This is a genomic window from endosymbiont of Galathealinum brachiosum (assembly GCA_003349885.1).
In the GTDB taxonomy this organism is placed as follows: domain Bacteria; phylum Pseudomonadota; class Gammaproteobacteria; order SZUA-229; family SZUA-229; genus SZUA-229.
The window spans coordinates 173,015-230,685 of the sequence record QFXC01000008.1; the positions used below are offsets into that span (position 1 = coordinate 173,015).

Annotated in this window: 41 protein-coding genes (2 of these 41 running past the window's edge); 20 read left to right on the forward strand and 21 right to left on the reverse strand. The window is 37.4% G+C overall.

All coding sequences use genetic code 11. From position 1 onward, the window contains the following. From tssB to DIZ80_06890, 15 genes are all read left to right on the forward strand, one after another. Positions 1 to 42 carry the final stretch of a type VI secretion system contractile sheath small subunit gene (gene tssB / locus DIZ80_06820; GenBank protein RDH83841.1) on the forward strand. It extends 477 nt beyond the left edge of the window, so only the last 42 of its 519 coding nucleotides appear in the window; the start codon falls outside the window, past its left edge; the stop codon is at positions 40 to 42. Next, complete coding sequence (gene tssC, locus DIZ80_06825) at positions 42 to 1,532, forward strand: type VI secretion system contractile sheath large subunit (protein RDH83842.1); 1,491 nt, start codon at positions 42 to 44, stop codon at positions 1,530 to 1,532. Before tssB ends, tssC (DIZ80_06825) begins: the two co-directional genes overlap by 1 nt. Before the next feature lie 90 nt (positions 1,533 to 1,622). After that, the gene (gene tssC / locus DIZ80_06830) at positions 1,623 to 3,119 is read left to right on the forward strand and encodes a type VI secretion system contractile sheath large subunit (protein RDH83843.1); all 1,497 of its coding nucleotides are present in this window, start codon (positions 1,623 to 1,625) and stop codon (positions 3,117 to 3,119) included. A gap of 44 nt (positions 3,120 to 3,163) precedes the next feature. Continuing rightward, positions 3,164 to 3,661 (forward strand): type VI secretion system baseplate subunit TssE, encoded by a 498-nt coding sequence (tssE, locus tag DIZ80_06835; protein RDH83844.1) that lies wholly within the window; start codon positions 3,164 to 3,166, stop codon positions 3,659 to 3,661. Then, complete coding sequence (gene vasA, locus DIZ80_06840) at positions 3,654 to 5,489, forward strand: type VI secretion system baseplate subunit TssF (GenBank protein ID RDH83845.1); 1,836 nt, start codon at positions 3,654 to 3,656, stop codon at positions 5,487 to 5,489. The genes tssE and vasA overlap by 8 nt, the downstream gene beginning before the upstream one ends. After that, positions 5,453 to 6,568 carry a type VI secretion system baseplate subunit TssG gene (tssG, locus tag DIZ80_06845; protein RDH83846.1) on the forward strand — a complete coding sequence of 372 codons (1,116 nt, stop codon included), beginning with the start codon at positions 5,453 to 5,455 and terminating at the stop codon, positions 6,566 to 6,568. Before vasA ends, tssG begins: the two co-directional genes overlap by 37 nt. Positions 6,569 to 6,626: 58 nt before the next feature. Continuing rightward, on the forward strand, positions 6,627 to 9,314 hold the full coding sequence (clpV, locus tag DIZ80_06850; GenBank protein ID RDH83847.1) for a type VI secretion system ATPase TssH: 2,688 nt from the start codon (positions 6,627 to 6,629) through the stop codon (positions 9,312 to 9,314). 405 nt (positions 9,315 to 9,719) lie between these two features. Next, positions 9,720 to 11,789, forward strand: coding sequence for a hypothetical protein (locus DIZ80_06855; GenBank protein ID RDH83848.1), 2,070 nt, complete (start codon positions 9,720 to 9,722; stop codon positions 11,787 to 11,789). After that, positions 11,790 to 12,719 carry a hypothetical protein gene (locus DIZ80_06860; protein ID RDH83849.1) on the forward strand — a complete coding sequence of 310 codons (930 nt, stop codon included), beginning with the start codon at positions 11,790 to 11,792 and terminating at the stop codon, positions 12,717 to 12,719. Continuing rightward, entirely contained in the window at positions 12,701 to 13,756 is a 1,056-nt protein-coding gene (locus DIZ80_06865) for a hypothetical protein (GenBank protein RDH83850.1), read from the forward strand. Before DIZ80_06860 ends, DIZ80_06865 begins: the two co-directional genes overlap by 19 nt. Positions 13,757 to 13,892: 136 nt before the next feature. After that, positions 13,893 to 15,638 carry a hypothetical protein gene (locus DIZ80_06870; GenBank protein ID RDH83851.1) on the forward strand — a complete coding sequence of 582 codons (1,746 nt, stop codon included), beginning with the start codon at positions 13,893 to 13,895 and terminating at the stop codon, positions 15,636 to 15,638. 186 nt (positions 15,639 to 15,824) lie between these two features. Next, on the forward strand, positions 15,825 to 17,261 hold the full coding sequence (locus DIZ80_06875; protein ID RDH83852.1) for a hypothetical protein: 1,437 nt from the start codon (positions 15,825 to 15,827) through the stop codon (positions 17,259 to 17,261). Further along, entirely contained in the window at positions 17,261 to 20,065 is a 2,805-nt protein-coding gene (locus tag DIZ80_06880; GenBank protein ID RDH83853.1) for a hypothetical protein, read from the forward strand. The genes DIZ80_06875 and DIZ80_06880 overlap by 1 nt, the downstream gene beginning before the upstream one ends. Positions 20,066 to 20,110: 45 nt before the next feature. Continuing rightward, positions 20,111 to 20,731 carry a hypothetical protein gene (locus tag DIZ80_06885; protein ID RDH83854.1) on the forward strand — a complete coding sequence of 207 codons (621 nt, stop codon included), beginning with the start codon at positions 20,111 to 20,113 and terminating at the stop codon, positions 20,729 to 20,731. Beyond that, positions 20,724 to 20,957 (forward strand): hypothetical protein, encoded by a 234-nt coding sequence (locus DIZ80_06890; protein RDH83855.1) that lies wholly within the window; start codon positions 20,724 to 20,726, stop codon positions 20,955 to 20,957. Before DIZ80_06885 ends, DIZ80_06890 begins: the two co-directional genes overlap by 8 nt. Before the next feature lie 78 nt (positions 20,958 to 21,035). On the opposite strand, the gene DIZ80_06895 is transcribed toward DIZ80_06890, so the two are convergent. The 18 genes from DIZ80_06895 to DIZ80_06980 form a co-directional block, all read right to left on the reverse strand. After that, the gene (locus tag DIZ80_06895; protein RDH83856.1) at positions 21,036 to 21,320 is read right to left on the reverse strand and encodes a hypothetical protein; all 285 of its coding nucleotides are present in this window, start codon (positions 21,318 to 21,320) and stop codon (positions 21,036 to 21,038) included. A gap of 68 nt (positions 21,321 to 21,388) precedes the next feature. Continuing rightward, on the reverse strand, positions 21,389 to 22,489 hold the full coding sequence (locus tag DIZ80_06900) for a hypothetical protein (GenBank protein ID RDH83857.1): 1,101 nt from the start codon (positions 22,487 to 22,489) through the stop codon (positions 21,389 to 21,391). A gap of 2 nt (positions 22,490 to 22,491) precedes the next feature. Continuing rightward, entirely contained in the window at positions 22,492 to 23,934 is a 1,443-nt protein-coding gene (locus DIZ80_06905) for a hypothetical protein (GenBank protein ID RDH83858.1), read from the reverse strand. Between the two features lie 14 nt (positions 23,935 to 23,948). Continuing rightward, the gene (locus DIZ80_06910) at positions 23,949 to 25,025 is read right to left on the reverse strand and encodes a hypothetical protein (GenBank protein ID RDH83859.1); all 1,077 of its coding nucleotides are present in this window, start codon (positions 25,023 to 25,025) and stop codon (positions 23,949 to 23,951) included. Next, positions 25,025 to 26,266 (reverse strand): hypothetical protein, encoded by a 1,242-nt coding sequence (locus tag DIZ80_06915; GenBank protein RDH84122.1) that lies wholly within the window; start codon positions 26,264 to 26,266, stop codon positions 25,025 to 25,027. Before DIZ80_06915 ends, DIZ80_06910 begins: the two co-directional genes overlap by 1 nt. Positions 26,267 to 26,353: 87 nt before the next feature. Then, positions 26,354 to 26,734, reverse strand: a complete 381-nt coding sequence (locus DIZ80_06920) for a hypothetical protein (protein ID RDH83860.1) — start codon at positions 26,732 to 26,734, stop codon at positions 26,354 to 26,356. Between the two features lie 4 nt (positions 26,735 to 26,738). Continuing rightward, positions 26,739 to 27,737, reverse strand: coding sequence for a DUF2169 domain-containing protein (locus DIZ80_06925; protein ID RDH83861.1), 999 nt, complete (start codon positions 27,735 to 27,737; stop codon positions 26,739 to 26,741). 152 nt (positions 27,738 to 27,889) lie between these two features. Further along, on the reverse strand, positions 27,890 to 28,399 hold the full coding sequence (locus DIZ80_06930) for a hypothetical protein (GenBank protein ID RDH83862.1): 510 nt from the start codon (positions 28,397 to 28,399) through the stop codon (positions 27,890 to 27,892). Between the two features lie 11 nt (positions 28,400 to 28,410). After that, positions 28,411 to 30,348 carry a type VI secretion system tip protein VgrG gene (locus DIZ80_06935; protein RDH83863.1) on the reverse strand — a complete coding sequence of 646 codons (1,938 nt, stop codon included), beginning with the start codon at positions 30,346 to 30,348 and terminating at the stop codon, positions 28,411 to 28,413. A 140-nt stretch (positions 30,349 to 30,488) separates the two neighbouring features. Then, positions 30,489 to 30,971: a hemolysin-coregulated protein gene (locus DIZ80_06940; protein RDH83864.1), complete on the reverse strand. Its 483-nt coding sequence runs from the start codon at positions 30,969 to 30,971 to the stop codon at positions 30,489 to 30,491. Between the two features lie 162 nt (positions 30,972 to 31,133). After that, a complete protein-coding gene (locus tag DIZ80_06945; GenBank protein ID RDH83865.1) occupies positions 31,134 to 32,945 on the reverse strand; it encodes a hemolysin activator protein, HlyB family in 1,812 nt (603 codons plus the stop codon). Positions 32,946 to 33,304: 359 nt separating this feature from the next. Further along, positions 33,305 to 44,932 (reverse strand): hypothetical protein, encoded by an 11,628-nt coding sequence (locus tag DIZ80_06950; GenBank protein ID RDH83866.1) that lies wholly within the window; start codon positions 44,930 to 44,932, stop codon positions 33,305 to 33,307. 130 nt (positions 44,933 to 45,062) lie between these two features. After that, positions 45,063 to 45,881, reverse strand: a complete 819-nt coding sequence (locus tag DIZ80_06955) for a hypothetical protein (protein ID RDH83867.1) — start codon at positions 45,879 to 45,881, stop codon at positions 45,063 to 45,065. A gap of 314 nt (positions 45,882 to 46,195) precedes the next feature. Further along, positions 46,196 to 47,050, reverse strand: coding sequence for a hypothetical protein (locus tag DIZ80_06960; GenBank protein ID RDH83868.1), 855 nt, complete (start codon positions 47,048 to 47,050; stop codon positions 46,196 to 46,198). A 16-nt stretch (positions 47,051 to 47,066) separates the two neighbouring features. After that, the gene (locus tag DIZ80_06965; protein RDH83869.1) at positions 47,067 to 47,423 is read right to left on the reverse strand and encodes a hypothetical protein; all 357 of its coding nucleotides are present in this window, start codon (positions 47,421 to 47,423) and stop codon (positions 47,067 to 47,069) included. Continuing rightward, positions 47,392 to 48,108: a transposase gene (locus tag DIZ80_06970; GenBank protein RDH83870.1), complete on the reverse strand. Its 717-nt coding sequence runs from the start codon at positions 48,106 to 48,108 to the stop codon at positions 47,392 to 47,394. The genes DIZ80_06965 and DIZ80_06970 overlap by 32 nt, the downstream gene beginning before the upstream one ends. A 98-nt stretch (positions 48,109 to 48,206) precedes the next feature. Beyond that, positions 48,207 to 49,016 carry a hypothetical protein gene (locus DIZ80_06975; protein RDH83871.1) on the reverse strand — a complete coding sequence of 270 codons (810 nt, stop codon included), beginning with the start codon at positions 49,014 to 49,016 and terminating at the stop codon, positions 48,207 to 48,209. A gap of 365 nt (positions 49,017 to 49,381) precedes the next feature. Next, positions 49,382 to 49,825, reverse strand: coding sequence for a hypothetical protein (locus tag DIZ80_06980; GenBank protein ID RDH83872.1), 444 nt, complete (start codon positions 49,823 to 49,825; stop codon positions 49,382 to 49,384). Between the two features lie 291 nt (positions 49,826 to 50,116). Here DIZ80_06980 and DIZ80_06985 point away from each other — a divergent pair, with 291 nt between their 5' ends. After that, a complete protein-coding gene (locus DIZ80_06985) occupies positions 50,117 to 50,938 on the forward strand; it encodes a hypothetical protein (GenBank protein ID RDH83873.1) in 822 nt (273 codons plus the stop codon). On the opposite strand, the gene DIZ80_06990 is transcribed toward DIZ80_06985, so the two are convergent. The 3 genes from DIZ80_06990 to DIZ80_07000 all read right to left on the reverse strand — a co-directional run bounded on the left by DIZ80_06990 (position 50,935) and on the right by DIZ80_07000 (position 53,868). Then, positions 50,935 to 52,308: a hypothetical protein gene (locus DIZ80_06990; protein RDH83874.1), complete on the reverse strand. Its 1,374-nt coding sequence runs from the start codon at positions 52,306 to 52,308 to the stop codon at positions 50,935 to 50,937. The genes DIZ80_06985 and DIZ80_06990 overlap by 4 nt on opposite strands. Positions 52,309 to 52,390: 82 nt before the next feature. Further along, positions 52,391 to 52,633 carry a hypothetical protein gene (locus DIZ80_06995; protein ID RDH83875.1) on the reverse strand — a complete coding sequence of 81 codons (243 nt, stop codon included), beginning with the start codon at positions 52,631 to 52,633 and terminating at the stop codon, positions 52,391 to 52,393. Between the two features lie 215 nt (positions 52,634 to 52,848). Beyond that, positions 52,849 to 53,868 carry an adenylate/guanylate cyclase domain-containing protein gene (locus tag DIZ80_07000; protein ID RDH83876.1) on the reverse strand — a complete coding sequence of 340 codons (1,020 nt, stop codon included), beginning with the start codon at positions 53,866 to 53,868 and terminating at the stop codon, positions 52,849 to 52,851. On the opposite strand from DIZ80_07000, the gene DIZ80_07005 reads away from it, so the two are divergent. The 4 genes from DIZ80_07005 to DIZ80_07020 form a co-directional block, all read left to right on the forward strand. Then, the gene (locus DIZ80_07005) at positions 53,858 to 54,544 is read left to right on the forward strand and encodes a uracil-DNA glycosylase (GenBank protein RDH83877.1); all 687 of its coding nucleotides are present in this window, start codon (positions 53,858 to 53,860) and stop codon (positions 54,542 to 54,544) included. The two genes, DIZ80_07000 and DIZ80_07005, sit on opposite strands and share 11 nt — an antisense overlap. 376 nt (positions 54,545 to 54,920) lie before the next feature. After that, entirely contained in the window at positions 54,921 to 57,005 is a 2,085-nt protein-coding gene (locus tag DIZ80_07010; protein RDH83878.1) for an elongation factor G, read from the forward strand. 182 nt (positions 57,006 to 57,187) lie between these two features. Beyond that, positions 57,188 to 57,403: a hypothetical protein gene (locus tag DIZ80_07015; GenBank protein ID RDH83879.1), complete on the forward strand. Its 216-nt coding sequence runs from the start codon at positions 57,188 to 57,190 to the stop codon at positions 57,401 to 57,403. 45 nt (positions 57,404 to 57,448) lie between these two features. Continuing rightward, a protein-coding gene (locus tag DIZ80_07020; protein ID RDH83880.1) for a hypothetical protein crosses the window boundary here: on the forward strand, positions 57,449 to 57,671 show its beginning. The gene runs 284 nt beyond the window's last position; only the first 223 of its 507 coding nucleotides appear in the window; it begins with the start codon at positions 57,449 to 57,451; the stop codon falls past the right edge of the window.

Here is a 57,671-nt window from a genome sequence, read left to right on the forward strand (position 1 = left end):
GGCGAACTGGGCTCAGATGATGAAAAAAAAGGTGACGAATAATGAGCGATACAGAAAAAGAATCGCAAGCAGCAGAAGCGGAAGCTGAAGAACAGGTCAGTTTTCTTGAGCAGGCTATTTCTGCAACCAAACAAACTTCACGCGATGAAACAGAAGATCTTTTAAAAGCACTTACCAAAGAAGCAATGGATGGTACGATTAAGTGGGATAAAAATCTGTCTGTAACAATCAACAGTGCAATAGCTGCAATTGACAAAGTGATGTCCAGGCAGTTATCAGCAATCATGCAGAATGATAAATTCCAGAAACTGGAAGGCTCATGGCGTGGTTTAAATCACCTTGTTTCAAACTCTGAAACCAGTACTGATTTAAAAATTCGCGTTATGAATATAAACAAGAAAGAACTTACAAAAGATCTTGAAAAAGCGGTTGAATTTGACCAGAGCCAGATTTTTAAGAAAATTTACGAAAGTGAATTTGGTACAGCTGGTGGTGAACCTTATGCTGCACTCATTGGTGATTATGAGTTTTCTGCACACCCTGATGATTTAGATATGTTAACAAGCATGTCTAATGTTGCTGCCGCAGGTTTCTGCCCATTTGTTTCAGCTGCTGATCCAAAAATGTTTGGTTTCGATAGCTTCACTGAACTTTCTAAACCACGTGACCTGGAAAAGATATTCGATTCAGCAGAATATACTAAATGGCGTAGTTTCCGAGATAGTGAAGATGCACGTTTTGTAACGTTAACCATGCCTCGTACACTGGCTCGCTTACCTTATGGTGCAGCAACTAAACCAGTAGAAGCATTTAATTTTGAAGAAGCGAGTTTAGATTCTGATGGTCGTCAGTTAGAAAGTGAACATGATGAATATTGCTGGATGAATGCAGCATATTCGATGGGAACTACACTAACTCAGTCTTATGCAGAATATGGCTGGTGCACAAGTATTCGTGGTGCTGAAGGTGGCGGTAAAGTTGAAGGCCTACCTAGCCATACGTTTGTTAGTGATGATGGTGACGTTGATGCAAAATGCCCAACAGAAATTGGTATCACTGACCGACGCGAAGCTGAATTAAGCAAACTTGGCTTCCTGCCTCTTTGTCATTATAAAAATACAGATTACGCTGTATTCTTTGGTGCTCAAACGACTCAGAAACCTAAGAAGTTTGATGATCCGGCTGCAACTGCAAATGCAGAAATTTCTGCTCGTCTTCCATACATAATGGCAACTTCACGTATTGCTCACTTCCTGAAAGTAATGGCACGTGACAAGATTGGTTCATTTATGGAAGCCAGTGATGCTGAAGAATGGTTGAATCGCTGGATTGCAGGCTATGTTAACGCAAGTCCTGGTGCAAGCGCTGAAATGAAAGCTCGCTTCCCACTAGCTGAAGCAAACATAGAAGTTAAAGAAACACCTGGCCAACCAGGTGTATATAGTGCAGTAGCCTATATGCGCCCATGGTTACAGATGGAAGAACTTAGCGCTTCTATGCGTATGGTTGCGAGTATCCCTAAAGCGGGTTAATACTTAAAACGATGTGAATTCAGAAACCGTATCTTTTGATACGGTTTCTGTTTCTTAACGATAAAAAAATAAATTCAAATCGGTAAATGAATGTCCAGGGATAAGTCGACAGAACCCAGAATCAATCTAGACAGCCTCTTGTCAAAATCGGCTTATATTACCAGCGTTCAACAATTTTTAAATGAAACCGACTATCTAAAAGCACTTACCTACTGGTTATCAGAATTTACACCTGTAGAACAGCTTAAAGAACCTGAAGATATCATTGATGCAATACAACGATCAATTTCAGACATTGATCATATGATCAATGATCAGGTCAATGAAATTATTCACAATAAAAGTTTTCAAAAACTGGAATCTTCATGGCGCGGACTGTGGTATTTAGCAGTACAGGCCGACGGCACCAAAAATATAAAAATTAAACTATTTAATGCTACCTGGTCAGAGCTTTCTCGTGATGTTGCACGTGCTTTAGAATTTGATCAGAGCCAGCTATTTCAAAAAGTTTATAATGAAGAATATGGCTCACCAGGCGGTGAACCTTATGGTGTATTAATTGGTGATTATGAAATTAGCCATAAACCTTCCAGAGAACATAAACATGATGATCTGGCCACTTTAGAAGGTATTTCACAGGTTGCTGCTGCTTCATTTTCTCCATTTATAACCGGTGCATCACCTGAGTTATTTGGTTTAGATGACTTTTCAACGCTAGGCAACCCGTTAAATTTACACAGTATATTTGCACAGAAAGAATATATTAAATGGCGCGCATTTAGAGATAAAAAAGATTCTCAATTCGTTGGTTTAACCATGCCACGCATATTAATGCGATTACCCTATCGTAAAACACCCGGTAGTTATAAAGGCATGTTTTTTTACGAACAGGTTTCCAGTCATAATCGTGAGAATTACTGCTGGGGAAATGCGGCATACGGTTTCGCTGGCATTATGATTCGTGAGTTTGCAAATGTTGGCTGGTTTGGCCATATAAGAGGAGTTCCCAGAAATCAGATTGGTGGAGGTTTACTAACCAACCTGCCCTGTGATGTTTTTGAAACAGATGCAGAGGACATTGCAAACAAACCGGTTACTGATGTCATCATTACCGATATAAGAGAGCGTGAACTTAGCGACCTTGGTTTTGTTCCTTTATGCCAGTGTTACAACACACCCTTTGCTGCTTTTTATGGTAATCAGTCGACACACAAACCTAAACGGCAGTCGAGCCACGAAGGAGAAGTGAACGCACGTTTATCTGCTATGTTACAACATGTTCTGTGCGGTGCACGTGTTGCACATTATATTAAAGTAATGATTCGAGACAAAGTCGGCTCTTTTACAACGGCTGATGAATGTGAAGATTTTCTACGCAACTGGTTATTTAAATACACCACCGGGCGTGAAGATTTAGAATGGGAAGAACAGGCTCGTTATCCATTAAGAGAAGCTGCAGTAAGAGTAAAGGAACATCCTGTGAAACCTGGTGAGTTTGTATGTGTAATACATTTACGCCCTCATTATCAATTAGATAATATGGTTTCTGAACTGGAACTGGTTACCGAACTTGCTCAGTCAGCATAGATAAAAACTACTTGCACAATAAACAAATAATATAACAATTAATTATGGCAAGATTAGATAAAAAGAAAAAGCTGCGTCCATCCATATTAGATCGTTTAATTGATAACGATCCGGATAATAATGTGGAAGTTGACCCTGACCAGCACCAGAAATTAAAAGAACTTCGCAACAGCGTACGTCGTGATCTGGAAAATTTACTTAATACTCGTTTCAGAATGATCGAACCTGATAGTGAGTTGACTGAAATACAAAGCTCATTATTAAATTATGGTCTTCCTGATCTTGCAACGGTAAACATCGCCGATAGCGAAAAACGCGAAGAGTTTATACAACATCTGGAGACTATTCTCATAGAATATGAACCCAGATTTAAATCAGTTAAAGTAAGATATATGGATAATTCAGATTCACTGGACCGCACATTAAGATTTAGAATCGATGCAACGCTCTATGCAGACCCATCACCTGAAATGGTAGTATTTGATTCTATACTTGAACCTGTCACTCGAACTGTAAGTGTGGAGGAGACAAGTCATGGCTGATGAACTACTTCCCTATTATGAAAAGGAACTGGCTTTTATTCGTCAAATGGGTTCAGAGTTTGCAGGTGAGCACCCAAAGATAGCTGGGCGTCTGGGTATTAATGCTGAAACAATTGAAGACCCACATGTTTCTCGATTAATCGAAGGTTTTGCGTATTTAAATGCACGTATTCAACATAAACTCGATGATGATTTTCCTGAGTTAAGCGATGCACTTCTTGAAGTGTTATTTCCTCATTATCAACGACCTATTCCGTCTATGAGCATTGTTCAGTTTGTGCCAGATGAGGAAAAACTGGAAGCGACTTTCAAGTTACCTAAAAACACATTACTTGAAACAGAACAGTTTGGCGGCGAAACCTGCCGATTTTCTGCCATTTACGACACACAGCTGCACCCCTTTAAATTAACCGATGCCAGCTTAATTGGTCGTCCATTTACAACACCCGGCTCTGACAATTTAAAAGGTTCAGGCGGCGTATTAAAACTTTCATTAAAAACATTTAATGAAGAAATTACTTTTGCAGAAAACAAACCTGAAAGCATTCGTTTTTACTTAAAAGGGCAACCACAACATATAAACCCCTTATATGAATTACTTTTAAATAACTGCCAGGCCGTTGTCATGGCGAGCTCTGAATCTGACCCGAATCCAATACGCCTACCCGCTAACATTATTAAACCGGTTGGCTTTGACATTGAAGAAGGACTGTTACCCTACCCTGACACATCATTTATGGGGTATCGTTTATTAACTGAGTATTTTACATTTCCTGAAAAATTCATGTTTATTGAACTTGAAGGCTTTGCAAATAAAATACCCGAAAATGCATTAGATACTCTGGAATTTTATATTTACCTCGGAGAATCTGATGTAGAGCTGGAACATAATATTTCAACTGAAACATTTCAACTGGCATGCTCACCGGCTATTAATCTTTTTGAACATAGAGCTGATCCGATAAAACTTGATCACACAACAACGGAATATCAAATTATTCCTGATGCAAGAAGACCGGTTGGATATGAGCTTTACTCCGTTGATAAAGTAACCGCATCAACCTCAGCAGGTGACAAAGAAACCTATTTACCATTGTATGGAACCAATCATGAAAGTCATGATCTTGAAAATCATGCTTACTGGTTTGCTCAACGTCGTAATGCAAAAATGGGAACTCATTTAAGAGATGACGGTACTGATGTTTTTTTAAGTCTTGTAGATTTATACTTCAATCCGAATAATCCGGATGATCGAACATTAAGTTTACAAACCACATGCAGTAATCGCGATCAACCCGCTAAACTTCCTTTTTCTGCTGATCAACCCCGCTTACAATGTATCGACAGCGCACCTCCCTGCGAGATAATTCGTTGTGTAACACAACCTACAGCAACCGTGCGCCCATCAATGCGTAACAATGCACGCTGGCGTTTAATTTCACATTTAAGCCTTAATCATTTATCAATTACAGGCAGAGATGACGCGACCAACGCTTTAAAAGAAATTTTACGTTTATATGACTTTAAAGATTCATCTATTAATCGTGCTCAAATTGAATCTATAACCAGCGTAAACACTCGTGCAATTAGCGCACCACTAACTATAGATGGGCGCGCTACCTTATGCAGAGGGCTTGAAATAGAAATAGAACTTGATGACTCACAGCTTACTGGTAGTAGTAGTTTCTTATTCGCTACGGTGCTCGAGCATTTTTTCGCACTTTATTGTTCATTAAATTCTTTTACCCGCGTATTAGTTAAATTAAAAAGCAAAGAAGGTTACCTTAAAAAATGTCCACCAAGGGCTGGCGAAAAAATACTTCTATAACTCGTAAGGTTGCGGAAGCACCTTTTGATTTTCAGTTTCTACAGGCTGTACGCCTGTTGGAACGATCTGCTGTGTTTGAAAAAGAAAGTTCGCAATCAAATATATCAAGCAACCCTGTTGCCCGTTTTACTCCACCATCAAGTGAGTCATTAAGATTTAAAACCAACCAGTCACTCGCGTTTCCAGCATCTGAAATTGATGATGTACAACGAATTGATAAAATGTCCGGAACTGCTCAATGGGAAATGGTTGTAAATTTGATGGGTTTAACTGGCTCTATGGGTGTATTACCTTATCATTACACAGAGCTCATTTTAAAACGTCAGAAACAGAAAGATGAAACAATGGAGAAGTTCTTTGATTTGTTTAATCATCGAACATTGTCTCTGTTTTTTCAGGCATCAGTTAAATATAACTTACCGCTACATTACGAACGCAATCGGTTGCACTACGCATCTAAAAATCAGCACGAACCTCAAACAACCGCCTTATTATCGCTAATTGGCCTTGGCACATCCAGCTTAAACAACCGACTCTACACAAAAGATGAGTCACTTATATTTTATAGTGGTTTACTTAGCCAGAAAGTCAGAACAGCCAGTGGTTTGAAACAAATATTACGTTCTCACTTTAATATTCCGGTAGAAATCGATCAATTTGTCGGTCAATGGCAAGAATTAATAGATGATGTACGCACAAAACTACCCGACTTCAATAATCCTACCGGTAGAAATGTCTGTTTAGGCCGCTCAGCTATGCTCGGCAAAAAGGGCTGGTTTGCTCAAGGTAAAATACACATAATACTTGGGCCATTAAATAAGAAACAGCTAGCAACATTTGCCCCAGGCACTTCCGCTTTAAAAGCGCTTAATGAACTGGTGAGAATGTACGTAGGAATGGAAAATGATTATGAATTTATAATTCGAATTAAAAAAACGGATATACCGGATAAAATACAACTAGGTAAAAAAGAACCTGCCATTATTGGCTGGAATACCTGGTTATCAAATAAACCTGCTGATTTTGAAGATAGAAATAAAACACTGGATATCTCTGTTTCTGCAAGTAGGTTAGGTTAGTAAATAGCTTAAATATACAAAACTTATAAAAAATAGATAACAAAAAAAAGGATAAACCATGATCACTATCGACCTAAAATCATTAGTAGGAAAACTAAATGATTCTTGCCGTACCGCTTTAGAAGGTGCCGCTGGTATTTGTATGGCTAGAACCCATTACAATATTGAAATTGAACACTGGTTATTAAAATTACTGGAATTACCAGACAGCGATATAACCGCACTGTTAGAAAAGTTTGAAATTAATCCGGGCAAACTGGTTGAAGACATAAACAAAGAACTGGATAAAGTTAAGTCAGGCAATACACGTGCACCTGCACTGTCACCAACAGTCGTTGACCTGGCAAAAAATGCATGGATGTTAGCATCTGTTGAATACGCTCACCCACAGGCAACATCAGCTCATATACTTGCTGCATTAATGCTTGATGAAAATCTTCGACGTGCAACACCTATTACATCAGGTGAGTTGAAAAAAATTGCACCTGAATCATTACGCGCGGTATTACCGAGCATTGTAGGTAGCACATCCGAATCTGTATCTGCCGGTGTTGGAGATACCTCTTCTTCAGATGGCAACGCGCCAACTGGCCCAACCAGTACTCCCTCCCTGGACAAATTTACAATTAATCTTACAGACGATGCAAAGAATGGAAAAATTGATGCGGTCCTTGGGCGTGATGAAGAGGTTCGACAAATTATCGATATCCTGACACGTCGTCGTCAGAACAACCCCATTCTTACCGGTGAAGCCGGTGTCGGTAAAACGGCTGTAGTTGAAGGTTTTGCATTACGCATTGCTTCAGGTGATGTTCCTGATATTTTAAAAGGTGTATCAGTTCGTAGTCTGGATCTGGGGTTATTACAGGCAGGCGCTAGTGTTAAAGGTGAATTTGAAAATAGATTGAAATCAGTAATAGCAGAAGTAAAAGCTTCCCCTGAACCTATTATTATGTTTATCGATGAAGCTCATACATTAATAGGCGCTGGTGGTAAAGAAGGTCAGGGAGATGCAGCAAACTTATTAAAACCCGCTCTTGCACGTGGTGAGTTACGTACAATTGCAGCAACAACCTGGGCTGAATATAAAAAGTATTTTGAACGTGACCCTGCCCTTACCCGTCGTTTTCAGGTAGTAAAAGTTGAAGAGCCTGATGAAACAAAAGCGATTAATATGATGCGCTCAATTTCAGTAATGCTGGCAAACCATCACGGTGTTCGCATTATGGATGAAGCGATCATTGATTCTGTAAAACTTTCAAGTCGTTATATCACGGCGCGTCAGTTACCAGATAAATCTGTAAGCCTGTTAGATACTGCTTGCGCAAGAGTTTCATTAAGTCAGAGCACGACACCGGCAGCAATTGAAGATACACGTCGTCAGATTACTCAACATGAAACCAATATCACCTCTTTAGAGCGTGAAAATGCCACACTGGGAAACTGCGATGAACGCATTGCAGAAATTAGAGAAGAAAAAACACAACTGGAAAATGAATTAGAAATACAGACTGCTCAGTGGGAAAAAGAAGGAGCTATCGTAGATCAGATACATGAACTTCAGGGTAAAATTGAAGAAGACTTTCATGCGCAGAAATTATCTGAAGAAGATGCAAAAAAAGAAGATGCACCTCAAAAACTCGATGATGCAGAACGAGAAAGCATAAAAGAAGAATTACATAAGAAGATGGATGAATTAACAGAACTGCAGGGTGAAAACCCGTTAATTCAGGTTAATGTTGATAGTCAGGCAATTGCTGAAGTAGTTGCAAACTGGACGGGTATACCTGTCGGTAAAATGGTTTCAGACGAAATCACAAACATTCTCGATTTAAAAAACGTACTTGGAAAACGGGTTATTGGTCAAAAACATGGGCTAGATGCTATTGCACAAGCTATCCGTACATCACGTGCTGGTTTAACCGACCCACGTAAACCTATAGGTGTTTTCTTCCTTGTAGGTTCCAGTGGCGTAGGTAAAACTGAAACCGCTTTGGCTCTGGCCGATTTAATGTATGGTGGTGAACAGAATATAACCACCATCAATATGTCCGAGTTTAAAGAAGAGCATAAAGTTTCTATGCTGTTAGGTTCACCTCCAGGTTATGTTGGATTTGGTGAAGGCGGTGTTTTAACAGAAGCCGTAAGAAGAAAACCATACAGCGTTATTTTATTAGATGAAATGGAAAAAGCCCACCCGGGTGTTCAGGATATCTTCTATAACCTGCTAGATAAAGGCACAATAAAAGACGGTGAAGGCCGAGATATTGATTTCCGTAATACGTTAATCATTATGACCTCAAATGCGGGCGAAGAGCACATTAGAGCAATGTGTGCTGCGGGTGAAGAACTACCAGAACCAGAAGTATTGCTGGATAACTTCCGCCCTCAACTACTTCAATATTTTAAACCCGCATTCCTCGGCAGAACCACAGTCATTCCTTACTATCCGTTAAGTGATGAAGATTTGTTAAAAATATGTAAGATCAATATGGACAGAATCGAAAAACGCATTAAGAATCACTATGATGCCGAATTCACATACGATGAAGATCTAATGTTACATATCGTTGCCAGAAGTCAGGAAGTTGATACCGGTGCTAGAAACATTGAAAATATTCTTACCCGGACTATGCTGCCTGAAATGGCGTCTGAATGCCTGACAAAAATCGCCAACGCTGAAGAAATTAATAAAATTCATGTTTCAGTAGATGATGAAGGTAAGTTTGGATATGGGATAAGTTAGAATTTTTCCTTACCAGAACACTTTATAAAATGGCCAGCTGATTTGAATCACTGGCTATTTTTTTACAACACAATAAGTCCGTTATAGATGGCAACTAATAGACGATTTAAAAATACAATCAGATACTATCACCCCGATACATATATCTGACATTCAGCTATTTAATAATTAATATATTCAATATAAACAATGCATTAGATTACATACCTTATGTATATTATACTTCAAAGCACGCCCCTTTCGATCTAACATGTAAGAATAATAAGGCCTAAGTCTTTACAGCCAGAATAACAACTAGAAACTATTTACAGAATTAGACCTAATTCAATGAAATTACAGGCATTTTTGGTTATGATAAGCACACAAAAAAAATATCAATAAACCGCGATTTGAAACAGGGAAGCTATGTTAATTAACAGTCAGCTAGTAAAAGACCATTTCGGCCAATATTATAAGATACAAATCAGCAGAGACAAATCTGCCCCCTACGCTATTAAGGCTGAACAATTTAGTAACAACATTCAGGCTGCTCAATTTATAAACAACCTGAAAGCCCCCATCAGCTTCTGGTCAAAAATCTACAATTCAGAAGCTCTGGTTGTTCAACCGGTAAAAAACCAGTATCAGTTAATCAATGCGCTGGCTGAGTTATTCAGTATAGGTAAAATAAAAGCATTTAAAATGGATGCTACTGCTCTTTCTGAAAGCTCACCTGAAAAAAGAACCGTTAAAGATAAGAACAAAAATACTCATACTTTCACCTCGGCTACCAGTTTATTAATAAGTAAACCCAGAGAAGTTAAAACATTTTCTGATAAAACAGAAGCAAAGAAATATCTTAAAGAATTATCACCTGATCGAGTTGAGTTACAAAATGTGGCTAAAGAACTCGACTTACCCGTAACAGATGCAGATGATGAGTTAGCAGGTTTGATAGCTGATGGTTTAGCAGCTGGCACGATTGTCGTAATTGTTGACAGGTATTCTGCTCCGCCTGCAAGTGCCTCGGATAGCGATACTTCTCTACATGAAGAAAAAGATGCTAGCTATGGTCCTGAAAGTAGTGCAGCAATTGTTGCCACACAAACTGATGAAGAAATCATATGTGAATTAACCAAATTTACAGCTAAGTGCAGTCATAATAGATCAGTTGATATGACTGATGATTCTGCTGGTATAATATTACTTGAGGTAGTCGCAAGCGAAACATACGAAAAAGACTTTGAAAAAATTACCGCTACAATAAAAGGTAACGCTCTTTGCGGCGAACACGTAGAAAGCAGTTCTTCTATTTCCCCTGAACCTGTATCAACTAAAAAAAGTTCCGCTAGTAATATTTATACATTATCTTGTGACAAATTTACCTCACCTTTACAAAACATCTGGTTACCATCTGTAAAACCTAAATCTTATAAAATATACCCGAATGCTCATCAAACATTTTCACCTTCAGCTATAGCGATTGATGTATACCCTAAAATAAAGTGGAACGGCGAACTCAGCTACTCCTTTGGTGGTAAGGAATCAAAACGAGCCGATAATAAAAATGAGCATAAAAACACCACCTCGAAATATACAGGAAAACTAGAACTTGAGTATGACGGAGAAAAACGAGATTTAGCAGCGGATTACAATGACAGCATCGATCAGATTTTAACCAAACTTAACTGGATCACTAAGAAAGTTGATAAGGTTCTAGACTATTTTGATGGCGGAGCCTCTATGACTCTGACTGTTGGCTGGCCAAATATAAAGATAACATATGCTACTGAGCTTAAAGAAGACGAAGGTAGCCGTGCAGTAATAAACGACTATAAACTCACACTAGGCGCTTCACCATTAATTGAAATTAAAGGCAGTGTAGATTTTTTCCCTGTTTTAATGAAATCCCTACCCGCCACTCATGGGATATACAAAGTCCTTGAGCAAGTTAAAAAAGGCATAGGTAATGAAAAAGGCATTGCACACTTAGAGGGTGAAATAAAACTCGAACTCTCCGTTGGTAGTGGCTTACATGTTAATTTTGTTTCTTCTGGAACAAATGGACAGGAAAATAACAATAATAAAGTTGAATCTAAAATTGATATCCAGTTTCAGCTTGAAGGTAGCATAACTGCAAAAGGACACGCATGGGTTATCAAGTTTGAAAAATCATATAAAGTCGGTATTAAATCAGGGTTTGTAGGTAAAGTCATCGTAGATAAAGATGATGAAGGCTTCTATTGGTATTCCAGATTCTTATTTAATGGCCTGGTAATTTACTTCACTAAATATGACAAACTTGAAAAAGAAGTAAGCAACAGCAGCAGAAAATCTAAGAAATTTGGGGTAATTGATTCATTAACAACTCAGAGCACTAAAGAATGGGTCTGCATAAAACCCGATGCTGATGAAGAGGCCCCTTATGAAACACAAAGACTAGAAGGTCAAGCTGAGCTCGATGCATCAGACAAACACTACTTAATTAGATTTTAAATGAAAAAAAACTATCAAATACTTTTATTAATTACATTATTAACTTTGAGTTACACTGTTATGACTAAAACAAAATATAAAAAACCATACTACGGCATAAAACTTGATTTAGCTCAAGTAGGCGTTGACATTCGACTTAATGATATTCCCGTCTATTATGATGATGAAAAAGGACAATTAACTGTCGACTTGCCAGCTCCAAGCTCAGTTATAAATGGGAAAAACACACTCAAGATTATAGCTTTTCCACCGTATATTGATGATGAAAATAAAATGGACAAATTCCTTCCTGACTCAGTTGTTACTGCAACACTTTACGTTCAGGAAATCGACGACCCAGATAATAATAAAGAGATAATAACAAGCATATCAATTAAATTCTCCGATAACAGTACAGCTGAAATTATCAACACAAATGAAACAGAATACAACGAAGATCAAGTTGTATTACTACAAAACACTACAAGAGAAACAGTTGTATCTCGTTCAGTAGAGTTTGAAAGTGGGTTTCCAGACTGGGAATGGCAAGATGGAAAAAACATTGAAAATAATTCAGACAACTTCAACAGTCTAATGAATACTTACAAAAATATTCATACAATATTTACTGATAAAAACCAGTCAGAGGTTTTTAATATATATGACATACGAGCTAAAGAAATAGCTACTGCATATCACTTGGCAGACCCTAAGGAGGGTCATTTAAAAATAAGCACAGGATCAGACATGAATGATCCTAGCTTAGCACTACATGAATTTTGGACAGAAGGTATGAAACTTGAAATTATAGCTAATGGAAAAATGGCTAGAATCACTGATACGGACAAGGATCAACCTATACTATTTATAGATAAAGAAAGCGGAACATTACATCTTCATAAATTTAGTTTTTATAAGTCAAATAATGACGAATGGATCATGATTCGTTAATAACATCAGAAATGTCTGAAATATTCACATACAGCAGGTCAATTATAATACTACTATTCCCATTTGTAGTATTACACTACTATTCAGCGCATTATTATCATCTACCATTATGGAGTGTAGTTAAATGGTGGGGCTTGAATATAACAAAAGTAAATAATGCATTTCCGTTATTTTTAGGTTTGTTTTTTACATTACTAGTTAACTACCTTTCTGTATCTGGCCTGGTCAATATATTATCTCTATCTATCTCGAGTGAACAACAGGATCTTGTTTACCTGGGACATATGAATGAAAATAAAGCTGCATATTATGATAATGATGATTTATCCAAACAGGTAATTACAGGGTACGACACTGAAAAAGTATACAATTTTTCATTCAATGATCTCTATAGAAGTCAGACATTCTTAAAAGATGAAGGATCAGAAGGTGTAGGAACAAAAGCAAATCGACTACACATATTATCTTTTGTTTCATCTATTATTGGTGTTATTGCTTTTACTCTAACAACGATTATTATTTTCAATGTATTTATTCATACAGCATATACAGCAAACCCGACTGATGTGATTTTACCGACTAAAGATGCATTAAGTTCCTTTGATACAATTGCTCTTAACTTCAACTTTACACGAGGTGGGTATTTTTTATTAATGGGCGGCCTTATACTCACATGGCTTGGTTTCTCTATGGCCACCCCTAAAAACAATATATCAGAACCCCTATTTAATTTACCTGCATACATTACTACTAATAAAACCATAACCGGCATACCAAATGAGATACATATCCGCTACGTTAAAGAAAGAAGAACAACTGACTCAAATAGTTACGATACAGTCGATAGTGGTGAACGTTATGTAAATTTCGAATTCACAAAAGGATTTAATCATACTGTTTATGTAACTACATTAATCGACCTTGACACTCATGCTAATCAATTAGAAGAAATAAACCGTAATATTTCTTCTAATAATGCCATGACACTCTCATTAGATAAAGACCTTCACATCTCTATTCCGATTATTTCAAATTAAGATTAAATAACAAATAAAAACACTTCTATTTAACGTAAAATTAGACTAAATTTAATATAAAGAATTAAACACAATAAACATTACTTTAATATCAAATTACGATATTCAAAGGAAATTAGTATTTTAGGAGTTAGTAATGAAGTGCGTTATTCCAAGCTGTAGCGGTACTATAACAAATACAGAAAAAGGTGCTGTCTGCGGCACATGTGGAGCGACTAATATATTCGCTACACGTATATCCTCATCAAGCCCGAAAGTTAAAACGAAAAAACAGCAATCCACTCCCCCAAAACCCCGTATTCTTATTACCTATGATGGCTGGAAAGACCGTACATTTGTTGCCACTAATATTACAGGTCGCAGTAAACAGCTAAAGACTGTTGATTCTTATCTCAAAGCATATTTAGACAACCGCACCCCTACCAACTATCAGCCTCTTTTACAGTCTTTTGAAGCCTGGAAAAAAACCAAGGGCATTAGCTGGAAAAACAGTAGCAGAAATAAAAAAGGTGCTATTACTGAACTGGATGATTTTATCAAACAGGAAGCCATTGAAATGGGTAAATCAGCCTCACTCTCTGGTAACAGCATGGGTGAAGAGAACGAGGATGATCATCAACGACTTGGCGTACTCTATTTGCTGGGTAATACAAATATTAGCAATACACCTGAAGCTATCGCCAAACAGCTTTTTTCATCCGCTTTAAGTGTGGCAGGCGCAACGGGAATTACAAAACATACCCATGGATATATAAATGGTCTGGGTGGCAGAGCACCAACAGGTGTGCCAGGCGCCAGTGTACATGCGACCCCGGGCATACACGCATTTAATTCTAACTATAATAGCGCTTCAAGCCCGACTACCAGTAGCGGTTCATTTTTTGATCCTCATACAGCAAAAGCTTCGTCTAACTCAATGCATAACGGAATAGATAAAGTTAGAGATAAGGTTGCCACAAAAACAGTTGGTGCAGCAGCAGGTACACAAAATAAATCTGGAGCTAAAAATATTGATGCCAACCAGCCTGCATTAAACACCTGGAAAGACAAATTAAAAAAACTCCTTATGGATGTATGGGAATCACTGAAGTCTCTTCTAAAAACAGCTGCCGCCCAGGCAGCGAGAAGCGCAATTGAATATGGTATTACGTTAATTATAAAAGAGATCTTTAAGGTAGCTGTCCCTTTAGGTGGAGCCGCTGTTAAAACCATTGAAGGTGTATATAAAACGATTAAAGCGACTGTCATTAAATGGAAAGCGCGCGGACTTCTGAAAAAAGCCAAAATCAAAGCAGGTCATGCAAGCATCATGATTGCATCTATTTATTCTGAAATGACCAGTGATATCTGGAATGGCCTTAAAAGCACGCTAGCAGGTGTATTTGATGGAGCAATTCAACTAATGACAGCTGGTGCAGGTGTTATTGTTTCACTGGTTAGAGCAGGTATCACGGCTATTATTGATGTTGTTCAATTATTTGCTGATATATTCGGAGCAAAGAACATTCTTAAAAATGCCAATATATACTGGACCGAAAACGCGGACTTTCGTAATAGTGGCGGCACTAAAATAAAAGCCAATAAACTCATACACCGCAACCCTGTTCGGTTTAATACATGGTTTGGAGAAGTCTGTGGCGAATCACCGGCGCTAGCTGCACTGTGTTTGAATAGCGGTATATGCACCAACCTATACGCTATGTTAGATACTAGCGGCTCAGTCAAACAAAGTGATTTTGATAATACCAATAATGCTGTTTCTTATATTAAAAACCACGGTGTTAAATACCTTCAAAACAGCAAATTAAGCCTTAGCTCTAAAGATCCTCTGGTTGCACAGTCCATACGAAGGGTTATGAGCGGAAAGATGTTAGGCGCTTAAATAGCCTTACACAGTCGCTTTACATAGACTCACTGTATTCTGATTTTTTTAAAGTCAGAATACAGTGATCTACTCCCCTTTTAAACCTAGTGATATTTGCCAGAAAACCTCTCAAATGGTATATTTCGCTCTCTAAAAAAATATATATTACATAATAACTTATTGATTTTTCAGATATTAGAACCAATGTTGAATGAATGGATTAAAGATATGACCAACTGGTTCAAATACGATACAAAAGCAATCTGCCTGTTCTGTCTCTGCTTATTATTATCCTTACCGAGCTACTCAAATCAATCGACAATAATTAATAAAATTAAGTTGCTTGAAGACGACTTTAAAAGCCTTTCTTCTGAATTTTATCAGGATGCTTCAAGTTACTCAGATACTAGTCTGCAAAAAATCACTGATATAAACCTGTTACTCATTAAAGTAAACAAACTTAATGCGTCAAATAATTCCATTTCAGCAATACAGTTAATCTATTTTAATTTAGACATGGTTAAAGATAATCTCGACACAGAAGCTGTTTTCGATATTATGGAATTACTACTTGATAAAAACGAATGGAATCTGGCAAACAGCTTATTTAGAACAATTAAAGATGATGGCGATAAATCACTGTTAGCAACCGTACAATTTTTATTTGCTAAATACCATGCCCAGCGTAATGAATGGAACCAGGTTAATAAATTACTTGAAGGCAACTTTGCTGAATTATCTGAAGAGAATGCAGCTTATGCATACCTGCTTAATGGCTCTGCACTACAGCATCTCAAAAAACACCGTCAGGCGGTAAGTAATTACAACAAGATAAAGGCAACTTCACAATATTATAACTACGCACAACTAAATACGGCTATTGCCAATATACGCCAGGGCTGGTGGACAGATGCACAGTTGAAAATTCGAAGCCTGATAAAAGAGTATAATAAAAACAATGAAGATGAATTAACCAACCGCCTTTATTTAGTTTTAGGTTATGCTCTCTTACAACGTGAATATTATCGAGATGCACGTCAAGCATTTAGAAATATAGGCTTAAACAGTCGTTATACCAACAGGGCATTATTAGGCATCGGCCTGACCGCTACAAGTCAGGGTGATTATATTGGCGGTTTAAATGCACTCACGATATTGAAAGATAAAAAAACATTTGATCTATCTGTTGATGAATCCTACTTGCTCGTACCTTATATATACGAAAAATTACAGCAGGAAAACACGGTAACCAGTACATATTCTGAAGCAATGAGTTATTATCAAAAACGCATAAAGCTTCTTAATAACATATCAAATCGCCACTCTAATATTTTTTCATTAGAATATGATAAAAACACATCGAGTTTTATTATTCAGAACAACAGTCTGGATTACGGAAATAAATTCCCAGAATCATTTATTAAAAACTTTCATAAACTCAATGAATTAAATAAAGCCAGCTCAAATATAGAGATAAAAAATAAAATAACCGGTTTAACTAAAAAATATGATTCTATATTTCAGGAAATAATAAAAGACTTAACCTCTAAAAGAGAAGAATATTTAAAGAGTTACCTTAATCAATCAAGATATGGCCTTGCACGTCTATATGACAGCAGCAGCGAAGCGAGCGATCAATAATGCCGCACTTTAAAATAAGCCTGTCTATCACCGCTATGCTTTTACTAACAGCCTGTAATTTCGAAGACACACCGACAAGTCTCGCCGATATAGACGTTACCACACATCAGGAATCCAAAAGTAAAGTATTTATAAAACCTAAATCAGAAGAAGAAATACGTTCTGCTTATACCAAATATCTTGAAAATGCAGATGAAGATGATAGTAGCCGATTAGAAGCACTGAGTCGTCTTGCTGAACTGGAATTCAGTTATAGTGATAAATTATTACAAAAGCAGGAAAAGTTATCTCAGGATCAGAAAGATATTATTGATGATAGAGCGTTTAATTCAAGACTTAATAAAACAATTCTTCTTTTAATTACCTCACTCAGTGATTACCCGGAATCTAAAAATAACGACACCCTGCTCTACCAGTTAGCAAAAGCATATGATCAACGAGGTGACCATCAGGAATCAGTAGATTCCCTGACTAAACTGGTTGAACAGTACCCTAAGAGCCCTTTTTATGCAGAAGCTCAATTCAGAATTGCTGAAGATGCATTTTCTTATCAGGATTACAGCACAGCTGAGTTTTCATATACTGAAGTTATTACCGCCAAAGACAATGAAGTTTTCTACGAGAAATCTTTATTTAAACGCGGCTGGTCTAGATTCAAGCAACAATATTACACCGATGCTGTTGATGACTTTCTACAGGCTGTTTTAGAACATAAATTCGATGAGTTTGAAAAGCTGGATAAATCAGAAAAAGAGCAGTTTAATGAATATTTCAGAGCAGTAGGTCTCGCCTTCTCATACTTAGGGGGATCAGAACCATTAGATGAGTACTTTAGAGACCAGCCTGATTTTATATACACCTACCATACCTATTCAATGGTTAGCGAGATATACCTGAAACAGGAACGATACTCTGATGCGGTTGATACACACAGACAATTTATAAAGCTCTATCCTAAATCAAATAATATCCCATATTCCCATTTGAAAATAATTGAAATATGGAAGAATAGCGGCTTTACTAACAAGGTTTACCATGCCATAGAAGGATTTTATATTCAGTACAACCCTTCAAGCATTTACTGGAAAAACCAGAATGAAAATTCCAGCATTAATAGAGCCATAAGGCGATCATTAAAAGAGTATGTTGTATTAATGACGGGACATTATCACAATAAATTTCAAAAGACTGCAAAAACGGCTGACTACAAATCTACTGAACTTTGGTATAAACGATATTTAAAACATTACAGCGCATATGCTCAGAAAGATAATATATACTTTCTATATGCCGAATTATTATCTCAAAAACATAGATATAAAGAAGCACTTAAATTTTATGAGCTTGCAGCCTATGACAATGAATTAATAACCAATAAAAAGGCCGCTTATGCCACAATCATCATTAGCGATAAATTATTAAGTAAAAACACTAAAAACAAGACACATCTAAATAAACACATTAGTTATGCTTTAAAATACGCACAGAAATACCCGAGCAACAAGAAAACACATCAGGTAATTTTACACGCAGCTGAATTAGCATATAAATCAGCAAACTATAAAGCAACTATTGAATTAGCTGATATTTTTATTACTAACAACCAGAAACGAAATAACTCATACATAATTAGCCTTAAAGCCGAATCATATTTCAAGCTTAAAGATCACGCTGAATCCGAAACATTATATTCCGGCTTAGTACTATCAAATAAACTATCTACAAAGCAAAAGAAGAAATATACTGACAGACTGGCACTGTCAATTTACAAGCAAGGTGAATTAGCACAAAGCAATAAAGACAGCCCTCAGGCTATTAAACATTTTTCAAGAATATCAACTATTGCAGCGAGTTCAGCTATCGCTGCAACCGGTCTTTATGATTCAATTGCACTGAATATGCAACACAAGCAGTGGAAAAGTGCGATCAGTGACATAAAACGTTTTCAGAAATTATACCCTCGAAACAAACTACAAACAGATGTATCCAAAAAACTTTCCGTGGCCTATCTTAGCTCCAACCAGGGAATTAAGGCTGCAGCCGAGTTTGAAAAAATATCATCCATGGGTGGAAACGTTGCGTTGATGTCAGCAGCGTTATGGCAGGCCGCTGAGCTGTATGAAGAGAAAAACAAACTGAATAATGCTATTCGCTCATATGAAGAATATAGCCGTAAATTTAAGAAACCCTATCCTCAATATATTGAAGCGATGTACAAACTGACTGAATTATATACAAAAAAAGGCTCTATAAGTAAAGCAAACAAATGGCGTAAAAATATTATCAAGTCAGATAAAGCAGCTTTGAATAACGTTAAAACAGAAAGAACAAAATACATTACTTCATTTGCTAATCTGGGGCTTGCGCGAAGTGAAAAAGCACGCTTTGATAGATTAAAATTAACCCTGCCTTTAAAACGCACTTTGAGAAAGAAAAAATCTGCAATGCAGAGCTCGGTTAAGTTTTATGGTAATGCATCGAAATACAAGATATATGAAGCTGCTACTGAGGCAACTTACTCTATTGCCCTCATATACAAAGACTTCAGTATTTCATTACTCGAATCAGATAGGCCGACAAAACTTAACGCAGAAGAACTGGACCAATATGAAATTTTATTAGAAGATCAGGCCTTTCCATTTGAAGACAAATCAATTGAGTTCTTTGAGATCAACCTTTCACGCGTTAAGGATGGTCATTATAATAGCTGGATTAAAAAGAGCCGTGATCAGTTAATCGATCTTTTCCCGACACGTTACAATAGAGCTCCAAAAATGGATAATTACATCAATGTATTACATTAATGAAGACTCTATCTCACTGAACTTTTATAGGGTTTTAAAATTCTGATGGTACTCTTAAAAGCCATAGCTGATTCATCCCTGGTTAGAGTATTGACTATATTATCAATACTCAGTCTTGCTTCCTGCTCACAGGAACAGGTTAAATCTGACAAACAAACTCAAACAGATATAACTACGAATAAATCAGTTTCAAAAGCTGATCGAGAAAAATATCGAGACGGAATCACTGCTTTATATAACAATGATTTAACTAATGCTCAACGAATCTTCAATGAATTCATACGAAACAAACCACAACTAGCTGGTGCTTATACCAACCTTGCCCTGGTTCATTTCAAGAAAAAAGAATATGATAAATCTATAAAATTAGTAAATAAAGCCCTTAAGCTAAATAACAAACAGACTCAGGCATTAAATCTTAGAGCACAACTATATGTAATAGATGGTAAAATTCATAAAGCAAAAGATGACTACCTTTTAGCTATACAGATAAAACCTGAATATACAATCGCACAATATAATCTCGCCTTGCTTTATGATATCTATCTTCAGGAAATCGAACTAGCGATAAAACATTACAAATTATATATGTCGTTATTAAAAAAACCAGATGAAGCTACTAAAGAATGGATAACACACTTAGAGGGAACTCTAAAAAATGATTAAGAGCATCCTTATTTTATTCTTAATAGCATTTTCAACATTATGTTATGCCGAAGATACAATTGAGTTGAGAACTACTACCATCAAGGGAAATAAAGAGCTACCTAAAATACTCTACGTTGTTCCATGGAAAGACATTAAAAGAACTAAGAAAGCAGAAAGAAAACTAGTGTTACATAGTTTGTTTGGCGATTTATTTGATCCAGTTTTGCCACAACAGACTAAATAAGATCTTAATCAAATAAACAACTGGGCTCATATCGAAACAACAGAGCTTGCAATAAACCTGCTATCATTACAAAGATTTTTAATTAAAAAAATACGCCTTTATGTAATGAAACATTAAAAACAATAATAGCAATAACACGAACGCTATTGCCACATCTTTAAATACATCCACTTTATCCAAAATCATACGGCCTGACGAATTAGGCTTTCCTACATTTTGCATCATATACATAGCCCAGGCATAATAAACAGAACCAAAAAATGAAAAAATAACAACGGGCACTAAACCATAATATGAAATCGAAAAAAATGCTGCTATCAAAATAACTAAAGGCACAACAATTAATAATAAAATCAAATCCATATTTAACACCTAAATAAAAGTCATCTGTATATTGTGAATATTAAAATCACTAATTTATGCTTTCTTATCTATTCTGTATCTTTTGGACCTGCATTTTCATAACGCATTCCACCTGGTTTCCAGGTTTTTATTTTTGTTTTTTTAAGCTCAATACTATTTTTATCATTACTCAACCAGATAGTAAAATCATAATTTTTATCCGGCTCCATTCTAAACTCCATTTCAATTGATTTATTATCCTTACCCAGAACATCAAAAGCTGAAAATATCTCTACCTCATCGAAAAAGACATCAATACTTAAATCGTTAATTAAATAACCAGTTCTATTCCAGATAAGATTTATTTCATCAGGCACAGCTAATGCCTTCCCTTTATAATCGTCACTCAACGGTATATTCAAATAATCTTTTTCGCCATTATAATAATGAATATGTTTTATTACATCGTCACGAAACTTGATACCATTTAAAACTGGCTTCCATATATAACGTGCTTTACTGTATGCCTTCCATTTTCCGTATGGTATACCATTTTCATTATAAAATGCTAATTGTTCTGGGCTACGCTGTTCATATTCAATTACTTCCTTTATATAATCGTCACGATCAACTTCGGGACTATCTATAACCCACTTCCAGTCACCTTGAATTTTATCTGCCTGCCCATGAAAAACTTCGATTCTACGCTCAATCGCATTCAACCAGACAGACACACCACCATCCGGTGTTGTACCAACAATAAATTTATCAAATGTAATTTCTTCTTCATCAACAAAACTATAATGTTTATTTTTAAACAGAGCTTCAATCCTTTCTAAAGGCAACTCAAACTCACCTTGATAAAACTGATCTTCCATATAAGAATAAAAAGTTAGTTTAAGTTTATTTGGTAATGGAGACCCATCACTATCAAGCACATGTGAAGACCGCCAGTCTCCCCACCCTCCAGCAAAAACAGTCATATTAGGCACATACAGGGAACCACTGCCATCATGATAATATAATGCACCTGAAATTATCTGCATGGGAAAATACAAAGGAGCACTTTCACTAGCTTGATATTCATATTTTGTAATTGAAGACATGCTTAAGCCTATACCCTGTGTTATAACTCCAATCAATAACATGATATAGATTAGAGGTTTTAATAATATTTTATTTCTGGTCATTTTTATCCACGCAATACAAGACGAGTACGCTTACCATTTTTAATACGCGGCGAGAGACCTATAGAATAATGAGCAGAAAAATGAAAACAATCATGCCTCAGGTCTTTTAACCACTGACTTGTATCATTGAGCCAATCATCAGCTTTTGAAGTATATGTACTTGCACTTTCTGGTACTTTCTTGTTCTTAGAAAAGTATTTTTTGATATTACTTTCTGCTTTACTTAAAGTACCTGGTACTTTTTCAGCTGATTTTAAAGCTGGTTTAAACTTAATTTCACTCTCAACAGCCTGATCAGCCATTATTTGAAGTGGAATTCGACTATATTGATTACTAACTTTAGCTTTACCTGCATAAAGAGTTGCATACTTAGTTTTTAAACCCTTATTGAGACGACGTCGTGTTCTAGTTTTTATTTCAATCTCATCTTCCGTATACCAACCTGTATCGATTAATCGCTTTTTCTCTGCTATCGCTTTTTCTTCACTATCATTACCTTTAGCCCAAAATAGCTTTAGCAATTTTTCACCACCGTCTAAACCGTCTGGTGAGTTATCTCTATAACTACCTCCAACATCTGAGTGAACACCCGGAAGATAAACCTGTATTCCCTTTGATTTAGCACTTTGAATATCTGTTAAAGAGAATTTCTCTCGATGCTCATCAGCTGCCGCTAAATGCACAACCTGCTCTACAAAACTAACTGAATCAAGCTTAAGTGCCGGTGTATCATTCGTAAAAGAAAGGCCATGAGAAGAAACAGTGTCAAACAGGCCTGCAAATTTAAACTCTACTTTTTTTACTTTGTATCCTGAGTCCTCTAACTGCTCTTTAACTGACTTACCATCAAGTAAAGCTTTGTAGATAAAGTATCTTGCACCAGCTGCACCCCTGCTAAAACCAAATGTATCTAATGTCAACAATTCAATTATTACAGCTTTATCACTATGCTTTGCTTTAATTCCTTTAACTACTTCATCAACACCTTTAACTACTTTTTTCTTCACTCCTGAACAACCAACACCCAGAGCATAACCAAACATTTTGTCTTTTTTTGAATCACGAGTACCAGCACCTTCAATATATGAAGCAAAACCCAGATCATAAGGAGCCTGAGGCGCCGTATCAATATGACGTTCTAATTTTACAATATTCGTATAACCATTCTCGAAACTATCTACATCTGCCAATTCATTATAAACATTTTGTGCCCAGGTCAACTCATCTATAGACATGTTATTTTTAAGATTTTCTGATGTTTTTTTCTCTTCCGCCGTTAAATCCTTAGAATCGGCAGAGACAAGTCGAGCATCAATATTTGCTTTATTATTTAAAGTACCATCAAAAAAGACACTATAACGAATTTTAACAGACTTTATTTCCTCTTCTTTTTCTTCCGGCTTATCGACCGTAGGAATTGATACACCCTCGCCTAATTGTGTCATTACTTAACTCTCCATTAATTAGGTAAATTAATTTTACTTACCACGACAGATGCTCGCCATTCGTTATCTGATGAAGTATAAACAAGATGATTATTTTCTGCTTTATTTTTCATTAACTGACTAGCAGATAAAGCGAGTAGAACTGAACCGGTTGCAGCTCCTAAATCACCATAACAGTCTGCAGGATGCTCAGTTGTGACATTTTCATGAAAGTGCTTTTTATTTCGCATCATGGCAACACCATTTTCTTTTGCCCAGAAACTTTCACCATTCATACTCGAATAAACTCTAGTTATGGGAAATTTATTTGATAAAAGAGCATTTTTAAATGATTTATCTAAACCATCACCTCGATATATTTCTTCACTTTTAAAATGCCCTGCTTCCTGAGCTATACCAGGTGTATTGAGTGATATAACTTTATTATCAACGTTTAATGCAGCACTAGCCTGCTTTGTTACTAACAGGAAACCGGCAGCTTCCCCTGGAACAAACCCGTCCATAGAACCCGTTGAATTTAACCGCTGCTCTTTATCAAAATACTGTAAAACAGGATATTCTAAATAACAATCTGCTCCACCTATAACGACATAATCCTGACCCATCTCATATAAATATCTCTGCGCTAATTCTATAGACTGTATAACACCTGCACGACCTGTCGCAATACTTCTAATCTGTGTGGGATCGATTGGAATATCATCCTGATTAAGAATATTTTTAGTTAGTAAATTAAGCGGTATAGTTTCAACTGAAGGATTACTTTCTGGCATTGACAATATTAGAGGTACAGGTTTTGTTATATCAGCCTGAGAGAACGTTTCTCGTAAAGCTATAATACTCATTTTAATTATATGATCATAAACCTCACCATATAAATCCCCTTCATCAATATCATTTTCAAAAGAGTTAAATATTTCTTCAGGGATAATAGCTGTCGTAATTGGCTGTTGATTATCTGTAAAGTATTCTGATAACTGATAAGCACTTATATCTGCATTAACGGCTGCAACAGTTTTTTCGACACTATCACCAAGCGGTGTTATTACACCCATTCCAGCTATATAAACATTCTGTTTATTATTACTCATCACTCACCTGTTACCGACAATCTAGCTCGCATATTCTGCATAGGTATTTCACTATTTGTAAGCGCTAACTCAAGTGCTGCAGCATGCCTTTGCCTTTGATTACCATTGCGCATAGTAGTTTGTAAGTTTTCTGAAGATAGACCCTGCCCTAGAAAATAACGTTGACCAGTTACGAATCGGTTACCATTATTCATCCATAATGAAGATACTTTTTCATAATCAGGCCAGGGAAGATTTTCATCTTCATCAAGACTTATATCATCATCACCTTCAAGGTCGTTAGGTTGAACTATGAGATGTTGTCGATCTTCACCTGTTAATTCATTTTTAATCAGGTCAATTCCAGTAATAAATGTGAATGACTGAGCGGCTAACCTGGCGTTAACTATTTCTTTCATTTTTAAAATTAACCAGTTTACTGCGTGTGGATCACCCAGAATGCCTGTAGCCTGTATTACCGTTCTAGTTTGTGCTTTATCATTAGATAATCTGGAAATCCATTCTCTTGCCTGTTCAATTGGAAGAACTCTAAACGCAATATTAATAGCATGATGCTGGTTAGGGTTAGTAGTGAGCACATATGGCTCAAGTTGACTAACAAGCTGATGATGACCAAGTAAGATAGCTGACCATAAAGCCCAGAATTTTATTTCTTCATTATCATGAGCTATAGCATCAGTAAGATGCTGCATAAGATCCTGGCGCCTTAACTCTCCTATTATGCGCAGAGCACGTGCATAAAGTTTTATATGCTGTTTACAGTCATCTCTTTCAAGTATACGGTTTAGATATTCTGATGGATTTTCACGTCTGATACTGCAGGCACAAAGGGCAAGGTATTTATGATTTAAATCTTTACTGGTAAAAAACTTTTTAACCCATGGATGAATGAGCTTTCCTGGCAACCACCCTAATGCAGATATTAATCCTTTTTCTGCGTCTTTATTACTTAATCCTACTTTAACTACCTGTTGTATTTTTTCCATATCATGACTTTTAAAAGCCACGATAGTTGCGGTAAACACCTCACCTGGTTCTTCTAACTCCAATGCTGTTAAACATGATTCCCATGCATCATCCAGCGCCGTCAATAAACCATCAAGTTGCGCCTGAATTCTATTTTCCAACGCGAGTATTTCATCACTATTGTAATGTGGTTGCTCAACCGCAATAGACCGTAGAAGCCAAAGAAAAGAAGCTTCCACAACGTATTGGTCATAGATATCTTGATATGCATTCACAATAGTGTTGTTTACTGTAGGTATTTCATTTTTTAATTGGGCTTGTGCCATGTTAAGGGGCTTGTAATAATATATTTATTATTAACACTATCCCATTATATTCTTTTTATTATGAAATAGTGGATCACCCATGCGGCAAACATTTTTACCTTCGAACTTAACATCAAAAGAATACATCATAAATTCGCATTCGCCTTTAGTGCAACCACTTACAACCCCACCAACAGATCCGGCCTCGTCACCTGTACTCATTGAATACTTGGCTCCTTTTACCATTGGCATTTTGCCATCAGTTTTAACTGATTTAGCCCCTGCCGTAGTATCTGATGCTTTGCCGATATTTGGATAGGGAATAGGAACAGGCCCACCCGGAGTTGGTGTTTTACAAACATCGGGGAAAACCACGCTCAAACCACCACTACCCTTATGGGCAATGCCTCGTGCATTTGCAAATGTCGTTTGTCCCATTGCTCTATCCTTTTCTCATCATATTGATGTTGATATTATCAATTTTCAGTGCTTTTTTATCACACTGAAATGCTGCTCGCCAGGTCATGCTTAACTGTAATAAGTTTGGCTCTAACAATAAAGTTTCGAGATTAAACTCTGGCTGAAATTGATCATTTTTTATCTGTATTTCTGACGTCAGTTTAATAGTAGGCAACTGACACTGTATTACACCTGCGGGATGCATATTAATAATTTCGATTGCTTCCCCACCCTGCAAATAGCCGGGATATATTAAATCTTTATGTGCCGAATTACAGAATCGTTTATTAAAATCTAAAGGCAAATAGGGAGCCCTGTGATTTTCCCATTGCTCATCATAAGTGCCCGCATATTGAACTCTGGGTTTCCAGGATGCAGAACTTGATGAAAAACAAACAGGTTCTGGTTGATCCTGTACCTGCTGTATTAAATCATTCGGATCTTCAAGATTTGGTAAGAGCTGACCATCCATCTGTTGCATAGACTGATGCTTATTAAAACCCAGGCCTAATGGATTTTCTTCACTCGTAACAGGTTCTTCAGTATTACTGCTATCAGTTCCACCATATGCCTTTTCATACATCATAGACATCGTTTCAAATGGTTCAGGCTGTGTTATCTGTCCATTATTCCATTGTCTGTTACCAAAAACTCTAATTGTTTTTGCTACATTTCCAACGCTGACACTCGCGTCTAACTGCTGAACCGCCTGCCTGTCTTTAACACAGGCTTTACCCAACATAATAATATCCGTTGCTGCTTTTCCAATATGCATATCAGACGCATATTTAAGGCTACTCTCATTCGGTTCGCCGAAATATTGATCCTCATCAACGGGTGGAATTTGTTCTTCACAAAGTGTCCAGCTCTTTCCAATATTAAAACTTGCTCTAACCATTAGATAAAGCGTATCTATGCCTTGTTCATCTGGAAACAATGCCATCTTTGTCGCAAAGGGTGTATTGTTAGTTAGCTGTAGCATAGTTTTTTATCTGATACCTATATAACACTTCAGTTTCTTTTTAATCAATATTTACCTGATGATAAAAATTTGTTTTATGTATAGAGTTTTAATAGTCTGAATTTTTATTACAGCGTCATTTAAATAAAAGCCAATGGAACAATTTAGATAAATTAATTTACCTGAACTGAACCACCCATAATTCGATTAACACCACTTGAACGATTTAACAGATATTTACCCCTGATTAATATTTTACCTGCCTTAGTTAAGGTAATACTTGCTTCTCCACATTTAAGAACTATCTCTTCTTTACCTTCAATTACTACTCGTTTCCCATCAACCAGTGCATCACCAATATCAGTCTCTGCCTCAGGTGTATCTTGCGACAATTCAAATGTTTCTAATACTGAATCTAAAGGCGAATGAATCAGACCCATAATAACCGGCTGCTTAAAATCACCACCATTAAATAATATCGCGACCTGACGTGAAATATGCTGCTTTGTAATAGAGACAGTTGAAAGCGCTTTTATAGCGACATCCTCAGGATTATCAGGAAAATCAACCAAAGCTGCACCCTGATCATCAATCTCTTTAACTGTACCAATAAATACAGTACCTGACTCTGGTGCTATTTTAGTTTCTACTATTTCATCGTGAGATGTTAAAAAATCATTCACTACATTAACACCTAGTTAGTTGATACTTTGCTACCTTTAATGGTAACCGAACTTGAGGCTTTTACATTGATCTTTCCAGAACCCTGTACCGTAATATTTTTACCTTTAATGGTAATCGTACCGTCTTTTTTCATGGTAATAGAAGCTGAACCAGTTTTTAAAACAATTGAATCACCTGCGTCAATGGAGATATTTTTTCCAACAGTAAGATCCATATCTTTACCAATTGCCTCATCATGACTTTCACCAATAGTAAGGCTTTTGTTTTTGGCGATTTCTTCACTATGATCTTCACCAACAGAAATTGTTTTGTTACTACCAATGCTTTCAGACTGATTCTTACCTACCGACTTTGTTCTATTATTACCGATGGACGATGATTCATCATTTCCAATGGTTTTGCTACGGTCGTGATCTATAGAATGCGTTTCATCATTCTCAACTTCCGTATCCAGATTTTTTTCTGCGTGAACATAAATTTGTTCTGAATCCTTTAAATCATCAAAACGTAATTCATTACAGTTAGCAGATGACCCTTTTTTACTCGATCGTGTACGTATTCCACTTTGTGTTTTAGATGAAAACGGAGGTGCATTGTCACCGTTATATATTGAACCCGTCACTATGGGGCGATCAGGATCCCCATCTATGAAATTAACAATCACTTCCATACCAATACGCGGTATAAATGAAGTACCCCAACCTGCACCTGCCCATGATTGAATAACACTTATGTAACAGGTACTGGTTTCGTTATTTTTACCTTCACGATCCCAGTGAAACTGAACTTTGATACGACCTAATTCGTCAACATAAATTTCTTCACCTGAAGGTCCTACAACAACAGCAGACTGTGGTCCGCGCATAGTTGGCTTAAGATGTATAAGAGGCGGACGAAAATGTACTTTTTCCGGAATACAGGTCAGGTCATTACCATACTCAGACTGACTTTCATTCCCTGCAAGATAGCTATTATCATAAGCACGATGTCTGACAGCGGTGATTACATACGTACCCTGCTCTTCTTTTACCGCATGCTTTGATAATTTGAACTTTCCACCAGCATAAAAACTACTACAGTCACTGGATGCCTCTATTACATTTAATGGCGCTTCTTCAGCTTCAATACGTTTCTTTGTTAAATCTTTTAAACCAGCAAAATTATGATATGGCGTATATTCGTAATGTTCGTATTGAGCTACATTGGCAAACTTACTAGTTGATGCTGTCGTTTGAAACTGATTTTTTTGTGGCGATTTAAAATCATAATCATCTAAACTCCAACTACCTTTCTTAAACTCATAAACATGTTCCCAACGAGTTAGCTGAGTATTAGGTTGATTACCTTTCGAATAGGTTAAATCTGTTTCAGCACATACCTGATGCGCATTGGCAGCATCAACTATTTGCATCACATGCTTTCCGTTTTTCTGCTCGAAGAAATAAGAAACACCATCTTCTTCTAGCAAACGAGAAATAAAGTTTAAATCACTTTCATTATGTTGAACGCAATACTCACGCGGCTCTGAACTACCAGCGGCTTTATAATCAAAATCATTGAAACCCAGATCTCTGAAAATTTGAGAAATGATATCTTTTGTGGACATTTCCTGAAAAATTCGATGATTATTGGTCTTAGATAAAAACCATAACCAGGGCACCATCGTTAAATGATAAACACGTAAGTTATCCGATTTTATTTCGCCATAAGTAAAACGACTGATGAACCCGTTAAAGGTTCGCTTCTGATCATTCTGAATTGTAATATCAACAGTTTTGCCAATTAACTGATCTGGCTTTAGAGAATGATTACTTGATAACACTTCAATGTGAAATTCAAACAGATCAGAAATATATTCTGTACCTTCAAATGAAGTCAGTAATAACTCATCCTTGGGTAAAGGTGATGATATTGATATAAGTCGCGAGTCTTGAGTTAAATCACTCATAGAAAAAGAACCCTCGTAGCGAGGTTATTTGTAAAACCTCTTCCATGGGTAAAAAGAACCACATTGTTATTAGAATTTTTATATTACACCGGATTAATATTAACCCGGTGTAACAATTTTGCATTTTAGAATTTGCTAGCTTATAAAGGCTTAGCCATTTCCAGATCATAACCAACGCGTTGTGGGTTGCCAGACTTGTTAGTCTTATCGAAATCACTGTAGTTAATCATAATTTTTGAGTAACTAAGAGTAATGTTTTCAATTGGCTCGCCTTCTGAGTCAGCAGAGATTGAGTAACCGCTTACCAGTACGTCAGATAATTCGTAATCCATATATTCCTGAACCTTATCGGCACCAGTACGTACGAATTTGATTTTAACTGTCTTACCCGCATTACCCGTTACAGCTTCTTTAAAGATAGCCGTTACTGAGTTATCAGCTGCTTTTGTAAGTGTGATTTCACTTAGGCTTGGGCGAGTTGACTCACGATTCGTCATATTACCCGCTTCCATTGAAATACCACGTCCAACACCGAACTGAACTGCCATTACAGCAATGTGGTCTTTATAACCATCAGCAGTTACGTTTCCTTTGATACCATCATATTGAAGATAAATAGCCATTTAAATGTTCCCTTCTTTTTATAATTAATTATTTGATCGAATGTGTAACTGATAATAGATCATAAATTACGATCACGCAATGCAATTAATGTGAATATAATGTGATGTATTTCATATAGTTAGGGGGATAAAAAACTTATACACCAAATCCCTACAAGCGCTTTAGCGAAAACTATACTGAAAGTCGAAGACTAATTTGAAACTATCATCTGGAGCGTTAATTTCAGTGTCTGTAAATTTTTCACTCAGGGGAAAAGCCAACTGAATATTTCCATGTATATTGTTGGTATAGCCGAATTGAAAGCCAAAACCAGCATCTAATAACTGTCCTGTTTTGTCTTTTTCTGTATCAATTAATGAAATAACCTGTCCCCAGGCCGCATCCATAAAAACAAAAGGGCTGACTATATTACGTAAATTACTGACGCCTATTTTCATATCCATAAACCCGGGTGCATCAAAAATCCAGTCAACACCGCTATATACCGCATTATCAGAAGAAAACTGATTCACGGGGTAACCACGCACTCTAGATGGGCCAGCAAGTGAATACTGGTTAATTGAAGACAATGCAGAGCTGGCGTATTGCATTGAAGCACGATAAATAATTCGAGAATTTGCATCAAAAAACGGGACTTTTACAAAAGTAAGAAGTGAATAGTTTAAGTTTAGAATATTATAACTTTCATCCTGACCGTCTTCGAAACCCTTTACAAAATCCCCTGAGACCAGTCTTACATCACCCTGATGCAGTATTTTACTCTCTTCATCTAATATGTCGTACCTGAAAACAAATGACAGGTTTTTAACGATATCATCAAGTGACTCATCCCCCGGATCAACGTCACCAAGACGTGTTTGGGATTCAATGTCATCATAAATCAGATCACCATAATAACTTGCCGTACGAGATCGTTTAAAACTGTATGAGGCTGTAATATCGGATTGTATGGTTTTACCTATAATACCCAGACTATCAATTGTTTCAGAATTACCCGGCCCCAATACAAAGTCGTTTGATGATGCACCGATGCCCAGTTTAAACCTCGGGTTAAATACATAACTGCTATAACGAAACTGATAATAAGTAGTATTACTGGGTTTACCTGTTAATAAAGTAGAAACCTGTAGTTGATCACCATTACCCAGAGGATTATGTAATAACGCTTCACCGTATATTCGATAAAGCCCGGTCTGTTCAGAGCCATGATTATCAAAACGAAGATTAAGGTCGTAATTTTTTTCTGCTTTTACACCAATATTGAGTTTGGTATCACCCACCTGAGCACCAGGTTGAAAATAACCGGTTGAAACGACACCGGGATAATCATTAATGAGATACAAATTTTCTTCAACAGCAGAGCTGGTAACGGGAGATGCAAGCATATCATCGAATACAGATGACAGGATCTCGCTTGAATATAACTCGTTATCGCGAACCTCAACCTCACCCAATGTGCCAAGTAATAAAGTAAGCGTCACTATGCCATCTCTAACTTCCTGTCGAGGTATATAAGCCTTGGCTAAAATAAAACCCCGTTCGCGATAAAACTGAGTAATTCTATCGGCGACCGTCTCTATTGTACCTAATGTTATGCCTCGATTAGAACGCTGCTCCCGTATCAACCAGACCAGTTTTTGAACCTCAAGATCAGAAACATGGCGTTCCATGGTTTCTTCTTCTATTTCTATTAAAAGATCAGAAACCTCTTCAAGTTCTTTCTTTGTATAACCGGACTTTTCAACCTTATATTCCTGCATTAACTCAGAACGAATACTTTCTATCAAACCATCGATATCTTTCTTTGTTATTCCAAGCTCAGGATATTCAACAATCCCCTGTAACTTGAACTTTAAAACATTTAAACGAGGCCCGGATTCAGGGTCAGGGTCACGATCTCGAACACTGGGAACATCCAGGTCTTTAAGCATAGATTTACGCTCAAGCTCGGGCATTTCAGTAATATCGGGCATTTCGAGAAAACCAGCCCACGAACTAACCGGCAAACTAAAGACCAGTATTAAAATGCAAAAATATGTTGTAACCCTGTTTAACAAGTTCAGCCCTGATTATGTTTTAATACCCGAAGCCTGTTTCGGGGTTAAATATTTTATATGTTATTGAATGCCTCTAAATTCCAGATACAAGCATTGGAATTGACAACAAAAAAACACGTCTTTCATTCTATTATAAATAAGTGTTATTAAACCCGGTCAAATAGTAAGTATTTTTAAGTTAGGTCCATTATTTCGCAGAATACACGAATCGACGAATTATACATGTTTAGAATTATTTAAAAAGTTAACAGAACACCTGTACTAAATAATATTTACTACAGTCGATCATAATCTTCCAGTTCATCTTCAAACAACTGATCACGTGGCATACGAATTGATATTTCTTCCAGACTGTAGTTTTGCAGGTCTGTGAAAATTGCAGGATCAACATCACCCAGTGATTCAACTTCTACCTGTAACTCACCAGCGATTGCAGAAACAACACCAAGAGCACTAACATCTATACCGGTTGAAATAAGATTATCCGGTGTCTCCGGGAAAAATATAAATGAGGTTCTTCGTGTATCAATAAGAACCGAACCATCTTTTGGCACATCAAGAACAATGGGTCTTGAGGTAATACCAAAGTCACCAGATAAACTGATAAAAGTTGCATTGAATGCAGTAATATCTGCATTGTCTCTATCGAGTAAACCATTACCCAGGAAATCACCGGAGGTAGTCATAAATAATGTGCCTGAACTACGGTCAACCTCAACACTTCCCGAGTCAAATCTGTAATCATCATTAGAACCAATATTGATCAAACCATTAACAACGGTATTTCTTAATTGGTGAATATCAACATCGCCATTTTGTTGAATTCTAATATCACCCGAACCCGTATTAAGTATATCCATATCAGTAACCTGTGTATTAAGGTCATTAACACCGCCCGTGCCACTGCCAACGCCACCTACAGACTCAATCGTTAACAGGTTACCAATATAATTAGTTGCTGCAGTATTTGCCCCTACTCGACCTGATGTTGACCTGACAGAAATATCACCATTTTGCGCATCTAAAGTTGTGATACTTATATCATTAACCGCTTCGTACGTTATGCTCCCAGCTGTAGAAGTCGTAGTGCTTGATGAATTCGTTGAAATTGCACCACTTGAATTAAAGACAATATCAGACTGCGCGGTTACGGTACCATTAAGCGCTAAATCTGCAGACGTTACATTTATGCCAGATGAACTCGTAAGATCTCCTGCAAAATTTGCATTGCCAGTTCCTGAATCAAATGTAATGCTACCAGCAGTAATATCTGTAATTACCGATAACGCACCTGAAATAATATTCACAATCCCCGTTGCATTCATCTGACTAATTGTTAATGCGTTACCCGAGTTATCAATCGTCACATCATTTGCATTTGTTACAAATAAATCTCTCAGGTTATTAACAAAATTACCCAGAGAAATATTCTGCGTAGCTGATGTCGCATCAATAGCATTTAATGTTGTTATGTTACCGACATTAAACCCACCACCTTGAGTAAGCTCTCCCGCAGAGGTGATAGATAGATTATTGTTCACATCTAATGCCATCACATTGGTTGCTAGCGTATTCTCAAGCGTAACGGAGTTTAAAGTTCCTGCTGATGCAAAACTTAAATCACCTGATAACTGATTACCAGATGTTATGTTCGTTATTGAAATATCACTCGTATTAGCAGCACTGAAAAGTGCATTACCTGCAATAGTTAAATCACCACTATTAGTAATATTCCCAGCCTGAGCAGTAAATGAGGCTGCATTGCTGATACTGCTTGTTGTAAGATCAATCGCATCAGAATTAATCAGTGTTGCATTAACTGCATTAAAACCAACTGTATTTAAATTAACAATGCCATCTAAAATAACATTTCCGGTAGTTGCATTAAATTGTGAATCGCCTGTTACGTTTATAGCAACGCCAGTTAGATCTCCAATACTACCACCCGCATTAACCGTTAAATCACCAGTAACAGTCGTAACATCACTCACAGCTGCCCCATTAAACTGAAGATTAGCTGTATCACCGAAGTTAACATCATTAATATCCGTAACAACCACGTCGTTTGCTGCATTAACGATAAGGTCATTAAAATCATTACCCGCATTGTTTAACAGAACATCAAATAACTGACCTGAACTATTACTTGCATCCATTACAGTTGTACCGGCTACCTGAAGGGCGCCCGAAGTATTAGTGATAACACCTCCTGCAAATACACCTATATGACCACCAATAATCATATCACCCAGATCAACCGTTGAGTTGTTAACCAGTAACACGCTATCAAGCACACCTACACCTCCAGTTAACTCAAAACCAATACTGTTAAAATTATTTCCAGCGGCACTTAATATACTACTGCGCGAATCACTCACGCTAAATACTGACGAACCCGCGACCGTAATACCGGTTCCCGTTAAATCCTGTTCGATATCACCATCACCTGCTTCAAAGTCTCCCAGATTACGCTCATTACCCGGCAGGTTGTCACCAATAGCTGTCACTCTTAAATCACCACCAACAGTAGAACTACCCAGTGTTATCTTATTTTCATCAGTAATCGTTACATTATTTAAACCGGTATTATTAATTAATACAAAACCGGAAAAATCATTCGCTGCTTCACTTAAATCAATTGAACCTGCACCTGCATTAAGTGTTACATCACCAGCAGTGCCATCGGCTAAACCAGTATCACTATCCTGTGTTAATGAAGTGCCGCTAACCTGTGAAATACCGACAGCATTAACAGTTAAACTGCCCTCACCTACACTGGTATTTCCGAAAACTATATTGTCAACATCTGTAATCGAAACATTGTTATTACCTGAATTATTTAATGAAACCGGCCCCGCAAACTGATTATTTTCAGCCAATGCAATTACACCGACACCCGCATTAAAAGCAACTGAACCAGCTAAACCTGTTACGGGTTGTGCCTGCGTAAAACTCGATCCACCCAACTGTGTAACACCAACACTGGTGAGTTCAAATATTCCTACACCCATACTTATGTCGGCCAGCTGAATATCATTTACATCAACAATAGAAATAGAATTCGCATTAAGCACACTTAACTGATTAAAATCATTAGCTGCTGTATCAAGCGTTATAGATGCCGCTCCCGAATCTAAAACAGCACTATCTGAAACCAGCGTACCCGAGTCAGTAATATCACCAGTACTTGTTACTGTTAAAACAGTTGAGTTTATATTGCCTAAATTGGTATTAGCATTATTACCTAAATCAACGGTTCCATTTGTAGCTAAAAGATTGAGCCTGCCTGATAATGTGTTATTAACATTACTAATATCAATTCCACCATTAGTAGACGTTAAATTTAATAATGCGGAGCTTGATAAAGCATTTGTCTGCGTAATGTTATTGAGCACATCAATATTTAACGTCCCCGTATATTGAAGCCCGGCAAGTGCAAGGTCGTTATCTTCGACTATATCAATGGTATTAGCAGATGCGTCACTATTGGTAATAAACAGATTAATTGCATTTGTTTGAAGTGGCGATGAAGTGGCTCTAACAGTATCAAGCGTTAAATTATTTGCAGCAACTTTAAATGCATTATTGTTATCTACCGTTTCCGCACTTAATGTAACATCACTAGCTGTTGTTCCAATATTACCTGTAAGCGTTATAAGATCATTTAAGCCATCACCGGCTAAAACTTCAATATCCGTTTTATTTGTGTAATTCACAGTGATGAATGTTGTAGGCCCTGGAATTGTATCTGTTGCATCAACAGTATAACTAGTCGAATCTAATGAAATTTCATCATTAAAAGCAGAACCATTTATAATCAGTGTATTCGCGGTTACATTATCAGTAACCGCGACAGCATTAACATACGTAACATCAAAACTATTATTTAAGCCAGAAAGGTTTTCAAAACCATATGTCACTATTCCATTCGGCGCAGATGAAACATCAGGTGTAAATACTGCCCGATCAAATCCGGTGCTACCGGTAGCACTATCACGGAAGGTGACTGTGTCATTACCGCCTTCACCATCAAACATGGCAACACGGCCACTATTGGTTCCGTCAAACTCAACAATTAAAGAGTCTACTGATGCTCCAGCACCACCCTGTATACCAGTAACACTATTATTAAAATTGGTATCTTCTACTGAGCCTCCGGCTTCAACAATAAACTCATCTTCCAGGTTTCCACCTATTAAGATATTGAAATCGATAAATGAAAATGTAACCCCATCTGAATCTAGTACGGTACCATCATTATTTCCAGAAATAGTCCAGGTATTATCAAGATCTTTTGCTCTTAATATACTGTCTGTATCATTGCCTCTAAAACCTTCAATATCATTAAAGCCAACAACACCGTCACCTATATTGATATCAACACTTAACTGATTTGAAAGATCAATGGTGTCACCAATATTATGATCACCACCACTTAACGAAGTAACAATGCTCGAGTTATCTAAAACCCTGAATGAATCATCCTCAGTACCGCCAGTAACATTATCAAAATTAGTAAACTTTGTTATACCTTCCGTATCACTCGAGGGTATTCCACCATCTATTAATAAAGAATCACCTACGGCTCCCTGATTTATACCATCAACTATCCATAGCTGATCAATATTAGCGCCAATGATTGTATTATGAACAGGATCTGAAACAACAAGGTCAGTCCCTACAGTAACAACCGTTAAAACAGGGGCTGATATTGTTTCTATATTATTTACATCAAATTCAGAATTCCCAGTAAATGGTGCGCCTGTTGAAAGTGCTGAACCAAGATTTACTATTACACCATCATCAACTGTTTTGAAAGTAAGATCCAAAGTATCAATTCCGGCACCACCATCAATAGTTCCAGAAACGTTACCTGTATTTGAAACTATGAATTGATCAGCAGCAGAATTACCAATTAAATTTTCTACAAAGGAATATATGGCCGCTAAACCCGAAGTAGCATCGGTAACCAATCCGCCGTCTGTAGCATTAATTGTCCAGCTATTATCGCCAGCACTAGCGGTTAAATTATCGACACCCGCTCCACCATTTATAGAGCCTGTAAACTGATCTGTTGAAAGCGTAAATTGATCAGCACCATCATTACCAACCAGACTTTCCATTAACTGAAACTGAATCGTTCCTTTTACCGTGCCCGCACCCGAACCGGTAATATCCCACACGTTAGTATTTAAATTTGTACCAGCCTCTGTATCCAGACTAACAACATCAGTACCCGCAGCTCCACCAGAGAAATTACCATTTGTTACCGCATCCGCAATATTAAACGTATCATCTGTTGCGCCACCATTTATCAACGTCATACCAGTGAAAGAAATTGCACTGTTTACATCGCCAGCATTATCACCGCTTATATTCCAGGTGTTTGCGACTAAAGATGGGCCTGTTAGTGTGTCATTGTTTCCGGTTAATAACTCGACATCACTAAATGTTGTTACACCTGAAATATTAGTTACGTTTCCAGAAGTGTTACTAACAATTGACCAGTTAGTTGCAGAAGTTTGTTGATTTACTATTTCATCTATAACCGCATCCACACCACCATTAATATCTGACACCACTCCATTTTGTCCAATATTAAAGGTATCAACATCTGACCCTCCAACTAAATTATAAAAATCAGTAAAGTTAGTAGAAGTATCGACAGTTCCAATACGTGTTGCCGTTATATCCCAATTATTAGCGGAATCTCCGCCACGAAGTGTATTAGAAGTGAAAATAGAATTAGCTGTTATATCCGTTAAATTTATAACATCTATAAACCCATTAAGGTTAGAATCCCCTGCTGTTACACCACTAACACCAGCAACACCTTCAAGTTGAACGGTAACCGCCTTACCATTACCTGCTGTATAAATATTAAGTGTATTTGTGCCAGAGGCCCCACCATTAATTAATCCAGTAATATCACCCTGCGTTACGTTATCATCAATAAAGTTAAACGTATCATTACCAACTGAACCGGTTAAGTTATTAAAGCCGGAAAATTCCAACTGATCTATATCACCTTTATTCACAAAACCCGCATTAATATCTTCGATACTCCAGACATATGCGTCACCACCCGTACTATCACCAATTAACGTACTATTTGTTCCATTACCTGTTACTTTTTCAAAATTAGTTCGATTTCCGGCTATCCCAGAAGCGACATTAAAAGTAACAACGGCTAAATTAGATAAATCAATATCATCCGTACCATCACCGGCATCTACAGAACCATCTACATCAAAACCTCCATTAAAAGTAAAGGTATCATTTCCATCGCCGGCAGTAAGGTTCTCAATCCCTGTGAAATCGACACTTAATGTTATAGCTGCAGTATCGGATAAAGTTCCACCATTTTGACTATCAATCAACCAGGTTGTATTTACCCCATCTGGTCCAATTAACGTATCATATTGTGGCGCGCCTGCACTGGCACCACCATTTAAAGTTAAACCTGCTGCCGTATCAGTAATCACTGTAAATGTATCAGCACTTGTTCCGCCTGTTAATTCTTCAAACTCACTAAAAATAGTAACACCATCAGTTGCTGTTGCCGCATCCACTAAAAGACTGGTATCACCGACAGATCCTGAGCCACTTCCATTAATGAACCAGTTTGAATCTGCATCTACACCTAACAATACATCCGTTGCAGTATTAGAATTATTGCCTGTAATTGTCTCGATATTATCTATTTCTAAAACGCCATTACCAGTCTGATCAGCTACACCGGCTATTTGAACTGTTGTGCCGATAGAGCCACCAGAAAATAAAGTAAGGACATCTAACCCGGTACCACCATCAATCAAACCATCAATGGTTCCCGTACTGGAACTAAATGTAAATGTATCAACACCCGATAAACCAATTAAATTTTCAAAATCATCAAAATGTAGTGTTGAATTTAAATCTCCTATATCAGCACCCGTTATATCCCAGTCATTATTGATATCTGCAGCATTTAAGGTGTCTATACCTGCACTACCCGTAACATCCACCTGACTTGTAAATGCAGTTGTGTGATTAATATTTAAGATCGCAGAAGATGTACTAACAAGAGATAACTGAGCCGTCTTAGTAACACCAGCTTGAACTACGCCAGCATTTACAGCATCACCATTTACTACATTAATATCACCATTTAAGGTTACGACTGGCGCTACTGTCGGCCCCGTAAGCTCAGTTGCCGTAATTGAAACATCTCCCGCCACACCACCCGCAAAAGTAGGTGTACCCGCAGAGAAAGTGGCACTACTACCGTGTGCATCAATAGCACCTAGAGTAATATTATTTGCTGCAAGCGTTACATTACCACCAGCCAAACCTGCCGTATCTACAGGTACGTTAGCACCAAAGGTAGTAATATCACCCGTACTGATACTTGTATCAGAGTTAATAGTTACTTCAGCAGTAGTCGTTGTTAGCGCATTTGTACTAGAGCCGCTTGTATTAATATCTCCGGAGGCAAAGCTATTTGAAGCGGTTACATTAAGTGACTGAGCGGTAATGGCATTAACACCCACATTAATATCACCCGTAGAAGTAATCGAAATATCACCTAAAATAACGCCTCCACCTACGGCACCAATCGCAACATTACCAGCTGTGATTGCTAAAGACTGTTCACGAGATGTATTTCCATTAACAAAACCTTGAAACGTTAATGAACCTGTACCTGTATTAATTGTATTGGTTGTCAGATTTCCAGCTGCTATTGTCGATTGCAAAACAACAGGCGCATTAAATGTTGCAGCACCATCTGAAGTAGAAACATCACCGTTTAAATTAATTGCAGTTGCATTAACTGTGAAGTCAGAATCATTGATACCGATATTAGCATTAGTAATTGCAATATCATTTACATCGGTAATGATAACAGCGGTAGAAGTTACATCCGTACCTGATGTAACTATATCAACACTTCCTTTAAAATCATTTGTTACGTTTGTTAAATTTATATGACCATTTGTACTATTTAATGATGTAAGACCTGAAACATCCAACCCATTGCCAGTATTTATCTGCGTAATACTTCCATCATCAGCAGTAACTGTAAACCCATTACCAATAGTAGATTCACCTAGTTGTATAGAATCAGCATCACGTAATGTTACTGTTTGAGCAGATGATAAAACGGCTCCATTAAAATCATTTCCACTATTTCCAAAATTTATAATACCAGCTGTTGCATTTGCAATGAGAGTAGATAAACCTGTAACATCAACCGACTTCCCAGAAACCTGATTTATCGAACCATTTGAATCTGTTGCAGTTACCGTTAAGTCATTACCAACTGTTGTGTTATTAAAAGTAACATTTGGTGCTAAAAGCGTTAAATCATTTGTGAAAGCAATATTGTCCTGTAATGTAAAATCTGTAATATCTGTAAGAGATAAATCGGCTATATCACCTGCGTTAGACGTTGAAAAAGTAGGATCATTGGTAAAGCTGTTACCAGCGTTGCTCAAATCAATTGACTGACCGCTTACTACTGTTATTCCAGTTGATGCACCTGCAACGGTTAATGCACCCGGGTTAGTAATAACATTAGCAGCTGTGACTGTTCCATTTGCTGTTAATAATAGAGCATCACGCACATCACCCTGAATAGCCAAACCATCTGTATTATCAACAATAACAACATCATCAGCATTTACGATATCAATTGAAACATAATCAGCATTTGTAGAATCAAGTTGTATATCTACATTATTATTAACACTAGTAGTATTACGTGCAGTTAATGACGTTAAACCATCAACTGAAATAACAGCATCAGTCAGGTCCTGTATTGCAGTTGTATTACTAGTGCTGGTAATACCCGCTACAATTGTTAAGTCATTTGTAACATTTGTAGTAGATAAACGTATTCTTCCTGTTTCGTGTAAAACTACATCGTTAGCATCAAGTTGAACAGAGTAAAAATCATTAGCATTTGAATCTAATGTAATTATATCATCGGTTGCAATTAGATCTGCAAACCCACCATTACCCATATCAATAGACGTTCCAGATGCCTGAGTTATATCACTACCTGTTCCAACCGCTCTTAGCCTTATTGAAGCGCCTGATGTATCTGTAACTGAGATGTTACCCACTTCTAGATCTCGATTATTACTAAGCCGAAAAGAGTCGGCTGCAGTTGAGGTTGATACAGTTCCAGTAAACTCATTAGTAACATCTTCCAATGCTATATCATTACTAGTAGCTGTAAAAACAGAGGTGCCAGTAACTACCAACGCTCCAGACTGGGATATATTCCCAGACCCACTAGCAGTCACAGCAAGGTCACGCGTGACAGTTGAGGCGCCTAGTATAATTGAACCTAAATCGACTAAAGTTAAATCACGTGCTGTAGTTGTAGTTACGGTACTAAAATGATTTTCAGTATTATTTAAAGTGATATCACGACTAGAACTTAATGTTGTTACACCCGTTATTTCTAATTCATTTGTAGTGCTAGCGGTTTGAGTAATTGAACCTGCATTTGCAGTAACATCTAAAGTTGTTGTAGTAAGAATTCTACCTAAATTAATGCCAACCCCTGTTCCATCACCAACAGTATCACCGCTTGCAGCAATACTGACAGCACCTGAGCCTGCAAGAATGTCACCACTTGAATCACTGTTATCAAAAGTTGTTGAATTATCTGCGGAGAAAGCACCGCCACTGGTATTAATGTTTCCGTTTATATCTATATCACCATCTACTGTGATATCTACTGCACCGCCTGCCGTTGTTATAGTTGCAATATTAGAGAAACTGACACCAGTTGCAGCGGCGGCTACTTCAGCAGTGAATGCCCCACCCGTTGTTGTTACTGCACCATCAACTGTAATGGAACCACCTGTATTTGCAGTTAAAGTAATATCTCCATTAAGAGTTAAAACAGCTCCCGCAGTTTGAATATCAATATTATCTCCTGTTGCACTAAAAGAGCCGTCATATGTAGAAACGATTGCTGCAATATTTACATCACCACCATCTATACCGTTACTATTCGCAATTAAAGATAAATTTAGTATATCTAAGCTAGCTCTATTTGAGTCAAGAATAGACTCGTTTATATTGATATCATGATCAGCTCGAAGTGTAAGTGAATACGGGCCTACTTCTGGCGCCAATTGAATATCTAACTCACTTGCTAAAGTTATATTACCACCAGTAGGTTCAACTGAACCACCAGTAGTAGTTTCAACCAATACATTAGCTCCATCTAGAAATGTAGCGAGCAAAGTAGCTGTTGTTAAAACCGAATCTGTAGCATCAGGTGAAAATATATGATCAAAAGTGGCATCACTTGTATCATCAAGCGTTTCAGTACAGGCACCACACACGCTTTGAATTATTATATTATAGGGATCTATTAGCCAGGTTCCCGCTTCACCATTTTCAGCCCCAACATTTACATTTAAATCAAGGTCAACCACTTTGGCTGAAGTTTCAACAAAACCACCATTTCCTGAAACTTCACCTCCGTGCGCAGATATTTGACCAAATATTTTAGCTGATTCGTCTGCCCATACAATGATTCGTCCACCGTCACCGGATGATAAACTATCTGCTTTTAATTCAGAATTTTGACTTATGTAAACACCAGAAGAATTTCTTATTTGTGTATTCTCTCCTTTGTAATCTCCACCAATTAAAATTTCACCCGCATCATTAGCTGCATTAACTTTAACTGATGATTGATCTAGCAATGCAATTCTATTTCCTAGAACTTTTACATTTCCTCCATCTTGTTTAACTGAACTAGCACTAACAATACTAGTACCCGTGAGTAAAGTTTTATCAGAAGAATGTAATTCAATGTCACCCGCATTTAGATTTGAAGAGTCGGCTAATACGTTGCCGCTATTAGTAATATTTTCTCCAAGTAAAACAATCTGCCCGGCTTTATTAGCTAACGATGAAACATCTATTACCCCTGCATTAACAACATCCGCACCAGTACCCAAAGTAAAAGAACCATCATCATTTACAACAACACTCGTTGCCTGCTCTATTCCGTTACTATTAACAGCCTGAGAAAAAACATCCTGTGACTGGCTAGCTGTTAGTAATACACGACCTGCTTCGGCAGTAATTTCACCTTCATTTAATATTGCTGGGTCAACCCCTAATTCATCCTGTAATATAGTTTTAGTTATTTTAACACCCATCAAACCTTCATTATCAAAGGTTAGAATAGCTTCTTTACCCGCCGCTAAATTAATCGCTCCTAAATTAGCACTAATAAAACCTGTATTTGTAACTTGCTTACCTACCAGTGAAATATTTCCATTTCCAATCGTGCCTGCAATATACTCTTCGTTTTCAAATCTTCCTCCAAGCGATGCATTTAAAATACCACCATTTATCACTGCACCAGTTGTTCCATCAATAGAACTAAAAACATAGTCTCCATTCATAAAATCGGAAGATTTAATATCCAGACCTGATGCAATTAATCCTCCGACATTTACAGACGAACCTGAACCAAAGAAAACACCATTTGGGTTAACCAGTGCTATTCGGCCATTGGCATTTATCTGCCCTAGAATTTCAGATGCACTGCCACCAATGATTCGATTTAAAGCAATAGAAGATGAGTTGGGCTGTAAGAAATTAACGATTTCATTTGAACTGACATTAAAGCTCTGCCAGTCAATTGCGAGAGAGGAAGAAAGCTGATTGATATTGGTAGTTAAACCGGCCTGAATAATGGAACCCGCACCACCAACAACATTACCACCTGTTGGGCCTGCATAAGAAAAAGACGGATAACAGAATAAAAATGAATAGAAAAAAAGCTGAGAATAACCACTCATCCCTAACCGAATTCTATTTCTAAAGCATGAATTTAGTTTTTTCGAAACATCACTCAATTCATTTTTTATTTTAACAGCCATGTCGTACTACTCTCTAATTTTTAATACTTAAACACGTCCCTGTGCCTGATTTACCATATTTTTCTAAATTATTATTTTATAATTAACATTTATTCTAACGATAAATTATTCTTTATAATTTTTAATTAGACTACAAAGGTTTAGTCATTATTGAAAAGTTAGAGTTAGTTCCATTGGTTGCCGCAAATAAAACAGTATCATCCGTACTTGTTCCATCAACTACAGCAAAAAAGCCAGTATAACCAGTACCTATATGATCACAATTATTCGTACCTGGATCAGTTATATCTATTGACGTGATCAAGTAAATATTCTTTTCAGCATCAGGAATGCTTTTTACCCCTTCATATCTGCAATTTGAAGGGGTACCTGTATCACCTCTAAAAGCAAATATAGCTTCATCATCTTCTGAAAGTATTCTTACGATATGAATATCTGTAGATGTTGGTGTGTGAGCGCTTCCAACCCATCTTGCAAATGAATCTGCAGCCAGTCGAGCCATAGTCGCACCACGGTTATAAAGCGGGTCAAACAACAACGTAAGTGAACCGGATGCAAAACCAGTACCAGTCATATCCAGCGCTAAACTAGACTCCCCAGTTACTGTTCCCGTAGCACTTACACTACTTGCAGTTATCTTTGCACCGTTTAAATAAACATCAAGTGTAGCCGTTAGGCTAGAACCAGAGACACTTGTAATCGTGCCCTGATATAAAACAGCTTCCGTTTCATCAAAGAAGATAAAAGCATTGTCATTAACGAAACCACGAATATCGGTTAATGTTGTTCCATTATTAACAGAACCTGTTCCTGTAAATAAACCGTTGGCATTTTCAGAAGGTGTACCACCACCCGAACTACTACAACCCTGCAAACTCAAGAAACCTATAAACAAAGCTGCAAAAAAACCTAACACATTGTTTTTATTAGTATTAACCGTGGTTTTCATAAATATTTCCCTTAAAAGTCATTTTATTTGGACAAACTAACGCGTAATTATACAGAGAAAGCCCATAGCAAGCTAACGTAAGTCATTGAATCACGTGATTTAATTCACAGTTATTAATGAGATTAGTGAACATGTATTAGAATACTACAGGGGGACAGGCTTTAAGGCTGATCTAATAGCGACAAAGAGCTGTCTTAACGTGCTTAAGTGGCGTGTTTGATATTAATTAACCGCCAGTATCAGATTTAAATTCTTTAATTTACAGGGTTAATTGAAAAGCGTTAATTAAGTGCTTTGCGTGAACCGAATCTAGCTTAATCTAGTTGCTTAACTTCATTATTGTGTTTTAAATCGGACCACTTCAATGGTAAAAATTCACTAACTAATGACGTATCATGCAAACCTTCTAAGGCTTTTGTTTTTTGTGCAGTAGCATCAGGGGACAGATCGATATCAATACTATCAATGATATTATTCATTAATTCATGCATTGTTGAGCGGCTTACACGTTTATCCAGTTCTTCTTGAGAAGCAGCTAAAATCTGACTGGGAACAAACTGAACACAAGCCATGACCTTGTCTGAAATTGGAAAAAAAACAAAATGCTGGATAGTATCTCTTATAACTTCCGTATCTGGTTCAACCTGTAATTTTACCGCAACGACAGGTAAGCTATTTAAAGGTCTCCAGTTAACAGGCGCTATATATTCATGTCGTCCATTCATTAAATCGTTTGCGTAAGTTGAAAAATTACTGGTCAAATAATCTCCAATTACTTTTTCAAATGCCCGTGGATGAAATAAAGAATAATCATTATTTTCTTTATTAATTGATTTAACGAGACTAAAAGACATTCTTAATTCTGCAAGAACACCTGTAAACCATGGACCATAAAAAGCCCACGTGTTATAAAATAAATCAAAATGCTCCCACGAAATATTATTTACAACACATTCATCTTGAAATTCACGAAACACCATTTCGTCCATTTTATAAGAATTTGATGGCAAAATTTGCTTGTGATTAGAACGTCGAGGTCGATGCTTAGGCGCCTTAAATTTAATACTGGTTCCATCAATATCACAAGATATTGTTTCTGCATCAGAAAATTCAGGCCCTTTCGGTGTAACCAAACCTTTAGACTTACGTAACTTATAACGAACATGCATAATTAATACTTTTAGTTTAGTTGTATTGCTTACCCTTGAGACTTTTTGCACCTGACGTCACAGCACCTGCCACACCAACAATACCTGACACTGTAACGGTAGCACCTGATAATGCAAATGCAGTACCTGCTGTTGATATACCAAAACCAGTCGTTTTAAGAGCACCTGTCACCCCGACATCAGAAACAATAATATTCCCTAATATTTCCTTATGATGTAATCCGGATTTCATACAATCTCCATTTGGTGTTAAACCTAGCTTTTGACCCAACTCTAATGCATATTTAGGCTTAGACGTTGGTCCATAAATTAGTGCCAGAGCACAATTAACTCTAATATACTCAATAGTTAACGATATAAACACCACGCTCATCTTCAACTTTGGGTCGCCCTACTTTTCCTTTTCTTGTTTGTCGCAGGGTAATTTCATCAATTCTATCTTTGAAATATGAACGACCTAATACCAGTTCGTGGTTTAACGAACTTCTAATATCATCTATCACATCCTCATCGATATGCTGTTTAAATAAATCTCGGTAAGACTTCAACCTTAATTTTTCATTGCTATTAAGACTTAGATAAACAGGGTGTTTTTCTTTAACAGCGTTTTTTATACCTTGTGCATTAACTGCGTAACTAGACCAGGGATACTCTGCGGGATGTTTTACCATATTGGCTCGAACGGGGTTTAATTCTATATAGCGCATGCAGGTAAATAAATATGCATCACTATCAACCAGACTGGATTTAAAACGACCTTCCCATAATGATCCTGTTCGGTTATGTTTTTTATTAAAGAACCTGACATACTGACTACCTAAAGACTGCATCATTTCAGAAACAGAATGCTCATCCATTGGTGTTACTAATAAATGAACATGATTCGTCATTAAAACATAAGCATGAATTTTACAGTCAAATTTTACTGCCGTTTTTTCTAAAATATTGAGGTAGCGAGAATAATCGTCCCGTTGATAAAAACAGGGCTCACGATTATTACCACGTTGAATTACATGTTGAGGAATTCCTATTAAATTAAATCTTTTCTTTCTTGCCATAACACACATCCATGTGGTTATTTCGATTTTAGTATATTAGAAACAATTGTGCTCTGGCACCAATTTATGTGGCCAATTTATTTTGGCACCAATTTATTTTAGGGCTCAAAAACCATTGATGCACTACCACTGTAACTACCATTTGAATAAGACATCAAAAGACCAATATCTGCCGCTGTCAATGTAGTTGTGAAACCAGTATAAGTTCCATTTACATTAGAATCTGTACAACTATTAAAAACCACATTAACACTATAAATATTCACACCAGAGATAGGAGATATAGAGCTAGCTACATCCATAACACAACCAGCTAAAACCGGCGTAGTACTATTAAAAGTATTTTCTCTAGATAGAGCCCCTGCACCGCTAATAATGGTATTAAAACCTTCGGTTGATGCCCCATTAATTGGTCCACGCCATTCCTTCGCTACACGAGTCAGCTCTGAATCAGCATTATTCAAACCATACGTTAATGAAAAGGTACCACTACCAGCCCCTGCACCCGTTAATGTACCTGTTATAGATGATTCTGAAGTTATTGTACCTGCTACTGTTGTTGTACCTGCCAATAAGACCCCATCTTTATAGACATTAACTGTTCCAGTAAAGTCACTACCTGTAACATTTGTTATAGTGCCGTCATACAATAGAACATTATCAACACTCATAAACATGAAACGATTTCCACTAACCATCCCTTGTAAATCAGCAATGGCTAAATCGGTCAGATCATCGGCTTCCTTAACAGATGCGGAACCAGTGAAATACCCATCAGGATTTTCATCTGCAACAGAAGAGCTACTACTAGAACAGCCCTGAATAATAAAGATCGATAAAAACGCCGCGAATACAGCTGAAAATAAAAATAAGCTATTGTTTTTATAACCATTAACCATATGTTTCATAAATTCATTCCCTTAAAAATAATTTAATATTTAGACAAATAAGCGCACAATTATACAGATTAAGCCCATAGCAGGCTAACGCAGGTCTTTAAATCACGTGATTTAACTCACAGATAGTGTATAGATTTGTGCAACTATTCAGAGATATACAAGTGAGTAGAGGTTTTAACGGAAGTAATCAGAGCAAGGTGTTATTTGCTTACACCTGAATAACAGCTTCGTACATTAATGCTTCTGTACGCCTTATGAATGGTAATGATTGTGCAATTATGAAAATCAGAATTAACGATTAAAGGGGCGGCAATACCCCACCCCTTTAATTATTATGTGTTGAGTTAACCACCTGATATAAAATTAAAACATATTCAGGCAATCACCTCTCTCAAACTAAAATATGTACTCACCTCATTTCGATCATATTGATAAAAATAACAGGTACCAACACTGACTTTTACGGACACACCACTGGCCTGCTTAATTGTCATTTCATATTCACTAATTTGCTGCTCAGATTCTATGTTCTGGTTAATTGCACATTCTGTACAGCATTTTTGTGCACACCGGTCTTCACCTCCGCACAACAGATCGGAACAATGCTTTCCTTTAATGTTGATATTTTTCGGCAAGCCCAACAATTCATTACAGTGTTTATTTAAATAACCGATATTACCGTCTGCATTTACACCAAAGACGGCGTCATCACTGTCATCAAATATTGACTTAATGGTTTGTTTAACGGGTTTCGCTGTTTTAAAATTTTCTTCTTTATAATCGTAATCAATTTGCTTTGCGCTACATTTAGTAGTCATATTTTTATAAGCCCTTGTTTTGTCACTCCTTAGAATTGAATCTCCCTGTGGCTGTATTTATACCAATGACTTAAGCGTTTCTCTGTAACATAGATCACATTAAACTATTATTTTTTAAGAATTTTCTCTGTCTAATCAACAACCTACCCGAACGAAGCATTCAACTCAACAACATTAGGATTCTCTGATGAAATAGCTATAACACACCTACACCACTCACTTTGATATAAACTATCGAACTAAAGGCTGTCTTTTACAGTTGAGCTATAATTATTTAACACTTTCAACATCATGCTATCTATCATGTCGATTTTTAAGAATGTAAGCGTCACATCACTCCGTTTAATCATACTGTGTTTATTTTTTAACCAGTCAAGCTATGCAGCAACTCACCTGACCTTCTGCATGGATGAAAAAGATGTCTTCCCATGGAGCCTGCCCTCCACTCAGGACGGGCTTAATCTGGTTTTACTCAATATGGTAGACAAGGAGCTTGCAGACATTCATATTAACTATATTTCTATGCCATGGAATGACTGTTTTATACAATTAAAACACAATAAAGTGGATGGTGTTTTTCAGGCCAGTTATGTAGAAAGCAGAAAAAAATTTGGTGCTTACTCTAAAGATGAGAACACCGAAGACAGTAAAAATGCGTTACATATAGATTCATATTCACTCTATACACTAAAAGACTCATCAGTTAATTATGACGGCAAGACAATTACTGGCCTTAATAAAAAACCCATTGCAACGAATAAAGGTTATTCCATTTTTGAAGATCTGCAATCAAAAAAGCTTCCTGTTTATGGACACAACTCCTCAACAATTAAACAATTTAGAATAATGATGAATGGAAAATTTTCTGCCGTTGCATCATTAACATTTGACGGTGATTACTTATTAAATCAACCTGAGTTTTCAGATAAAATTATCAAAATAAAACCCGCATTGTCTAATAAACATTATTATTTAATGCTTTCTAACCAGCTTGTCGATAAACAACCGGAACTGGCGGATAAAATATGGAATGAAATACAACGCATTAGAGCTTCACAGGAATACCAGAATGAAATGACTGGCTGGTGGATTAAAAACAGATTAAAACATTAATTAATCTGTTTTATTTTTTCTCTCACTTTATTGACGATTGTTATTAAATTATTTTTATTTTTTTCCGGCAATGTTTTTAACGCTGACACCCTGTCTACATAATCTTCTGTTACCTGCAAACTGGACTGGATAATTTCATGTAACTGCCCCGCCGATATATTTAAGTGCCTGGCCAGTCGTTGAACTGCCTGAATTAAATTAACCGGCTCATCACTATCATTCAGAAGCTGGCCATAATCACCAAATGGCATCACCGATAACATATCGTGTATTGCATATGCCCGCATCGGTGTTGGGTCATAAACGGGTGTGAATGCTGCCTCACCCTGATTGAGTAATACCGAAAGATTTTCTAAATGCAAATCACCGTTACCGGTTAATAGCGATAGTACCAGACGTTTCATCAGGTGCTGCTTACCTTCTTTACGTTGGCTTATGATATCCATTGGGCTTTTATCTATCGCCGTGCCAATGGCATCATAACTGTAACTATAATGATGCGTGATATCGGCATCACCTGTTGCCAGAACAGAATACAGAGTTTCCATAAATACCGGTGTATTCGCCACATCCCGATCAAATCTCTCTACCGCTAAAACCGGTATACCACGCATATCGGATAACCAGTATCTGGGCACTTCAAAACCAGCTTCTTTATGCACATCCAGTGCTAGCGCCTCTAGTTCATTTATACCCGGGTATGCGGTATTTTGCTCAAACTTCACCACCACATCTGTCATTTGTGGTGCCAGACCTCGGCTCGGCAAACCAATTCGATTATCCCAGCCGGTTTCCGGAATGCTGAGTAATATTTTCGGAATCGCTCCACCCACACTTGGCGTTGGACCAATAATATTTATTAACTCACTGGCATCCTGATCTAACCAGCTAAGCATTTCTTTTAATGAAAACCCCAGATCTTCAGATATCTGAAACAACTCTGCTGCCGGTGGTGTTGCATACCATTGCAGGGCTTTTTCATCATTTTCAAATACGTCTAAATGCCCTATTGCACCGTGTCCGCTAATTTTTAATATTTCCCAGTCTGCTTCCAGCCCGCTAGAAGGCTGTATGCCTTTTTTAGCCAGGTACGTTAACACCAGTTTGCGCTGAAAATTATGTTCACCTTTTGGTGGCACCAGAGACTGTATAGGGGGTAGAAAATCGAAGAATTCTATTCTAGGGCGAATGATCGTGCTTTCCTGCACGATTTCAGGTGCATACAACAAACCCAGACCCGGCTGTTGTAATGAAAGATAATCTAGTTCATAGGTAAAGCGGCAGTCTGATTCAGTTAAATACAGTCGCCCCATCTTTACCGGTTTACCGGTTTGGCGAGTCCACACAACAGCCTGTCTATCGCGCTGCATTGTTACACCTAACTTTAATAACGAAAGACCCTGTCGTTATACTTTCATTCATACTTGAATAAATATTCATTATTCAGGCGCTTTATTTAAACAGCGAACCACTGTTAATTTTTTGCATGACAGGCTCATCAGGGCCAAGACACAACTTCAAACCAACTATATTAGCCAGATTCTGTAAGCTTGAAAGGTGCATATCCCCTGCTTTTTTAGCCCTGGAAAGCGTTTCTGCAGAAAGCCCCGCTCGTTCAGCCAGATCTTTCTGATTAAGCCCTTTACGTTTAGCTAACTCGAGTATTTGTGTAAGCAATTGAGTGGTGATACTCATTATGTTGACCTTAATATCAATAAGTTACTAAATATTAGTATTAATTGATATATATGTCAATTATATAAATTGACACTAAAATCAATAATATTTAAATATATCAATAAATTGATCTTAAAATCAATTATTAAAGCAATTTATACAATTTACAGCTCTAACATTAAAGAATAGAAAATCAGCCTTACAGAAAAGAAGACCAAAAGAAAGCGAGCCCATTAAAGCTGAAAACGCAATAAATAATCACTATTGATATTGAGATCTTCACCAAAACTAATAACACCTTTACCCTGTAGAACCACCTCTTCTCTACGTAAAAATATAGTTTTGCCACCCTGCATTTGTAAATAGGTACCATTGGTGCTTTCATCTATCAGCACATATTTACCTCGTCGACACTCTATCTTTGCATGCACGCGTGAAGCTAACGACGAAGCAATCATCTGACTGCATTGAATGTCGCGCCCAAAAGTATAAACATCATCTTTGGGTGTTAACTCATGTTTTTTATACTGATAATAAAGACTTAAAGACTGGTCACCCGTAAGTGCCACCTTATTAGTAATAATAGTCGACATGCGAGTTACGTCATTTGGCTCCCACATCACCTCAATGATAGAGACAGGCTCAACCTTACCTTTAACATGAGTACGATCTATTTCGCGACATTTGGCAATGAGTTCTGAGGATTTGAGCTGCTGCTTTATAAACTCGGTTGTTATTATTTGTCGGGCTTTTGCAATACCCGCCATTCTGGCCGCCAGATTAACAGCATCTCCAAAGATATCACCATCCTCCTGCAATAAAGCGGGGCCCCAGTTAATACCAATTCGAAAGATAAGACCAACTCCGTTTTGAACAGGCTGAACCTGCATCATTTCATGTAATTCACAGGCACACAGCACGGCAGAGTCTGCGTTAGAAAAACGACACATTATTTCATCGCCGATATGCTTTACGATAACACCCTTATTAGTTTTAATTAAACTCGCCGCAATATTGATAGCACCATTAATCATTTCATTTGCAACGTGGTCACCCAGTCGTTCATATAAACGCGTGCTACCGACAACATCTGCAAACATAACAGCAAAATTCTGTTGTGTTTTATCCATGTAATTTAAAGCCTGTGGTAAGTTCAAAATTGGCAGCGATGTTAAAACACCTGACCGAAACAACCGCTTAATATAGTATAGAAAAAATTTAGCATTAATCAGGTAAATATTTATGAATTGCAAAAACCTAATGCCTGCTCTGGATAATAGCTGGAAGAACTGCCTGAGCAAAGCATTAGACAACGATAACTCATCAGGGCTTAACGCTTTTTTACAATCTGAAATTGATAATGGCATCAATATCCTGCCACCACAGGAGCTCTGGTTTAACGCATTAAACAGCACACCTCTGAATAAAGTAAAGGTAGTCATACTGGGCCAGGACCCTTACCCGACACCAGGACATGCTCATGGCCTGTGCTTTTCAGTTAAACCCGACGTTAAACCAATACCCAAGTCACTTAACAATATCTACAAAGAGCTGAAAGATGATCTGGGCATTATGAATGAGAACGGTAATTTACAAAACTGGGCAAATCAGGGTGTGTTATTGCTAAATAGCGTGCTAACGGTACAAAGCGGCCAGGCTAACGCCCATCAAGGTAAAGGCTGGGAGAAGTTTACAGATGAGATAGTATCAATGATTAATGAGCTTGATCACCCGGTTGCTTTTGTTCTCTGGGGGGCTTATGCGCAAAAGAAAGGCAAAGTAATAGATGAAAGCAGACATCTGGTTATTCGCTCGCCTCATCCATCCCCCCTTTCTTCCTATCGGGGTTTTTTTGGCAGCAAACCCTTTTCACAGATTAATAATTTCTTAACAGAACACGGACAGACTGAAATTGACTGGGCTGTTTGATTAATTCCGGGCACCCCATCGCCACTAAAGCTAACTCCTACAGCAATCTCTCGTATGAGTTAGCTTTAGCTGACGATGAGTAAAACAGAGAGCTAATAGCCCGCCAATTAACGCTTCATACGTCATTTTAAGAGTAAACAGGAATAGTTTAAACTTTCTCTTATATACACCTATGTTTTACCCCCCTTTTTTAGTATAATCCGCGCCTTCGTTTTAAACAGATTTAGTGCAGCTTGCACAGACCTTTGTTTAAGCGTGCTACAAAACCTTAAGAAAGTTAAGTAACACGCTGATTAATAAAGACTTTCAAGCGCACCCGATTGAGCAATACGGCTTCAATCAACAACTAATAATTTAACTTTTTAAGAGTAAGAACATGACAGATCTATCTCGTTACAGAAATATCGGCATATTCGCCCACGTAGACGCGGGTAAAACCACCACTACAGAACGTATTCTGAAACTAACTGGTAAAATTCATAAAACCGGTGAAGTTCATGATGGCGAATCGACAACTGACTTTATGGAGCAGGAAGCTGAGCGCGGTATTACTATCCAGTCAGCTGCAACGACCTGTTTCTGGGATGATCACCAGTTCAACATCATTGATACACCGGGACACGTTGACTTCACAATCGAAGTTTACCGTTCACTTAAAGTATTAGACGGTGGTGTTGGTGTTTTCTGTGCATCTGGTGGTGTTGAGCCTCAGTCTGAAACTAACTGGCGCTATGCTAATGAATCAGCTGTTGCACGTGTTATCTTCATCAACAAGATGGACCGTATCGGTGCTGACTTCTACCGCGTTGTTAAGCAAATCGAAGATGTTCTTGCTGCTACGCCTTTAGTTATGGTTCTGCCAATTGGTGCAGAAGACCAACTAAAAGGTATTGTTGACCTTATTACCCGTAAAGCATGGGTATGGGACGACTCAGGCTTACCTGAAAACTACACATTAGAAGACGTACCAGCTGATATGGTTGATGACGTTGAAGAATGGCGTGAAAAACTAATCGAAACTGCTGTTGAGCAAGACGATGATCTAATGGAAAAATACCTGGAAGGTGAAGAGCCTTCTGAAGAAGACCTTAAACGTTGCATCCGTAAGGGTACAATTGCACTGGACTTCTTCCCTACTTACACGGGTTCTGCGTTTAAGAATAAGGGTGTTCAGCCAATGCTTAACGCTGTTGTTGATTACCTGCCTTGCCCAACTGATGTGCCACCTCAGCCAGAAGTTAATGAAGAAGGCGAAGAAACAGGTGAATTTGCGATTGTAGATCCAACACTTCCAGTACGTTCATTAGCGTTCAAGATTATGGATGACCGTTTTGGCGCTTTAACATTCGTACGTATCTACTCTGGTACGGTTAACAAGGGTGATACGTTAATTAACACCTTTACAGGCAAGAAAGAGCGTATCGGCCGTATGGTAATGATGCACGCTGACAAAGCTGAAGAAATCAGCAGCTGTCAGGCGGGTGACATTGTTGCATTCGTTGGTTTAAAGAATGTTCAAACTGGTCACACACTTGCAGACGAGAAAAACCCTGCAACATTAGAACCTATGGTTTTCCCTGATCCCGTTATTTCTATCGCGATCTCACCTAATGATAAAGGTGGTTCTGAGAAGATGGGCTTAGCTCTATCTAAGATGGTTCAGGAAGATCCTTCATTCTATGTGAATACTGATGAAGAATCTGGTGAGACAATTTTACGTGGCATGGGTGAGCTTCACCTTGATATCAAGATCGATATCCTTAAGCGTACTCATGGTGTAGACGTTACAGTTGGTAAGCCACAAGTTGCATACCGCGAAACAATTACACAGAAAATCGAAGACAGCTACACACATAAGAAGCAATCTGGTGGTTCTGGTCAGTTTGGTAAGATCGATTACATTATCGAGCCAGGTGAGCCAAATTCAGGTTTTGAATTTGAATCAAAAGTAACCGGTGGTAATGTACCTCGTGAATTCTGGCCTGCAGTTCAAAAAGGCTTTGGCTCAATGATGGATAAAGGCGTTTTAGCTGAATACCCATTACTAGACGTTAAATTCACTCTTATGGACGGTGCTTTCCACGCGGTTGACTCCTCTGCTGTTGCATTTGAAATCGCAGCTAAAGGCGCTTACCGTCAGTCAATTTCAAAGGCTGGCCCTCAGTTAATTGAGCCAATCATGAAAGTTGACGTTTTTACACCAGAAGATCATGTAGGTGATGTTATTGGTGACTTAAACCGTCGTCGTGCAATGATTCAGGGACAGGAAGCTGGCCCAACTGGTGTACGCATTAAAGCCGATGCTCCACTAAGCGAAATGTTTGGTTACATCGGTGATTTACGTACAATGACTTCAGGTCGCGGTCAGTTCTCTATGGAGTTCTCACACTACAACCCTTGTCCGAAGAATGTTGCGGAAGAAGTTATTAAAGAAGCTCAAGAGCGTAAAGCTAACAAGTAATCAATATCTAAACGATTACTCGAAAGGCGTCCCCTGTGGACGCCTTTTTTATGCGCACTCAAAAGTATAACATCCCCTTCAAACTATCAGACCGATAGTACTTGACTAAATTAGTCAGGAATTATATAAATAAATATCTACCGTATAAAGATCTTACCCCCTAGCCAATTAAGGAGATCGACATGCATATTCGCGTTACTACCGACCCTATAACATTAAACGATATTCAGAATCTGTCTGGCCACCCCTGCCACTATGAAGGCGACGGCGTTAATGGTCTTGAAATCTATTTTGAAAACCAGAAAAATATGGATGAGTTTTTAAAATGGGAAAATGAAGATGATCATAAAATAACGCTGGTTGGTAACAACAGTGATGATTATGTCGCTGAAGGTTAATTAAAAAGATAAATCTTTTTCTAAAATGATTTAAAGGAGCTCACTATGTTCCGTCGACTCAATTTTTTATTACCTAATGCTAAACTTGCACAAAAAGTAGTTAATGAACTTAGCAGGCTAGGTGTCAACGAAAAAAACATACACACCTATACAGAACACAATCTTCCAACCGGTTCGTTAAATCTTGCCACCGAAAATCAGGCGAATAATGAAGCGCAATTAATTGAAGATATTTTCTGGAAAGGAAACTTAACTTTATTTTTTGTTT

Bases quoted from the DNA above. Each gene is read 5' to 3' on its own strand.
- tssC (RDH83842.1), top strand. From the start codon at position 42: ATGAGCGATACAGAAAAAGAATCGCAAGCAGCAGAAGCGGAAGCTGAA.
- tssC (RDH83843.1), top strand. From the start codon at position 1,623: ATGTCCAGGGATAAGTCGACAGAACCCAGAATCAATCTAGACAGCCTC.
- tssE (RDH83844.1), top strand. From the start codon at position 3,164: ATGGCAAGATTAGATAAAAAGAAAAAGCTGCGTCCATCCATATTAGAT.
- vasA (RDH83845.1), top strand. From the start codon at position 3,654: ATGGCTGATGAACTACTTCCCTATTATGAAAAGGAACTGGCTTTTATT.
- tssG (RDH83846.1), top strand. From the start codon at position 5,453: ATGTCCACCAAGGGCTGGCGAAAAAATACTTCTATAACTCGTAAGGTT.
- clpV (RDH83847.1), top strand. From the start codon at position 6,627: ATGATCACTATCGACCTAAAATCATTAGTAGGAAAACTAAATGATTCT.
- DIZ80_06855 (RDH83848.1), top strand. From the start codon at position 9,720: ATGTTAATTAACAGTCAGCTAGTAAAAGACCATTTCGGCCAATATTAT.
- DIZ80_06860 (RDH83849.1), top strand. From the start codon at position 11,790: ATGAAAAAAAACTATCAAATACTTTTATTAATTACATTATTAACTTTG.
- DIZ80_06865 (RDH83850.1), top strand. From the start codon at position 12,701: ATGGATCATGATTCGTTAATAACATCAGAAATGTCTGAAATATTCACA.
- DIZ80_06870 (RDH83851.1), top strand. From the start codon at position 13,893: ATGAAGTGCGTTATTCCAAGCTGTAGCGGTACTATAACAAATACAGAA.
- DIZ80_06875 (RDH83852.1), top strand. From the start codon at position 15,825: ATGTTGAATGAATGGATTAAAGATATGACCAACTGGTTCAAATACGAT.
- DIZ80_06880 (RDH83853.1), top strand. From the start codon at position 17,261: ATGCCGCACTTTAAAATAAGCCTGTCTATCACCGCTATGCTTTTACTA.
- DIZ80_06885 (RDH83854.1), top strand. From the start codon at position 20,111: ATGGTACTCTTAAAAGCCATAGCTGATTCATCCCTGGTTAGAGTATTG.
- DIZ80_06890 (RDH83855.1), top strand. From the start codon at position 20,724: ATGATTAAGAGCATCCTTATTTTATTCTTAATAGCATTTTCAACATTA.
- DIZ80_06895 (RDH83856.1), bottom strand. From the start codon at position 21,320: ATGGATTTGATTTTATTATTAATTGTTGTGCCTTTAGTTATTTTGATA.
- DIZ80_06900 (RDH83857.1), bottom strand. From the start codon at position 22,489: ATGACCAGAAATAAAATATTATTAAAACCTCTAATCTATATCATGTTA.
- DIZ80_06905 (RDH83858.1), bottom strand. From the start codon at position 23,934: ATGACACAATTAGGCGAGGGTGTATCAATTCCTACGGTCGATAAGCCG.
- DIZ80_06910 (RDH83859.1), bottom strand. From the start codon at position 25,025: ATGAGTAATAATAAACAGAATGTTTATATAGCTGGAATGGGTGTAATA.
- DIZ80_06920 (RDH83860.1), bottom strand. From the start codon at position 26,734: ATGGGACAAACGACATTTGCAAATGCACGAGGCATTGCCCATAAGGGT.
- DIZ80_06925 (RDH83861.1), bottom strand. From the start codon at position 27,737: ATGCTACAGCTAACTAACAATACACCCTTTGCGACAAAGATGGCATTG.
- DIZ80_06935 (RDH83863.1), bottom strand. From the start codon at position 30,348: ATGAGTGATTTAACTCAAGACTCGCGACTTATATCAATATCATCACCT.
- DIZ80_06940 (RDH83864.1), bottom strand. From the start codon at position 30,971: ATGGCTATTTATCTTCAATATGATGGTATCAAAGGAAACGTAACTGCT.
- DIZ80_06945 (RDH83865.1), bottom strand. From the start codon at position 32,945: ATGCCCGATATTACTGAAATGCCCGAGCTTGAGCGTAAATCTATGCTT.
- DIZ80_06950 (RDH83866.1), bottom strand. From the start codon at position 44,932: ATGGCTGTTAAAATAAAAAATGAATTGAGTGATGTTTCGAAAAAACTA.
- DIZ80_06955 (RDH83867.1), bottom strand. From the start codon at position 45,881: ATGAAAACCACGGTTAATACTAATAAAAACAATGTGTTAGGTTTTTTT.
- DIZ80_06960 (RDH83868.1), bottom strand. From the start codon at position 47,050: ATGCATGTTCGTTATAAGTTACGTAAGTCTAAAGGTTTGGTTACACCG.
- DIZ80_06965 (RDH83869.1), bottom strand. From the start codon at position 47,423: ATGAGCGTGGTGTTTATATCGTTAACTATTGAGTATATTAGAGTTAAT.
- DIZ80_06970 (RDH83870.1), bottom strand. From the start codon at position 48,108: ATGGCAAGAAAGAAAAGATTTAATTTAATAGGAATTCCTCAACATGTA.
- DIZ80_06975 (RDH83871.1), bottom strand. From the start codon at position 49,016: ATGAAACATATGGTTAATGGTTATAAAAACAATAGCTTATTTTTATTT.
- DIZ80_06980 (RDH83872.1), bottom strand. From the start codon at position 49,825: ATGACTACTAAATGTAGCGCAAAGCAAATTGATTACGATTATAAAGAA.
- DIZ80_06985 (RDH83873.1), top strand. From the start codon at position 50,117: ATGCTATCTATCATGTCGATTTTTAAGAATGTAAGCGTCACATCACTC.
- DIZ80_06990 (RDH83874.1), bottom strand. From the start codon at position 52,308: ATGCAGCGCGATAGACAGGCTGTTGTGTGGACTCGCCAAACCGGTAAA.
- DIZ80_06995 (RDH83875.1), bottom strand. From the start codon at position 52,633: ATGAGTATCACCACTCAATTGCTTACACAAATACTCGAGTTAGCTAAA.
- DIZ80_07005 (RDH83877.1), top strand. From the start codon at position 53,858: ATGAATTGCAAAAACCTAATGCCTGCTCTGGATAATAGCTGGAAGAAC.
- DIZ80_07010 (RDH83878.1), top strand. From the start codon at position 54,921: ATGACAGATCTATCTCGTTACAGAAATATCGGCATATTCGCCCACGTA.
- DIZ80_07015 (RDH83879.1), top strand. From the start codon at position 57,188: ATGCATATTCGCGTTACTACCGACCCTATAACATTAAACGATATTCAG.